Origin of the sequence: Nostoc sp. EspVER01, from assembly GCF_034530635.1 — a bacterium.
In the GTDB taxonomy this organism is placed as follows: Bacteria; Cyanobacteriota; Cyanobacteriia; order Cyanobacteriales; family Nostocaceae; genus Nostoc.
Genome location: NZ_JAVRCS010000004.1, coordinates 119,845 through 177,515 on the forward strand (window position 1 = coordinate 119,845; position 57,671 = coordinate 177,515).

46 protein-coding genes, 1 tRNA gene and 2 pseudogenes (2 of these 49 only partly in view) are annotated in these 57,671 nt (G+C 41.6%); 29 read left to right on the plus strand and 20 right to left on the minus strand.

Going from position 1 to position 57,671, the window contains the following annotated elements:
- The 3 genes from iolM to gntT form a co-directional block, all read left to right on the plus strand.
- Positions 1-179 carry the end of a scyllo-inosose 3-dehydrogenase gene (gene iolM, locus RMX69_RS05290; RefSeq protein ID WP_322636725.1) on the plus strand. 1,009 nt of this gene lie to the left of the window's left edge, so the window shows 179 of its 1,188 coding nt (coding positions 1,010-1,188); its start codon lies off the left edge, out of view; the stop codon is at positions 177-179.
- Positions 180-346: 167 nt separating this feature from the next.
- Positions 347-775 carry a VOC family protein gene (locus tag RMX69_RS05295; protein WP_289797794.1) on the plus strand — a complete coding sequence of 143 codons (429 nt, stop codon included), beginning with the start codon at positions 347-349 and terminating at the stop codon, positions 773-775.
- Positions 776-1,097: 322 nt separating this feature from the next.
- Positions 1,098-2,462 (plus strand): guanitoxin biosynthesis MATE family efflux transporter GntT, encoded by a 1,365-nt coding sequence (gene gntT, locus RMX69_RS05300; protein ID WP_322636726.1) that lies wholly within the window; start codon positions 1,098-1,100, stop codon positions 2,460-2,462.
- A 256-nt stretch (positions 2,463-2,718) separates the two neighbouring features.
- On the opposite strand, the gene RMX69_RS05305 is transcribed toward gntT, so the two are convergent.
- The 3 genes from RMX69_RS05305 to RMX69_RS05315 all read right to left on the minus strand — a co-directional run bounded on the left by RMX69_RS05305 (position 2,719) and on the right by RMX69_RS05315 (position 6,742).
- Entirely contained in the window at positions 2,719-4,563 is a 1,845-nt protein-coding gene (locus RMX69_RS05305) for a tetratricopeptide repeat protein (protein ID WP_289797796.1), read from the minus strand.
- 123 nt (positions 4,564-4,686) lie between these two features.
- Positions 4,687-5,457, minus strand: coding sequence for a WecB/TagA/CpsF family glycosyltransferase (locus tag RMX69_RS05310; RefSeq protein WP_289797797.1), 771 nt, complete (start codon positions 5,455-5,457; stop codon positions 4,687-4,689).
- Positions 5,458-5,674: 217 nt separating this feature from the next.
- Positions 5,675-6,742, minus strand: coding sequence for a glycosyltransferase family 4 protein (locus tag RMX69_RS05315; RefSeq protein WP_289797798.1), 1,068 nt, complete (start codon positions 6,740-6,742; stop codon positions 5,675-5,677).
- A 339-nt stretch (positions 6,743-7,081) separates the two neighbouring features.
- Between RMX69_RS05315 and RMX69_RS05320 the strand changes: the two genes are divergently transcribed.
- Positions 7,082-8,584 (plus strand): acyl--CoA ligase, encoded by a 1,503-nt coding sequence (locus RMX69_RS05320; protein ID WP_322636727.1) that lies wholly within the window; start codon positions 7,082-7,084, stop codon positions 8,582-8,584.
- Positions 8,585-8,719: 135 nt separating this feature from the next.
- Here the strand turns inward: RMX69_RS05320 and RMX69_RS05325 are convergent, their stop codons facing one another.
- Entirely contained in the window at positions 8,720-9,358 is a 639-nt protein-coding gene (locus RMX69_RS05325) for a ThiF family adenylyltransferase (protein WP_322636728.1), read from the minus strand.
- Positions 9,359-9,377: 19 nt separating this feature from the next.
- Positions 9,378-10,211: a hypothetical protein gene (locus RMX69_RS05330; RefSeq protein ID WP_322636729.1), complete on the minus strand. Its 834-nt coding sequence runs from the start codon at positions 10,209-10,211 to the stop codon at positions 9,378-9,380.
- Positions 10,212-10,750: 539 nt separating this feature from the next.
- Between RMX69_RS05330 and RMX69_RS05335 the strand changes: the two are divergent.
- Positions 10,751-11,038: pseudogene (locus RMX69_RS05335) on the plus strand (DUF4351 domain-containing protein); the annotation flags it as partial.
- Positions 11,039-11,146: 108 nt separating this feature from the next.
- Here the strand turns inward: RMX69_RS05335 and RMX69_RS05340 are convergent.
- The 7 genes from RMX69_RS05340 to RMX69_RS05370 form a co-directional block, all read right to left on the minus strand.
- The gene (locus tag RMX69_RS05340) at positions 11,147-12,580 is read right to left on the minus strand and encodes a vWA domain-containing protein (protein ID WP_322636730.1); all 1,434 of its coding nucleotides are present in this window, start codon (positions 12,578-12,580) and stop codon (positions 11,147-11,149) included.
- A 343-nt stretch (positions 12,581-12,923) separates the two neighbouring features.
- On the minus strand, positions 12,924-13,142 hold the full coding sequence (locus RMX69_RS05345; RefSeq protein WP_289797804.1) for a hypothetical protein: 219 nt from the start codon (positions 13,140-13,142) through the stop codon (positions 12,924-12,926).
- A gap of 225 nt (positions 13,143-13,367) precedes the next feature.
- Positions 13,368-13,436: transfer RNA gene (locus RMX69_RS05350), tRNA-Phe, on the minus strand.
- 32 nt (positions 13,437-13,468) lie between these two features.
- The gene (locus RMX69_RS05355) at positions 13,469-14,194 is read right to left on the minus strand and encodes a hypothetical protein (RefSeq protein ID WP_322636731.1); all 726 of its coding nucleotides are present in this window, start codon (positions 14,192-14,194) and stop codon (positions 13,469-13,471) included.
- 426 nt (positions 14,195-14,620) lie between these two features.
- Positions 14,621-14,821: a hypothetical protein gene (locus RMX69_RS05360; RefSeq protein ID WP_012407952.1), complete on the minus strand. Its 201-nt coding sequence runs from the start codon at positions 14,819-14,821 to the stop codon at positions 14,621-14,623.
- A 166-nt stretch (positions 14,822-14,987) separates the two neighbouring features.
- On the minus strand, positions 14,988-15,197 hold the full coding sequence (locus RMX69_RS05365) for a hypothetical protein (protein ID WP_322636732.1): 210 nt from the start codon (positions 15,195-15,197) through the stop codon (positions 14,988-14,990).
- Positions 15,198-15,211: 14 nt separating this feature from the next.
- Positions 15,212-19,909, minus strand: coding sequence for a GAF domain-containing protein (locus tag RMX69_RS05370; protein ID WP_322636733.1), 4,698 nt, complete (start codon positions 19,907-19,909; stop codon positions 15,212-15,214).
- A 211-nt stretch (positions 19,910-20,120) separates the two neighbouring features.
- Between RMX69_RS05370 and RMX69_RS05375 the strand changes: the two genes are divergently transcribed.
- The 5 genes from RMX69_RS05375 (at position 20,121) to RMX69_RS05395 (ending at position 28,622) form a co-directional block, all read left to right on the plus strand.
- Complete coding sequence (locus RMX69_RS05375) at positions 20,121-20,444, plus strand: YnfA family protein (protein ID WP_289797808.1); 324 nt, start codon at positions 20,121-20,123, stop codon at positions 20,442-20,444.
- Between the two features lie 402 nt (positions 20,445-20,846).
- Complete coding sequence (locus RMX69_RS05380; protein WP_409880034.1) at positions 20,847-22,241, plus strand: ammonium transporter; 1,395 nt, start codon at positions 20,847-20,849, stop codon at positions 22,239-22,241.
- A gap of 140 nt (positions 22,242-22,381) precedes the next feature.
- Positions 22,382-23,239: an SGNH/GDSL hydrolase family protein gene (locus RMX69_RS05385; RefSeq protein ID WP_289797809.1), complete on the plus strand. Its 858-nt coding sequence runs from the start codon at positions 22,382-22,384 to the stop codon at positions 23,237-23,239.
- A gap of 96 nt (positions 23,240-23,335) precedes the next feature.
- On the plus strand, positions 23,336-24,544 hold the full coding sequence (locus RMX69_RS05390; RefSeq protein WP_289797810.1) for a 4-hydroxy-3-methylbut-2-enyl diphosphate reductase: 1,209 nt from the start codon (positions 23,336-23,338) through the stop codon (positions 24,542-24,544).
- A 499-nt stretch (positions 24,545-25,043) separates the two neighbouring features.
- Positions 25,044-28,622, plus strand: a complete 3,579-nt coding sequence (locus RMX69_RS05395; RefSeq protein WP_322636735.1) for an NB-ARC domain-containing protein — start codon at positions 25,044-25,046, stop codon at positions 28,620-28,622.
- Positions 28,623-29,045: 423 nt separating this feature from the next.
- On the opposite strand, the gene RMX69_RS29390 is transcribed toward RMX69_RS05395, so the two are convergent.
- Positions 29,046-29,213, minus strand: coding sequence for a ribbon-helix-helix protein, CopG family (locus tag RMX69_RS29390; RefSeq protein ID WP_354666146.1), 168 nt, complete (start codon positions 29,211-29,213; stop codon positions 29,046-29,048).
- Between the two features lie 411 nt (positions 29,214-29,624).
- On the opposite strand from RMX69_RS29390, the gene RMX69_RS05400 reads away from it, so the two are divergent.
- On the plus strand, positions 29,625-33,188 hold the full coding sequence (locus RMX69_RS05400; RefSeq protein WP_322636736.1) for an eIF2A-related protein: 3,564 nt from the start codon (positions 29,625-29,627) through the stop codon (positions 33,186-33,188).
- A gap of 429 nt (positions 33,189-33,617) precedes the next feature.
- On the opposite strand, the gene RMX69_RS05405 is transcribed toward RMX69_RS05400, so the two are convergent.
- The 3 genes from RMX69_RS05405 to RMX69_RS05415 all read right to left on the minus strand — a co-directional run bounded on the left by RMX69_RS05405 (position 33,618) and on the right by RMX69_RS05415 (position 35,223).
- Positions 33,618-33,881, minus strand: coding sequence for a hypothetical protein (locus RMX69_RS05405; protein ID WP_322636737.1), 264 nt, complete (start codon positions 33,879-33,881; stop codon positions 33,618-33,620).
- Between the two features lie 97 nt (positions 33,882-33,978).
- Positions 33,979-34,830 carry a hypothetical protein gene (locus RMX69_RS05410; RefSeq protein WP_322636738.1) on the minus strand — a complete coding sequence of 284 codons (852 nt, stop codon included), beginning with the start codon at positions 34,828-34,830 and terminating at the stop codon, positions 33,979-33,981.
- A gap of 264 nt (positions 34,831-35,094) precedes the next feature.
- Positions 35,095-35,223, minus strand: coding sequence for a hypothetical protein (locus RMX69_RS05415; RefSeq protein ID WP_322636739.1), 129 nt, complete (start codon positions 35,221-35,223; stop codon positions 35,095-35,097).
- 1,156 nt (positions 35,224-36,379) lie between these two features.
- Between RMX69_RS05415 and RMX69_RS05420 the strand changes: the two genes are divergently transcribed.
- The 4 genes and pseudogenes from RMX69_RS05420 (at position 36,380) to RMX69_RS05435 (ending at position 39,145) form a co-directional block, all read left to right on the plus strand.
- Complete coding sequence (locus tag RMX69_RS05420) at positions 36,380-36,946, plus strand: hypothetical protein (RefSeq protein WP_289797816.1); 567 nt, start codon at positions 36,380-36,382, stop codon at positions 36,944-36,946.
- 162 nt (positions 36,947-37,108) lie between these two features.
- A complete protein-coding gene (locus tag RMX69_RS05425; protein ID WP_322636740.1) occupies positions 37,109-37,798 on the plus strand; it encodes an AraC family transcriptional regulator in 690 nt (229 codons plus the stop codon).
- A gap of 7 nt (positions 37,799-37,805) precedes the next feature.
- Positions 37,806-37,925: pseudogene (locus RMX69_RS05430) on the plus strand (catalase); the annotation flags it as partial.
- A 749-nt stretch (positions 37,926-38,674) separates the two neighbouring features.
- The gene (locus RMX69_RS05435; protein WP_289797817.1) at positions 38,675-39,145 is read left to right on the plus strand and encodes an ankyrin repeat domain-containing protein; all 471 of its coding nucleotides are present in this window, start codon (positions 38,675-38,677) and stop codon (positions 39,143-39,145) included.
- 98 nt (positions 39,146-39,243) lie between these two features.
- Here RMX69_RS05435 and RMX69_RS05440 read toward each other — a convergent pair whose 3' ends face one another.
- Together RMX69_RS05440 and RMX69_RS05445 are read right to left on the minus strand one after the other, a co-directional pair.
- A complete protein-coding gene (locus RMX69_RS05440) occupies positions 39,244-39,714 on the minus strand; it encodes a DUF1392 family protein (protein ID WP_322636741.1) in 471 nt (156 codons plus the stop codon).
- An 84-nt stretch (positions 39,715-39,798) separates the two neighbouring features.
- Positions 39,799-40,869 (minus strand): SMP-30/gluconolactonase/LRE family protein, encoded by a 1,071-nt coding sequence (locus tag RMX69_RS05445; protein WP_289797819.1) that lies wholly within the window; start codon positions 40,867-40,869, stop codon positions 39,799-39,801.
- A 662-nt stretch (positions 40,870-41,531) separates the two neighbouring features.
- On the opposite strand from RMX69_RS05445, the gene malQ reads away from it, so the two are divergent.
- Positions 41,532-43,043, plus strand: a complete 1,512-nt coding sequence (gene malQ, locus RMX69_RS05450; protein ID WP_322636742.1) for a 4-alpha-glucanotransferase — start codon at positions 41,532-41,534, stop codon at positions 43,041-43,043.
- Between the two features lie 67 nt (positions 43,044-43,110).
- On the opposite strand, the gene RMX69_RS05455 is transcribed toward malQ, so the two are convergent.
- On the minus strand, positions 43,111-44,244 hold the full coding sequence (locus RMX69_RS05455) for a M24 family metallopeptidase (RefSeq protein ID WP_322636743.1): 1,134 nt from the start codon (positions 44,242-44,244) through the stop codon (positions 43,111-43,113).
- Positions 44,245-44,861: 617 nt separating this feature from the next.
- On the opposite strand from RMX69_RS05455, the gene RMX69_RS05460 reads away from it, so the two are divergent.
- The 13 genes from RMX69_RS05460 to RMX69_RS05520 all read left to right on the plus strand — a co-directional run bounded on the left by RMX69_RS05460 (position 44,862) and on the right by RMX69_RS05520 (position 56,605).
- Positions 44,862-45,545 (plus strand): DJ-1/PfpI family protein, encoded by a 684-nt coding sequence (locus RMX69_RS05460; RefSeq protein ID WP_289797822.1) that lies wholly within the window; start codon positions 44,862-44,864, stop codon positions 45,543-45,545.
- 37 nt (positions 45,546-45,582) lie between these two features.
- Positions 45,583-46,410: a type 1 glutamine amidotransferase domain-containing protein gene (locus tag RMX69_RS05465; protein ID WP_322636744.1), complete on the plus strand. Its 828-nt coding sequence runs from the start codon at positions 45,583-45,585 to the stop codon at positions 46,408-46,410.
- A complete protein-coding gene (locus tag RMX69_RS05470) occupies positions 46,404-48,152 on the plus strand; it encodes a thiamine pyrophosphate-binding protein (RefSeq protein WP_322636745.1) in 1,749 nt (582 codons plus the stop codon). The genes RMX69_RS05465 and RMX69_RS05470 overlap by 7 nt, the downstream gene beginning before the upstream one ends.
- An 81-nt stretch (positions 48,153-48,233) precedes the next feature.
- On the plus strand, positions 48,234-48,680 hold the full coding sequence (locus RMX69_RS05475; protein WP_289797825.1) for a hypothetical protein: 447 nt from the start codon (positions 48,234-48,236) through the stop codon (positions 48,678-48,680).
- A 114-nt stretch (positions 48,681-48,794) separates the two neighbouring features.
- Positions 48,795-49,184 (plus strand): nuclear transport factor 2 family protein, encoded by a 390-nt coding sequence (locus tag RMX69_RS05480; RefSeq protein ID WP_322636746.1) that lies wholly within the window; start codon positions 48,795-48,797, stop codon positions 49,182-49,184.
- A 70-nt stretch (positions 49,185-49,254) separates the two neighbouring features.
- On the plus strand, positions 49,255-49,653 hold the full coding sequence (locus RMX69_RS05485) for a nuclear transport factor 2 family protein (protein ID WP_289797827.1): 399 nt from the start codon (positions 49,255-49,257) through the stop codon (positions 49,651-49,653).
- A 195-nt stretch (positions 49,654-49,848) separates the two neighbouring features.
- Positions 49,849-50,631, plus strand: coding sequence for an SDR family NAD(P)-dependent oxidoreductase (locus RMX69_RS05490; RefSeq protein ID WP_289797828.1), 783 nt, complete (start codon positions 49,849-49,851; stop codon positions 50,629-50,631).
- A 126-nt stretch (positions 50,632-50,757) separates the two neighbouring features.
- Positions 50,758-51,201, plus strand: coding sequence for a nuclear transport factor 2 family protein (locus RMX69_RS05495; RefSeq protein ID WP_289797829.1), 444 nt, complete (start codon positions 50,758-50,760; stop codon positions 51,199-51,201).
- Between the two features lie 110 nt (positions 51,202-51,311).
- A complete protein-coding gene (locus RMX69_RS05500) occupies positions 51,312-51,692 on the plus strand; it encodes a nuclear transport factor 2 family protein (RefSeq protein ID WP_289797830.1) in 381 nt (126 codons plus the stop codon).
- 259 nt (positions 51,693-51,951) lie between these two features.
- Positions 51,952-52,419 carry a VOC family protein gene (locus RMX69_RS05505; protein WP_289797831.1) on the plus strand — a complete coding sequence of 156 codons (468 nt, stop codon included), beginning with the start codon at positions 51,952-51,954 and terminating at the stop codon, positions 52,417-52,419.
- Positions 52,420-52,861: 442 nt separating this feature from the next.
- Positions 52,862-54,052: a cupin domain-containing protein gene (locus RMX69_RS05510; RefSeq protein WP_322636747.1), complete on the plus strand. Its 1,191-nt coding sequence runs from the start codon at positions 52,862-52,864 to the stop codon at positions 54,050-54,052.
- Between the two features lie 368 nt (positions 54,053-54,420).
- Positions 54,421-55,587: a cupin domain-containing protein gene (locus RMX69_RS05515; RefSeq protein ID WP_289797833.1), complete on the plus strand. Its 1,167-nt coding sequence runs from the start codon at positions 54,421-54,423 to the stop codon at positions 55,585-55,587.
- A gap of 280 nt (positions 55,588-55,867) precedes the next feature.
- On the plus strand, positions 55,868-56,605 hold the full coding sequence (locus RMX69_RS05520) for a cupin domain-containing protein (RefSeq protein ID WP_289797834.1): 738 nt from the start codon (positions 55,868-55,870) through the stop codon (positions 56,603-56,605).
- Positions 56,606-56,895: 290 nt separating this feature from the next.
- On the opposite strand, the gene RMX69_RS05525 is transcribed toward RMX69_RS05520, so the two are convergent.
- On the minus strand, positions 56,896-57,671 hold the final stretch of the coding sequence (locus tag RMX69_RS05525; RefSeq protein ID WP_322636748.1) for an iron uptake porin. Its footprint extends 1,042 nt past the window's final position; 776 of the gene's 1,818 nt are visible here — the last part of the coding sequence; its start codon lies off the right edge, out of view — the gene reads right to left on this strand; its stop codon occupies positions 56,896-56,898.

Here is a 57,671-nt window from a genome sequence, read left to right on the forward strand (position 1 = left end):
GCGGACATTCTGGATATGGAATATTTAATAACGTAATCGCCATGATTCACAAAGGAAAACTTTGTGGAATTGAAAAACTTGTAACTTCATCTTTCCCCTTGAGAGACATCTTAAATGCTTTCGAGTCTTCGCGTTCCAGAAAAGATGGAAAAATACTAATTAATATGCACTCTGTATAAGATAATCAGAAAATACTTAGTTTTCTAGCTGAATTATTGCCTGTGGTATTAATATCACGTGGTGAATTTAAATCTCTAATATTTTTGGCTACTCCAGCATACTATTAGGGAGTTTAAAACAAGCGATTGATTACCTTACCTGGAATTTTTGAAAGTAGTCTTTAGCAATGAACAAAACTTTATTTCATCTTACCTTTCCTGTGACAGACCTTGCTCTGGCAAAAACCTACTATGTTGATGCTTTGGGTTGTATTCCTGGTCGAGAAAATCGTCAACTTTTAATTCTTAATCTCCACGGACATCAATTTGTGGCTTTCTTGACTAAAGAAATCCTTGTACCTCAACCGATATACCCCAGGCATTGCGGAATTGTCTTTAGCTTAAAAAGTGATTGGGAAGAAGTACTTTCAAGGGCAGAGCGACAAAAGCTCACTTTTAGACAAAAACCCGAACTCCGTTTTGCTGATTCTTTTATAGAGCATGATACCTTTTTTTTAGAAGATCCTTTCTATAACTTGATAGAGTTTAAACATTATCGTCACCCAGAAGCAATTTTTGGATATTATGACTATACGCAAATAGAAGAACGGGTTTGACAGGGGTTAAAATAATTCGTAATTTGTAATAACGTTCCTACCTCGCTAACGTAATTCGTGATTAAAATAGTAGGAGATTTATCAAACAGAATTCAGAACTCAGGAGTCAGAATTCAGTATGAATAATGCACAACTGGTGGATAAATAAGTGAGTTTAAGACCCCCGCTAATTGATTCTGACTTCAGAATGCTGGATTCTGGATTCTTCTTCAATTACAACTAATTCAAAATCACCAATTTGACAATTTGGTGTGGTGTTGCGCCGAAAATAACGAACTACGAATTAGCTAAATATCCAATCGCATCAGCTAACTAATTCTAAATGTTAGGAAATAATGACTTGCAAGACCGATGGATTCCTCGCTATTTCAGATTAGCGATCGCAAATATGCTCTCCAATTTAATGGTGCCGTTGTCTGGAATGGTTAGTGTTTCCTTTTTAGGACACTTGCAAGACATTCGTCATTTAGCTGGCGTTGCACTGGGGACAGTTCTGTTTAATTACTTCTATCGAACATTCAATTTTTTGCGTCTCTCTGTGACTGGCACAACTGCCCAGGCGACTGGAAGGAACGATCGCGAGGAAGTACTACTGCTAGGCTTACGGAATGTTTTAATTGCCCTCTGCTTAGGATTTGCTGTTTTGCTCCTACAATACCCACTGCGAGAGTTGGGGTTTATTGTCTTGAACAATGCTCCAGAGGTGAAAGCGGCTGGAGTGGACTACTTCAACATGCGGATTTGGGGTGTACCTGCGGTTTTGGTGAATATGGTGCTGTTTGGCTGGTTGATGGGGCGCGAACAGAGCGGGAAAGTGTTAGCCTTATCGGCTTTTGGTAACATCCTTAACATCTTCTTAAGTTACCAGATGATTCTGCGAGCGGGTTGGGACAGCATGGGAGCAGGCTTGGCACAAGCTTTGAGCCAATTTCTTATGATGGTGCTTGGACTAATTTGGGCCAAGAGTGAAATCCAGTGGCAAGAGATCCGTGCCGTCGCGCCTCAACTTTGGGACAAATCTGCTTGGAATGAGACTTTTGCCCTGAGTCGGGAGCTTTTTGTGCGGACACTGGCAGTTGGGTTTACCTTTTGGGCCTTTACCAATCTGTTTGCTGGGATGGGAAGAATCGCCTTTGCAGAAAATGTCTTACTGCTTGAGTTCCTGACGCTAGGAATTCAAATACTCAATGGCTTGTCTTATGCAACAGAAACCTTGACAGGCAACTTTCATGGCACAAACGATCGCAAGCAGATGGTTCCACTGCTTGGCGTTTCTGTAGGCGTGACTCTGATGTTTGCAGTTACCATGTCCCTTACCTGCATCCTGTTTCCTCAGACGGTATTTGGGCTACTCACAAATCATACGGAAATAACCACCCAGATTGATCGCTATATTCCCTGGCTAATGGGCGTACTGGCGCTGTATGCCTTCGTCGTCTCAATTGAGGCTTATTTCTTTGGTTTGGCAGAAGCATTAATACTCCGAAATGCGGCTTTTATTGCAACTGGGTTAGGGTTTATTCCCACAGCAGCCCTGGCTTGGAAGTTACAGAGTGTCCATCTTTTGTGGTTGGCGATGTCTTTGTTCATGGTGACTAGGGTTATAGTGCAGGGAATTCAGATCCCTAGAACCTTGAAACTAGCGACAGAAGATATTGTTCCTGCTCAAAAGACTCAAGCTTCATGAAATTTCGCGAAAGCAGCTAAGGCAGACTTATCGTGCCACCACAATTCATTTAAATAAGCAAGTTAAATATAGAGTTTTGCTACAAAATATACTTAAAGAGAGTGTTATTTCTTTACTCGTATAGAGACTGTTGGGATTTGTTAAGCTGTGGAGCATCGCACGGTTTTTACCAAAGATAGGTAGAGGACAAGAAGCGGGACGAAGAAAATATATTTTTTGTATGGGGTTTACCTCCTGCCCCCTGCCTCCTGCCTTCTCACATATCTCCCTGATATTCTTCTAACAATTGCGGAATGTGATCGTACCCATCCACACCAATAACCGCAATAATTTTCGGGCGATGTTGCTGTAAGAACTTTTGGAAAGCTTCTGCCCCGATTTGTCCTTGTAAAATTGTCAGTAACCCTGCTGCTTGACGCCACTCATTAGAAGCAATTTGCTCCAAAAGATACATTCCCAAGCAGCCTGTGTAAACAGTTTTTTCGGAATTTTGCAGATGATAATAAGCTTCTGCTAAATAAGCTAAGTTCCGTCCTTGGAGATACAAATCACCGGAAACTTGCGCTGTTTTAAAGCCATCTTCCAGATACTTAATTGCCGTTTGGTGTTCTCCAATTACTAGATAGGCAATTCCTAAGCTGCTGACACATAAGGCTTTACTTTGAAGATCGCCTAATTTTTCTGATAATTTTAAACCTTGTTCCAAATAATTAATTGCGGCTTCATAGGTTTCTGGTTCTAGGTTTTCCAATTCCTGAGCTTGCATGACTTCGCTGTAACCTAAATTCACTAGCGCGTTTGCTTCTCCGGTGCGATCGCCTGCTTGCCGACTCAGTATTAATGCTCGTTGACTGTAGTTAATTGCCTCAGCATAATTTTGCTGTTGCACGTAGGTACGGCTGAGGTGATTGAGATTGGCAATTTCACAGGTGCGATCGCCTGCATTTCTGGCTATATCTAGCGCTTGCTGATGAAAATCAATTGACCGCTGGTATTGTCCCAAAGCCCGCTGAGAATAGCCCAAAAGGGTCAAAATCCTTGCCTTTTCTTGCGTTCCCTCACCTCTTCGCAGTGGTTCATCCAGATAATCTAGGGCATCTCGTAAATAAGTACCAGTAAAAGAGGCAAAAATCCCGCCGTAAAAGGGAAAATACGGACGCTGGGCAAAGGTTCGTAAAATCTGGAGCATGATTTGAGAACAGGCATCGCTGTATATTGTCCCAATGCTCCTAAAACCACTTGCTAACTGACTCCAAATCACTGCAAAGGTCAAAAAAGTGGAAATGGACAACTTTGGCCCCGCTTTCACATCGTAAGCTTGTTGGTCAAACCAGTTAATTAGTCCCCGTTGCAAGAACTGTAAAATCAATGCCATTTCCACCCAATCTCTAAGGGTGATGCCTCGTTGTCGTTCGGCAAACTCAATTGCGGATTCTTCCCTAGCTAAGGTGCGAAGTAGTGTTTTGGGTAATTCACTATTGAGTTGTTTAGCCCAACTTGCCCAAGGGCCACTTTCTCCCGGTACGCCGCCAAATCCCAAAGATTCCTTTTGCTCGTACATCCAACTGAGTAAGTTGTCTTGCAATCGCTGCCAAGAAGCTAAACCACGGGTAATCCCTTCGGAAAATTGTTGTAAATCAGCATCTGCCTGAGCAAATTGCTGCAATGCCTTTGATAACTGCTGTAACTGTTGTAAATTTAGCGGATACTTCTGATTTGGGTCAGTAACCCGGATAAATGCCGCTAGACGCTCGGCAGCAGGTGCTGTGGTGATTTCTGTAGCTGCAAAGGCGATCGCTTCTGTGGCTTTATTTTGCTCTTGCCAGCGTTGCCATTGGCTTTGAATGGTCTTAATGGCTCTCAAAGAGCGAGTCGCTTTGGCTTTCTTGAGTTCGTCTTTTTCGCTATCTACTTGACTTTGGAGGGAATTCAGGCGATCGCTCAAAGCTAGCTCAAACACTTCCCCTGTCCCGGAAGTAATTCCTTTAAGCAGCATTTGATACACCTGTTCTACAGAGCTAATTTTGCCCTTGAGGGTGGTTTCGACAATTTCATCGATTAAGGCAAGATAGCGATCGCTTAATGGCAGAGAGTCTGGCACTTTGGCTACTAGGAGAATGTCACGTCAATTCTAATTCTAGTCTTGGCCGCAGAGGTAGGGGAAACAATTGGCCACTTTTCACCAGTCATGGTCATAACAAACGCGAAATTTAGAAAAATTTATTTAGCGATTTGTTATCATTCCTTGAGTGATTCGCTGTTTAACTACACGATAAAAAAATAATGGAATGCCTACAAGATAACGGTCTGCTAGACGAGTGGGTTCAGTAATTAAGCGTGTTAACCACTCCAGACCATTATCAGTCAGCCAACGCGGGCCGCGATATATAGAGTCAGTATAAAAATCTAGACAAGCACCCAAAGGTAAAAATACAGTAGTTTCAATTTTATTGAAGTTATCTAAAATCCAGCGTTCTTGTAATGGCATACCAAAACCAATATATAAAATATCTGGTTGGAATTTATTAATTTTTTCTATTACCAAATCATTCTCTTTTCCTGATTTATCAAAATAACCATGATGTCCATGTACGCGTAAATTAGGTGCAATTGATCCTAACTTAGTAATTGCCTTATCCACTACGCCAGGTTTTCCAGCTAACAAAAATAAAGAAAGGTTTTCTTGAGCGCACTTTAATGCTAAATCTTCGATGTAATCTGGTGCTGTCATTCGATGTGCAGATTGCATTGAATAACCGTTAAATCTAGCTCCTACCATTACACCAAATCCGTCACAAAATACTAAATCAGCCTTATTCAAAAAATCTCGATACCAAGACTTTTCATAAGCGAAATTCATTGCTCTGATATTCACATGTCCTACAACTGTCTTTTTTTGGCTTTTTGCTGCTTCTATTAAATAATCAACTAATTCTTGTACTTTAACTTTATGGAATCTTGTATCAAATAATTTCACTTCCGGAAAAGTTTTCATTTCTGCACCTCCCTCACTTATGAGCCAGTATACCAAGTTTAGAATAATCCGAACAACAAAAGAATAATACTTCTATCGCTCCCTTGATTTTCCCTAATATTAAATCCATACCTTTTTAACGCCTATTATCCTTATACAGAATTCATTACGTCGTTTTGAAGTTTGGTATTTAATACATAGTGGAAGTCAATTCAAACTATTTTCATCAAGATGATTCTCAATTGATAACTGCTGTATAAATGCATGTTAAAGACGTAAGATAATTATTTATGTCCAAGTCTTTAACTCTGACTCGTGCGTTATTTCCCAAAGATATTCTCAGATTTTCGTCTGCAATTAAGGATTGCATTGCCTCTGACAATTGTTGAATATTCCCCGGATTAACTAATAAACCATTCTGGTTTTGAGTAACTATTTCGGGTATTCCTCCTACTGCGGTAGTGATAACTGCCAAACCCCAACTCATTGCTTCTAGTAGTGCCATAGGCAGACCTTCGTTGTAGGAAGGTAACACAAAGACATCAGCTTTAGTTAAAAGCTCGTCGCGTTTTTCTTGATCTACCCAATCAAGAATAGTGATGTAGTCAGTAAGATTTAGAGTTGGGATCAAACTACGAGCTTGTTCTACATCTCCATCCCCTGCTATCACTAACTTGGCTTGGCTTTGTTGAGCAACAGGCATAGAAGCAAATGCTTTAATTAAATCAAAAGCACCTTTGCGCTCACCAATGCGCCCTAAAAATAAGAAAAATATCTGTTTGGAATCTATTCGCTGTGGAATTTGTGCAGGAATTTTTACTGGGTTAGGGAGAACAATAACTTGCTCTGCCTTCAAACCAAGATTCTCAATGTAAAAATTTTTCCAGCTATCTGATAAAACAATGAAACGGGTGCATTTACAAAAAGACCAACTTAGCCACTGCTTAAGCAATTGAGGTAGTTTAGAGTAAAACAAATGAAAATCAGCACTATGAGTATGAATAATTACTGGTTTCTTAAATAACCAACCAACAAGAGTAGTAATTGAATGACGAAAAGCACTACCTCTATCTGAAACATGAATGTGAATTAGGTCAGTTCTTTGGTTTAATAAGTTCCAAAATAACTTACCTATTGCCTGCAAAAACACTAACACTTTATGGAAAGTAGAACCATTCGGTAAAGTCGTAATGTGTTTAATTTGAATATCAGAGGTAGTTTCTTCAAGAATGAGCTTCTCCACAGAAACTATTCCACCTTGGCGCTCTAAGCTTTCGCCCAACATAGTAATTTTTATGGAATTCATAATTACTATTAATATGTTTTGGAAATTGAGTACACGGCTATTTATATAAGCTATTGAACAAATTTCTTCTAGTTATATCCAAAGGACTACTCCAAGAGCATTTTGAGAATTAATGCTAATAACTCTATCTGCTTGAGCGCAGATCCATAAATTTATTCAATGTACACTTTTATGATTTTACAGGATGATCTCCATAACAAAATTTTGTCATAGGGATTATTATAAGGCTGTTGAAAATATTGTTGTTAATAACAGCATTCTAGCACTCTCTCATAACTAAAAGCTAAGTAATAATTTTTTGTTTAAGCTAAATCATGTATTTACAGATCAGAAAAACTAATGAATTTATTTGAGCTTTTAGTAGGGGAAGACAATCATCCAGCCCTAGTTACGTCTGAAGGGCGATCGCTAACCTATAAGCAATTACGCGAGAATGTTATTGGACTGGTATCTCAACTCAACAGCTTTGGATTGAAACGGGGAGAACGCATTGCCATTGCCATGACTAACGGTTCACCAATGGCGATTACCTTTTTGGCTGCTGCCTTATGTGGCACTGCTGCACCCTTAAATCCCAAATACAAACAAGAAGAATTTGCCTTTTACTATCAAGATACCCAAGCAAAAGCAGTGATTACGTTGTCTGAGGGGTCAGAAGCAGCCATTGCTAGCGTCACACCCGACATGATGGTGATTAATGCCCAGGTAAATACTGACGGTACATTAAGCTTTGAATTAGTCAAAACAGGCTCAAAACCAGCAGAATCTGCGAATCCCGTAGCCCCCAACGCTGATGATATAGCGATGATTCTCCACACTAGCGGCACTACCAGTCGTCCCAAGCGTGTGCCGATTCGTCATCGCAACTTAATCGCTTCAGCCGGCAATCTGATTAGTGCTTACTCACTCACAGCAGCTGATACTACACTTTGCCTAATGCCCCTATTCCATGTTCACGGATTGGTGGGGTGTTTGCTGGCAACTCTGGCTTCGGGTGGTACATTAGTTTGTCCCAATGGTTTTAATGCCTTGGAGTTTTGGAAATTGGTAGATACCTACAAACCCACTTGGTACTCCGCAGCGCCAACCATGCACCAGACAATTTTGGCGCGTGCTAGCCGCAACCCAGAAATTGTCAAAGCTAACCGCTTTCGTTTTATTCGCTCTAGTAGCGCTTCTTTGGCGCCGATTATCATTGAACAGCTAGAGGCAACTCTGAATGCTCCTGTGGTGGAATCTTACAGCATGACTGAAGCATCTCACTTAATGACCACCAATCCCCTACCGCCAAAAGTCAGGAAACCAGGTACTGTAGGTTATGGCTTCGGTGTGGAAGTGGGCATTATGGACTCCGAAGGCAACCTATTATCTCAGGGAAGCTTGGGCGAGGTGGTGATAAAAGCACCCAATGTTATAGATGGCTACGAAAACAACCCAGAAGCTAACGCTACTGCTTTTGTGAACGGTTGGTTCCGCACCGGAGATCAGGGTGCAGTGGATGCAGACGGCTATCTCCGCTTGACTGGACGGATTAAAGAATTGATTAACCGGGGTGGGGAAAAAATTTCTCCTTTAGAAGTGGATGATGTCTTACTGCGCCATCCTGCCGTCGCCGAAGCCTTAGCCTTTGCCGTCCCCCACAAATCTTTAGGAGAAGATATCCACGCAGCTGTGGTTCTGAAAGCAGAAGTTAGCGAAAAAGAACTTTTAGCTCACTGTGCAACTATGCTGGCAGACTTCAAAGTTCCCAAGCAAATTCACATTTTAGATCAACTACCTCGTGGTGCTACCGGGAAACTGCAACGGTTGGCGATGGCGAAATTGCTGAATATAGAGGAGTAGGGAGTAAAGGAGCAGAGGAGCAGGGGAGCAGGGGAGCAGGGGAAGTGATTTGTATCAGTAATTGGGAGATGGCGATCGCTAAGCTTAAACATTTTCCATTTTGAGCCACGATCGCGGCGGCGGGACAAGTACCTTCTACAAAAATAAAGATTTAACAGTCAGATCCTTCTGGGTGATACTGAAGTTACGCTGTTCTGCTGTGGCAATGAATGAAACGATCGCTTCACACGCCACAGCAACGGTTAATATCACCAGGTTTCGCGCAAGCGGATAATCACAGACATCATCATTCACCTCGGAAGGAACGCGATAAACGTCATTCCAAATCACTTCTGCATAATCAGCCGATAGTCCAGCATGAAGACAAGGTATGCTTAATTTTTCAGCATAATCTTTCACTGCTTGACGTGCCAAGCTGTTATCAAAAACATCGACAATTAGCTGGCTGTCTTGGAGTAATTGAGTTGTATTTGCTGGTGTCAACTCCTTTGTTTTGGCATCAACTTTAGTCCCAATTGCTCTATATAAATTGTTCGCCAAAATCTTCGCCTTAAACGCTCCCACATCGGAACGGTAGTAAGGCTGAGTTGAAAGGTTACGCTCCTCAATGCGATCGCGATCTATCACTGTAAGTTTATCAAAACCAGACCGAGCTAAGTTTTCAGCTATGTTAGCTCCTAATGCTCCAGCTCCACAAATGGTTACAGGATAGTTTTTCAGCTTTGCCATCACAGCATTAGTGCGGTAAAGCTGTTCGTGAAAAAAGATACTCATAATAATTCGTAATTCGTAATTAATACTCTTGGTGTTCCATTACACCTACTAAGGATTGCAAATCAAAATCGCGATCGCGTCCACTCAGACAAATACCAGAACTGACAACAGTCAAGTCATTTTTAGCGATCGCACTACTATGGCGAACTCCATCAGCAGTTGTCCAATCGACTGTCCAGTAATCGTTGCGATCATGGAATTGAGTTAAAGTACCGCCACCCATTTGCAATGCCTTTCTCAATCGCTTTTCATCCTGTTGGGGTTGAGTAAATCCCTCAATGCGCCGAGTTGCTAATTCATACACTGTGAGGATTTCTGGAGTAATGCCTTTAAACTGTAATTCTTCCGCAGGAATGAGTTGCTTGACGGCAGATTGCAGAGTTTCAACAATTACCGGATCGGTTCGGCGATCTATTTCCTCGAACCAGCAAGACTGTCCATTCCATCGGGCAATGATTTGCTCAAAAGCGATACCCTCAGTAACTAAGTGGACTGCGATCGGCTTAACCACCTTCAACCGTTGACGCACATCTGCTTCATTCACTGGGTATGCTAACCAAGTTTGTTTTTGCAGTTGGTGTGCTAACCGCAGCCGTATTTGGGGAAAGTGTTGCAGGTATTCTGCAATTTGGGGTAAGTCTGCTTCTTCTACAACCTTTGCTGTTTTTTCATCTACAGCCTGAAAGATGCCCCAACCTTCAAATTTACTAGGCTTTGGCGTGAAGGTGTAAACCATCCCGGCTACCCTTGTGCGAACTCGTCCACCTTTGACACAGGGTGCAAGGAATTGGGTGGTATATAACTGTGCTTCTGCGATCGCAATTTGGTTGATTAGGTTAAATATGTTAGCCATAACTAATACCAATTTTCAAAAATAAGGCTACCAATGCAACCCTAGAAACCGTGATGAAATATCACTTTTTTAATTACGAATTAATATAATTCTGCGTGCAAGTTGCTGGAGCATTGCGTGTTCTCAGTTACTAGAGGGACTCCGCTGGTGAGTTGTTACACACTCTTTCAAGGATGGCTACTTTTAAGCCAACCTCCCAGGTTCTTCGCACTCCCCGTTCACACACGCCCACTGCATTTGGCAGTGTACCGTTCCTCTCGTACTAGTATGTAGGCTCCAAAAGTTGGGGCACGCAGGATATTAATATAATACAATATACTACATAAAATTAGAAGAGATGAAAAGAGAGATTTTGCTGTAGAGCGATTTGATGGAGCAGAGGAGAAGTAATGAGTAATGAGTAATGAGTAATGAGTAATGAGTAATGAGTCATGAGTCATGACTCATGAGTAATGAGTAATAAGTAAAAACTTCTTACTTCTTACTTCTTACTCATTACTTCTCCCCTGCACAAGCGAAGGCTTTAAGAGGTGTGGTGAGAAATCCGGGAAAATACTGCTGCTTACACCGAGATTTTAGCCGGGTTAAAGTTTGAAAAAGATTTTATTCGTCAATTATTGCAGGAGGATCTTATGCAAGAGTCAGTAATTTATCAAGATATTTTGCAGAAGGGAGAACAAAGGGGAGAGCAGAAGGAAGCATTGAAATATACTTTACGCCTTTTCAATAGACGCTTTGGTAAGATAGATTCATTAATAATTGAACGTCTCCAGGTATTAACTACTGAGCAATTAGAAGGTTTAGGAGAAGAGTTTTTGGATTTTTAAAATATATCTGATTTAGTTGCTTGGCTTGAGGAAAATACAAGCGGTTAAAGTTTACAAAAAATCAATGCTTACTATTTATAATAATAAGCATTGTTATAATTTTAGAACTTATTTATCATCTCGCACAGGCAACGGCATATCCAAAATCTCCATCAGCAAATCCAGGCGAGAGGGGCGCGTTAGCAGTGGGACGATGTTCGGCAAACTGTAGTAGTCACCCGCAAAAGTAAACGTATCTACAGGTGCTTGCTGCTGCTTCAATTGACTCTCCACCCAGTCGTAATGACCACCCACACGGACAATCACCACGTTGGGCATTATCGCCAACTCCCGGCAGTAATTCTTGTAGACTTCACCGAAGTAAGGAGCCGCATTTTCGCCCTCATCCGTCACTATGATAATCTGGTCAACTACCTGCTTCTTCTTCCGCATTGTTTCCAATGCACAGCCGATGCTAGTACCACCACCAGCATTGATGTGTTGGAAGGCCCGCTCCCAATCGGTCAACTCCTTGCCCTTTGCTGTAATAGCGTAAGGAATGGTGTCAAAGGCGTAGACAAACAATTCTGCCTTAGTGATACCAGAAATTAGGGCAGCGAGTTGTTTACCGATCGCGATCGCATTTTCCATTGAACCAGACTTGTCCACTAGTAAAGCAGTTGGACGAGCGATCGCACCACGCCGCTTTACCTGTTCGTTTGTCACCTTTTCCAGTTGGGCAACGGTGTCTGCGTCAAAATCTCCTGCGTCTGCGGCAATCTGTGCTTTAAATGCTGAGACACGCGTACTCTTAGACGCTGCTTCCAGCTTGGAATCAATCAGCTTCTTGACTTGTGGGTGATCCATTGCGCCTCTAGTCTGGAGAGACTTGAGGTTGTTGATCGCTTCTTGAGGAGTCATGCTGTTGATTAACGCCACCAAGACAACTGGTGTAAGTTGCTTGATTGCACCAATTGCGATCGTGTAGGGAATGTTGAACTCCACAATCAGCCGTGCCTGTTCTGCGGCACTTTCTGCCTTAGCAAGCTGCTTCAGCACATTTGCCAAGGAACCCTCTGGAGGAGTATCGCGGAATAGAATCGCATTTGCCCGCTCATTTGGCTTAATGTGCAGTGAAGCATATAAGTGCTTCATTGCTTTACGACCCCGCAAAGCGGCGCGATCGAACAGAGCCGGATTGCTCTCCCGTGTCTTCAAGTAACGTCGTACCGCAGTCCGAGCCGAACGAGGCAGTTTATTCTGCTGCTGCTTCATAAAGTCCACCACACGAGCCACCTGATAGGGTGGAAACTCTTGCAGCATCATAAATCCAGCATCTCGGTGTTCAGTCAGATTGCTAGTTAACAAGTGAGCAACAAACACCTCCTTGTGGTCGCGGACATCACCATGACGCTGATACCAAACTGCCAGGTGTCCGTAGAAGATGGGATCGAGTTCAACAATCAACTGATGAATTTCTGCGACTTGCTCAAGCTTGCGGTGAGGAGTTGTGAGCAAACTGTTGAGCATTTCCAAACGCAGGTCACGTTCTGCGGTATTCATTATGAACCTCCTCTAGTTGTGATGGATGAGGAGGCAGATGTTGCACGCGAGGTGATAAAGTCACCGCGCAAGTTGTAGAAGCATTGTGTATAACTTTTGCAAAATTATGTAAGCTTCTGCGATCGGGGCGCGGCAACAACTGCCAATTAGAAATTTGGGCGTTGCTGAATTAAGGGATGATTCTTGTGGGGTGGGCATCCTGCCCGCCTAGAAATACAAGGGACTGTTGCCCATCCCACAAAAATAGTAAAATCATCCCGCAAATATGCAACCCCGAAATTTGATGTAACGTATCGAAATCGTTAGTACTACTCCCTAAAAGTAGTAGCTGCGTAAGCTGCCATCATATCTGCCGCGATTGCGACAGCACTTCTTGAAAGCAGCGACCAGAACCACAAAGATAAAGGTCATTGTTACCAAGCTTTTCCTGTAGTTCCTTGTCGCCATGAACAAGGCGATAGCCACGTTTAACAGCTTTTTCAGATGGGAAGCCACGACGACGTTTGCTCAAGGGTTCAAAAGCAGAAATCGTCGAAATCTTCAGGCTCGATGTTGAAATCATTAATCTTCTTCATCGTTCTCATATCATGTCCGCATAATTAGTTATGATTCCCAGAGTCATTGCACCCCACCCCCAGCCCCTCCCCGCTCTTCGGGAGGGGAGACAAAGCGCAGCTTTGGCGGAGTGGGGTTCTTGGGGTTTAGTAAGTAATCAAGCGGACATGATATCACCTCCATATTGAAATGAAATAAGATCACCTCGTGCAAGTCGAAAAAGCTGTTGATTCACACACGGGATTTGAACCCATAGTTGCTTGATCTTCATTCAAGTGCCTTACCATTCGGCTAGTATGTAAGCTTTTTCAGTTAGGGCACGAAGTGAAAATTTTAGGTTTTAGAAAGTTGATTTAAAATAAATCGAATTTCTTTCTTGTTACACTGCTGTTTCCTAACAGCGTAAATTGTTTGACCTCTATAAGTTGCAGCAGAATAATTAATTTTACCCTTGACAGCATCCATCACATAATGAGTGTGTACTGGCGGAATATCTTCAAAGGTAATTAAATACCAAATCTCGTTTAGCTTTTGGTATTGATGATAATTATCAATGATGAGAATATCCGTTTGTTCCTGCTTTTGCTTCTGCTTTCGAGGTATTTTCTCGACTGCACAAAGAATTCCGGTTTCAGGATGGATATAGAAGCGATCGCGATAGCTTGTATCTAGCTGATTTCCATACCCTTGATAAGGTTTGCTATAGAAACCACCATCAATTATTTCCACATACCGTTCAACGTAGTCCCATACATGATCGATAACATGCTGTCCTGCCATTGTGCTGGGATCTAATCGTTGACACAATTGGCTGTAAACCTCATTCCAAGGCTGTCCGACTTGCGATCGCAAAAACCGACGCAGAGGGCCGAGATGGTCTGAAAGATACTTAGATTTATTTGTTGGTTTAATCAAATAGGGATTCAACAATCCATCCTGAATTGCATCCTGGGTGATTTTGTATAATTGCTTCTTAAAGCCAGTCACCTTTTTGAGGCTAATTCTCCTCCCACCGCGAGGACGCTCAATTACAATCTCGCTCAAACGATGTTCGCTCATATCTCACGTTGTTTAAATGCAGTTTTTCTAATTGAGTTGTCATTAAACATGAGTTAGCTAACATCATTGAACTCACCTCCGTATTGAGTACAGGTTATAGATAAATACAATTCAAATAATTGAAATTCCGCACAAGTTAGCAAAGCAGTTTTCACAATTGCCTATACCAATTTGGCTACGCTCCCATCAAAGGGAGCGACAGGATTTGAACCTGCATTCCGTTGCCGGAGTGTGTGTGTAGGCTTTACAAGTTAGGGCGCGGAATAAAACTATGTAATTAGAAATGAAGGAAAGGTTTATGTTTTATACTTTCTTACCTTCTGCTTTAAAAGTGCTAGATCATAAGTTCAGAGTGAAAAATTAAAAGCGTTCGATCGAAGAAACTAATTTATTCAAAACTCCTAACTCCTAACTCTTAACTCCTATCTAACCATAGACAGCTTCCGGGCGAACGATCAGATCGCCACTAGGACGGCGATCGATTACATAGGCAGAAAGGCGATCGCTATTCACATCTAAATGCCGAGCAACGCGCTCCTTTACTGCTACATCATTCATCCCTGCTGCAATTCCCAATTGTGTTTTTGGCACATCAACAGAACGTCCTTCAAATCGAATATGAACCATTACAATCACCTCTTGTTTTAATTACGAATTCGTATTAGTGGATCTGATCGGGATTGAACCGATACCCTCCCTGTGAGAGTTACACTCACACCTCATGCGAGTTGAAAAAGCTGTGGTTACACCGCAGGAATTGAACCTGCAACTTATCGTTTTAGAGACGATTGCTCTACCATTGAGCAAGTATGTAAGCTTTTTCTGTCAGGGCACAAGTGACATCCGGGATCTCTACCGTTAGAGCTACAGACCCAAGGAAAGCATTATTGCAATGCTTTTGAGGAGGCTTTTTATGTACTACAAATGTAATACATAATTTACATAATGTCAAGTGTCGGGATGAATCGGGCAATTGTCCTTGATGTAGTGTTATGGAAACCATTGCCCACCTGCCCCCTACCTCCTACCTCCCGCCTGCTTCACGACTTTGTTTTTAATTAAAAAATATTGAATGCAGTTGACAAATTCTTCTAATTCTAAAATTAAATTAGTAGCACCTTTAAGGTCTCGATCGCTAGCTAATTGTTCTAGTTTGTCAGTTGCTAAGTACATAGCTGTAGCTCCAATGTTGGCACTAGCACCTTTAAGGTGATGAGTTTCTCGTGATATTTGCCCAAAGTCATCAGCTGCGATCGCTGCTTTCATTATTTCTAAACGTGGTTTAATATCTTCAATGGATATTTGCAATAAATTTAATTCAAATTCTTCATCATTTCCCGATATCCGATGCAAGTGTTCCCAATCAATTGCTAAGTCACCGGAAACAGTCTGTTCATACACACCTGCCTCTTGCTGGGAAACGATCACACCTGTCCAATGCTCTAAAGTTTCAGCCAATTTTTCTTTAAATACTGGCTTACTCAAATAGTCGTCCATTCCGGCATTTAGACAGGTTTGTTCGTCTTCTTTCATTACATTAGCTGTCATCGCAATCACTACAGGACGATGACCCAATGCAAAAGCATCCTCTTGCCAACGATGAATTTCTTTTGTAGTTTCCAAACCGTCGAGAATTGGCATTTGGCAATCCATTAAAATCAAATCGTAAGGAATTTTTTCTAATAGCTGCAAAACTTCCTTTCCATTGGCAACGACATCGGCTTTATAGCCCAAACTCTGGAGTTGGTTTAGTGCTACTTTCTGATTCACCAAATTATCTTCGGCTAAGAGAATTCTTAACTTGGATTTAGTAGAAAGGTTAGAGGAAGAAGTCAGAATATCTGAAGTTTCTGGACTCGAAATTTCTTCTATCGCCTCTAGCTCCCTGCCTCTAAATTCTTGTTCTGATTCCGGCTGAGTTTCTAAAATATTTATGATGGCATCAAGGAGTCGTGATGGCTTAATGGGTTTGAATAAATAAGTAGCAAATCCGATTTTGAGCGCCTGTTGTACTTCATCCCGTTGATTAGTAGAAGCGAGCAGAATTAAAGGAATCTCAGTAATTGCAGAATTGGCTGGAATTTGTTCTTTTATTGTCATGCCATTTGTTTGGGCTATTTGCATATCAACCAAGGCAACATGATATAATTTACCCTCCTCGCTAGCTTGCTGAATAACTTTAACGGCCGCAGCAATACTGTCAACTCGATCTACCTCCATTCCCCAATGAGTAGCTTGATGGGAGATAATTTTATAATTAGTAGTGTTGTTATCCACTACCAATAAGCGGCGATTTTGCAAAATTCCGCGTTCGCATTTTGGCTCAACAGGCTCAACTTGTTTGGTAAAAAGCAACTCAAACCAAAACTTAGATCCTTTTTCCATCTGGCTTTCTACCCCAATCGCTCCTCCCATCAAAGTTACAAGTTGTTTACAGATGGCTAATCCCAAACCGGTACCACCATACTTGCGAGTGGTCGAAGCATCCACTTGAGTAAATGGTGTAAAGAGTTTGCGTTGGTCTTCAGAGCTAATGCCAAGACCTGTATCTGTAATCGCAAAATGGATGGTGGCTGTAGTTGAGGAAAGCGATGGCTCTGCCAACGCCAAGGGCGAACGCAATTCGGCTTGCACTAATACCTCGCCAGCGCTGGTAAATTTGATCGCGTTGCTGATTAAGTTCATCAAAATTTGCCGCAGCCTACCAGTATCTCCTTTGAGTTGGGTGGGGACATTGCGATCGATTATTGCAGCAATTTCTAATCCCTTGTTATGGGCTGAGGGAGCCAATAATTCCACCACTTCTTCTACACAAGTGGATAGGTTAAAATCGAGAGTTTCGAGAGCCATCTCTCCAGCCTCAAGTTTGGAAAGATCCAAAATCTCGTTGATCAAACTTAAAAGAGCGTCTCCACTACTGCGAATTATTTCAATAAAATCTCGCTGTTCTTCGTCTAAAGGAGTATCTAAGACCAAACTGGTCATCCCCAACACAGCGTTCATCGGAGTGCGAATTTCATGACTGATATTTGCCAAAAAGGCACTTTTCGTCTGCGAAGCTAATTCAGCTTGGCGACGGGCAATTTCAAGTTCTTGTCGCTGACGAGTTTCGGCTGCTAATAGTTGGGCTTGGGTTAAAGCAATACCTACTTGGTCGGCTATTTGCCGCAAAAGATCGGTTTCAAAACTAGACCAGTGGTGGGAATCGTCACACTGATGAACTATGAGCAAACCGCGAAGTTCTTCTTTGACAAGAATAGGTACAACCAAATTGACTTTGACCCCAAACTGTTGCATTAATTCCAGATGGCTTTGTTCAACTTCCAGGAGATCCAAATTATCCAGTCCGAAAATCTTGCCTTGACGATACTGCTGTAGATTGTACTGGTGGAGATATTCTGCTTCAAAGTAGGGGGCGGCGTTGTTTTGCTCTTTGATTGCTGGTAAACCAGAAACTACTGCTTCAATAACGGTATTTGCAGACTGATCTGGCAAAAGCTGATAAATTAAAACTCGGTCAGTCTGGAGAATCTTTTGTACCTCTTTGACAGTGATTTGGAGAATTTCTTCGATATCCAAAGACTGACGAATCTTCAGGGTGATTTCGGTAAATAGTTGCGATCGCAAATTTTGGCGTTGTATTTCTTCTTCAGCCTGTTTACGCTGGATAAATTGCCCTACTTGCTCGCCGATAGAATTCATTGTTTTTACTAAATCTTCATCAAGGGGCTGGATTTCCCGGTTGAAGCAGGTAATCACACCGAGGATTTTGTTACCGCTGCGGATCGGAAAACCAAAAGCTGCGTGTAGTCCTACTTGAGCAGCTATTTTGAAGTCAGGAAAATTAATATCTTTAGCGATATCAGCGATCCAAACAGGTTCAGAACTAGCCCAAACCCTTCCAGGTAGTCCAATTCCGGGTGCAAAGGTGGTTTGCCGCTTCAGTATTTCAAACTCTTGCATTTCAATGGATGCTTTATGCCAGATATCGAGAAAATACAGCACATTTGCTTGCTCATCTACCATCCAGATTTCACCCAAATCCCATGCCAAACTCTCACAGATTCCTTGCAAGATTTTGCGAGTAGCTTCGCTAATTGTGGCGGACTCGGCTAAAACGCGGGTTGCAACATATTGTGCAGTTAGATGCTGTTGTGCGCGTTTGCCATCGGTAATGTCAATGCCAGTGACGACAATGTACTCAACATAGCCCTCATAGTCTTTTAAAGTGGTATTCGACCAGGCAATCAGCCGCCGACTCCCATCTTTCATTACCCAATAATTTTCATAATTATTGGAAGGTTGACCAGATCGTAACTGGTCAAAAACTGCTTTGACTGGCTCCACCTCTTCGGGAATGAGGAACAAGTTCCAACAATACCTACCCCTCACCTCATCAAAGGAATAACCAGTTATTTGCTCACAAGCTTGATTGAAACGAACGATTTGCCCTTGAGAATCGAGAACTATTACCAACGCACCGATTGTATCAAGGACTGCTGAGATAAAGTTGCGTTCTTGATTTAAGGTTTCTTCTGTTCTCTTCCGCTCAATAACCTCACGATAGATCGAGTAGTATACTACAGCAAGAACGATAAAACTTAGGCAAATAGCGATCGCCAGTGTCAGAACTGTGTTTCGAGTCCAAGCCTTTGCAGCTTGTGACTGCTTTTGGATTTGTCCCCTATCCTCATTTTCTATCTCATTGATCGCCTTGCGAATATCATCCATGAGATTTTCTCGATCGTTTTTCAGCAGTACTTGCAACGCCGCCTCTAATCCCTTGTTCTGCCGCAAGTCGATAGTCTGTTTTAGTTCAGTAAGTTTAGCCGTTATCAGAAATTCAAGCGTTGCAATCTGCTTTTGTTGATTCGCTTGAGCTACTGTTAAATTCTTTAGCTGGGCAATTTCTTGATCGACGTTACTAAGTGCTGTTTGATACGATTTTAGATAAAATTTTTCTCCAGTGAAGATGTAACTACGTTGTCCAATCTCAGCATCCTTTACCTGGGACAGTATTTTCTCTAGGCTGTTAAGTTTTTTATAAGTATGTTTTACTATACTGCGATTAAAATTAGTCAATATTCTTGTATTCTGATAAGAAACCACCCCAATCAGAACTAAAATTACCGACGAGAAACCAAAACTTGCTGCAATCTTTTTAAAAAATTGCTTGCGTACCTTCTGTGCCTGGTTGCTTTTCTTGGTAACAAGTACCAAACTTGCTAAATTTCGGCGCAATTCCAGTTGCTTGATGACTTGATGACCTAAAGTTCGTAATCCCTCTAATTGTTCTAGATTAAGTTCTCGTGGTACGTAGTCAATTACACACAGGGTTCCGAGGGCGTATCCTTCAGGGTTAGTTAAAGGTACACCAGCATAAAACCGAATATTTGGATCAGATGTCACCAGTGGATTTGTTGCAAACCGTTCGTCATCTCTTGTATCAGGCACGACAAAAATATCAGGCTGGAGAATGGCATGGGCACAGAATGCGAAATCTCGGTGTGTTTCTGGGGTATCCAAACCGACTTTTGACTTGAACCACTGGCGATTTGTATCAATTAAGCTAATTAAGGCAATAGGAGTCTGACAAATATACGAGGCTAAACGAGTCAGATCGTCAAAGGTGGCTTCCGATGGCGTATCGAGAATCTTATACTGCAAAATTGCCTCGATTCTCTGGGCTTCGTTATCAGGTAATGGTGCTTTCATCCTTGAGCCTTATCTACATTCTGGGGAGTGGGGAAGAAGCAGAGGAGCAGGGGAGGCAGGGGAGAAGGAAATAACTAATGCCCCATGCCCCATGCCCAATGCCTAATGCTCAATGCCCAATTCAACAAACTTACTTTAATTAATGACAACAGTTTACTTAAAAGCGTTAGCGTAATTTTACTGAGTTATATGTTATTAAATAATCGTTTAAATGATTAAATCCCTGCTGTATTTTTTTTGGGCTGGTTTATTGGAAATTGGGGGCGGCTACCTAATCTGGTTGTGGTTACGCGAAGGTAAACCGTTTTGGTTGGGCATATTGGGGGGAATTGCTTTAGCTTTCTATGGGGTTATTGCAACTCTACAACCAACAAATTTTGGCAGAGTGTATGCGGCTTATGGCGGCGTGTTTATCGCAATGGCAATGCTTTGGGGTTGGAAAGTAGACGGGGTAACTCCAGATCGCTACGACTTAATCGGAGGATGTTTAGCTTTAATGAGTGTTTTAATTATCATGTTTGCTCCCAGAACTTAAGTAAAAGTTCTTATTATTTTTCACCAATAACTTTTATAACTTTCCCTTTTAAACAGATAATAATCCCATGCAAAATTGCAAAAGTCTTTTCACAACTTGTCAACTATCACAATTATTTTGGTTTGTAACAGTAAGTAACTAAAAATTTGGAATTTTCTCAGGCTTGAATAAAATACTATTCTTCTCTTCTTCAAAAAAAAAGATGCAATGTAATGATTGCGTGTTTATACGCTGATTGAAATTTTAGCAACGACAATCAGGATTATATTTTTGTTAACATTTCAAGAACATTCAGGTTAAGTAACTTTCAAGACAAAAATGTGGCAATAAAAGTAATCAAATGTAGTTAAGTATACAAATCGTTGGTGCTTAGGAAGAAAAAAAGTGTTGAAGAAAGTTGTGATGATTGGAGCTATCAGCCTACTGTTTTTAGGAGGGCCGTTGATGGGCAATGCTTTTGCCCAAACCCCAACTGCTGCCCCGCCTACTGCTGATACTGGAGATACGGCATTTATGCTGATTTCAGCAGCACTTGTGCTGCTAATGACACCAGGATTGGCATTTTTCTATGGTGGATTTGTGCGATCGCGCAACGTTCTAAACACATTGATGATGAGCTTTGTGTTAATGGCGATCGTCGGAGTTACCTGGATTCTGTGGGGCTATAGTCTTTCATTTGCGCCAGGTTTACCGTTTATCGGTGGATTGCAATGGCTGGGGTTGAATGGTGTCGGGTTAGAGATAACCGATTATCTCAAAGGGTCAAACCCGCCAGAAGTCGTCTCTTATGCCGGAACAATACCCCATCAGGCATTCATGATCTATCAAGCCATGTTTGCCATTATCACCCCAGCCTTAATTTCTGGAGCGATCGCAGAGCGGATGAGTTTCCGCGCCTATTCGCTGTTTGTCCTACTGTGGTCAACCTTTATTTACGCTCCTCTGGCTCACATGGTCTGGGCGAAAGGTGGATTTTTAGGTTTGTATGGTGGATTAGGTGCCCTGGACTTTGCCGGTGGCACAGTAGTTCATATTAGTTCCGGCGTTTCAGCTTTGGTAGCAGCGATCGTCCTTGGTCCTCGCAAAACCCATCCCGATCGTCTTAGCCCGCCGCACAACGTTCCGTTTATTTTGCTGGGTGCTGGCTTGTTGTGGTTTGGTTGGTTCGGTTTTAACGCTGGGAGTGCTTTATCTATTGCCAGTGGAACTTCTGGTAACTTAGTTACAAATGTGGCAACAACAGCCTTTGTCGCCACCAATACGGCAGCGGCGGCGGGTGCATTGATGTGGCTTATTTTGGAAGGGGTTTTACGGGGTAAACCAACAGCCGTAGGAGCAGCGACAGGAGCCGTTGCTGGCTTAGTGGGTATCACTCCCGCCGCCGGATTTGTCACACCACTATCAGCGATTTTAATTGGTTTCATCACCACCTTTGTTTGCTTCTATGCCGTGAGTTTCAAGCATAAGCTGCAAATTGACGATGCTTTAGATACCTATCCCGTGCATGGCGTTGGTGGTACAGTGGGGGCAATTTTAACAGCCATCTTTGCCACTACTCAAGTCAACGGAGGAGGTAAAAACGGAGTGCTGCGTGGTAATTTTGGTGAATTGGGAGTTGAACTAGTAGCAATTGCCGTTGCTTATGTAATCGCAGGTGTTGGTACGTGGATTATTCTCAAAGTTATCGATGCTACAGTCGGGCTGCGAGTCAAAGAGGAAGCTGAATTGCAAGGTTTGGATATCAACGAACACGGTGAAGAAGGTTACAACTCCGAGTTTGGCGATCGTCCCACTTAGTAGAGAGTACTGAGTGGTGAGTTAGGAGTTAGGAGTTAGGAGTTTGCTTCCCTTTCTCGCCAATTTACACTTGAAGATTGGGTAATTTGCGATCGCTAGCGTTAAAATTTGATTCAAATAATTGGTAAATTTCGCTAGTCGTGTCTACATCTGCAAAAACCTTTCCTATCTGGGCATTTTTCTCGCTGTTAACCAACGGCATCCTAATGTTGGCGGTCATCCTGTTAATTTGGCAACAGCAGAGATTGGCCGCTTTTTTTGGGATAATCACATCCCCAGAGCCAATCAAACTAAATAACTCACCGCAAATTGCTACACCTGATTTAGGTCGCCGTCACCAACTCAGTTATCGAGAGTGGGTAGATATCCTCAACCAAGAAGCCAAGGTCGCCGCTGACCAACGTCCCCCGCATTTAACCATCCTGGCGGGAGATTCTCTAAGTTTGTGGTTTCCCCCTGAGTTATTACCCGAAGGGAACAATTGGCTCAATCAAGGAATTTCTGGCGAAACCAGCAATGGACTCTTGAAAAGATTAAAAATATTTGACCGCACCCAGCCAGAAGTGATTTTTGTGATGATTGGTATTAATGATCTAATTAAGGGGATGAGCAATGGGGAAATTTTAGATAATCAGCGGCAAATTATCAATTACTTACAAAAGAAGCATCCCACAGCGCAAATTGTTGTCCAATCGATTTTGCCACATGGGGCAGAAGAAGCAACTTGGAAAGGACGAGATAAACTATTGGCTGTTGCCAATAGCCGCATCCGCCAGTTAAATCAGCAATTACAAAGCTTATCTACCAAAAAAGGTGTCAAATACCTCGATTTATATCCCTTGTTTACCAACAAGCAAGGAAATCTCCGCCGCGAATTTACTACTGATGGCTTACACTTAAGTCCTGAAGGCTATATGGTTTGGCGTTCTGCATTGCAGATTTATAGTGAGATTGAATTAAAACCCCAGCGTCAACGTTCTGCGCCAGAAAAAGGCTAAAGCCCAAAAAGAAGTAATATCTTTGAAGACAACTCTGTATCAATCGCGTCTAGGCGCGAGAAAATAAGAAATAGTGAGTTTAAGTAGACAAATCTAATGGATACAAAAGCTTTTAAGCGCAGCCTCCAACATTCAGAAAATTACAATCGCAAGGGCTTTGGTCATCAAGCAGAAGTTGCTACCCAGTTGCAATCTGAGTATCAGAGTAACTTGATTCAGGAAATTCGCGATCGCAATTACACTCTGCAACGGGGTAATGTGACAATCCGACTAGCGCAGGCCTTTGGCTTTTGCTGGGGTGTAGAACGGGCTGTAGCGATGGCATACGAAACTCGTCAGCACTTCCCCACAGAACACATCTGGATTACTAACGAAATTATCCACAACCCTTCTGTAAATCAGCGGATGCAGGAGATGCAAGTAGAATTCATCCCCATTGAAGGAAAGAATAAAGACTTTTCTGTTGTTGGAATTGGTGATGTAGTCATATTACCCGCTTTTGGAGCTAGCGTTCAAGAAATGCAGATACTTCACGAGAAAGGCTGCAAAATTGTTGATACAACTTGTCCTTGGGTATCTAAAGTTTGGAATACAGTAGAAAAGCACAAAAAAATCGATTATACATCAATAATTCACGGCAAATATAAGCACGAAGAAACAGTTGCGACTAGTTCCTTCGCTGGCAAGTATTTAATAGTGTTGAATTTGCAAGAAGCAGAATATGTTGCTGACTATATTATCAATGGTGGCAACCGTGAAGAATTTCTGACAAAATTTGCGAAAGCTTGTTCAGCAGGATTTGACCCCGATCGCGATTTAGAAAGAGTTGGCATTGCTAACCAAACTACAATGCTTAAAGGCGAAACTGAGCAAATCGGTAAGCTTTTTGAGCGAACTATGTTACAGAAATATGGCCCCACCGAATTAAATCAGCATTTTCAAAGCTTCAACACCATTTGTGATGCCACTCAAGAACGTCAAGATGCGATGTTGGAATTAGTGGAACATAATTTAGATTTGATGGTAGTAATTGGTGGGTTTAATTCCTCGAATACTACTCAGTTGCAACAAATTGCCTTTGAGCGAGGAATTCCTTCTTATCATATTGATACTGTTGAACGCCTTAAATCAGGATATTCTATTGAACATCGGCAATTAAATGGGCAGTTAATAACTACAGAAAACTGGTTGCCTGATGGAGAAATTGTTGTGGGAATTACTTCTGGTGCTTCTACGCCAGATAAGGTAGTAGAAGATGTGATTGAGAAGATTTTTACATTGAAAACAACAGCAGCGCTGGTTTAACTGTTCTCAGAGAGACTTCCAACTAAAAAACATCCAATTAATTCTTGTGGGGCGGACATCTTGTCTGCCTTATAAGATTGGATAATTTATTTGTTATAAACTCCTCAGTTATCGATTTCATATTTGGCGAAACACCACATCAATATCAGTTATCGGTAACTAGTGTTCACTGTTGGAATAATTTGTAATCGATTAAAAAATTAAATTTATCAAATAATCTCAGGAATTAATCAATAACTTAAACAGCGTTTGTTGCCATTTTTTAGTTAGCGAACGCCTGATAGTACTTGATCGAAAAAATTTATAAACTCTTACTATTTGAATTGTCAAAGATGAAATTTAAATAACTCTTAATCATACCACAAAATATTGATGCAAGAGTTCTATTGTTAGCCCTGATTCCATGCATGACCAAGCTTTGAGCCAAAACTGACGGGAATCACTATTTTTAAAGGTCTGTCCATGAGCTTTTGCTGTAAAAAATAGGTATTCATGATTTATGAATCGGCACAAGCCAAAACGGAATCGTGGCGTTATACTCACTCCTGAAGGCTGGCAAAAACTTCAGCAGGCAAAACTTGAAGGGGAAATCCGAGAAAAATCTGGCTCCAAGTACACTCTAGAAGAAATAAGTGAACGCGCTGGATTAACTTCAAATACAGTCGCAAAGATACTTACTAACCAGGAAAGGGTTGACAAACGAACGCTAGTTTATTTATTCATGGCGTTTAACTTAGAGTTAAATCCCCAAGACTATCTTAAGTTAAATCCCGATTTGGCGAGACTTTCAGCCTTGGAGTTTAGAAAGCGCGTTGATTGGGGAGAGATGGTGGATGTATCTGTTTTCTATGGGCGCATAAATGAACTGACTCTACTAGAGCAATGGCTGATTAAAGAACGCTGTCGAGTGGTGGCGCTGTTGGGAATGGGAGGAATTGGTAAAACAACTCTTGCTGCCAAATTAGCGCAAAAGGTTCAAGGATGTTTTGAGTACGTTATCTGGCGATCGCTCTACAATGCTCCCCCACTTTTTGACCTGCTGGCAAATTTAATTCAATTTTTTTCTAACGAGCAGGTTTTAGAAACTGACTTACCAAAAAATGTAAATGGGAGAATATCACAACTAATTGAATATTTACAACAACAGCGCTGTCTGATCGTATTAGATAATGTAGAGACTATTCTGCAAACAGGCGCTTATGCTGGATGCTATCGAGAAGGCTATGAAGATTATGGCTTACTGATAAAACGATTGGGACAAGTTATGCATCAAAGCTCCTTGGTGCTGACTTCACGTGAAAAACCCAAAGACGTGGCGTCACACGAAGGACAAGCACTACCTGTTCGTTCATTACAACTGAGGGGTCTGAAAGAGGAAGAAGGAAAAAAAATTTTTCACCTCAAAGGTCTGTTTGGAGCAGAATCCCAAGAGAAAGCACTGATTGAGCTTTATTCTGGTAATCCATTGGCTTTGAAGATAGTTGCAACGACTATTCAAGATGTCTTTAATGGTGATATTTGTGGGTTCTTGAACCAAAAGACATCTGTTTTTGGCGATATCTGTGCTGTTTTAGAGCAGCAGTTTGAGCGTTTATCTAATTTAGAGCGTGTGGTTATGTACTGGCTGGCAATTAATCGTGAGTCAATTCCACTCTACAATTTGCAAGAAGATTTAACTTCATTAGTAATACCACACAAGTTATTAGAAGCTCTAGAGTCTTTGATCAGGCGAAGTCTCATCGACAAATTTCAGTCAACGCTAAGTGAAAAAAGTGGTTTCCTCTTCACATTACACTCTGTAGTAATGGAATATATCACTAGTAAATTAATTCAGCAAACTTATCAAGAAATTGCAACTCCAAAGATTGTGCTTCTGAAGTATTATGCTTTGAGTAAAGCTCAATCCAAAGACTACATTAGAGAAACTCAAATACGCTTAATTATTAAGCCCGTTATAGATGAACTTTTAACTATTTTTAAAACCCCAAAAAAACTAGAAAATCATTTAAATGAAATTTTAGTCAAGCTGCAAGGAGAATCTCCACTGGAACCTGGGTATACAAGCGGGAATATTCTCAACTTGCTTCGTCAGTTAAAGACAGATTTAAGAGGTTATGATTTTTCTAACCTAAGCGTTTGGCAAGTAGATATGCGGGGTGTAAGTTTACCTCAAGTCAATTTCCAAAACGCTAATTTATCTAAATCGGTTTTTACTAAAAATTTCAGTAAAATTTCTGCTTTAGCATTCAGCCCCAACGGAAAAATTTTAGCGGCGAGTGACGCAAATGGCAAGATTTGCTTGTGGCGAGACTTTGCTGAGGGCGAACAACTTTTGACCTGTCTAGGACATATTGATTGGGTTCGAGCGATCGCCTTCAGTCCAAATGGTAGCATTCTTTGCAGTGGAGGTAGTGACCAGAGTGTGAAATTGTGGGATGTCAACACAGGTGAATGCCTGAAAACTTTAACAGGACATCCTGAGCGGGTACGAGCTGTTGCCTTCAGCCTTCAAGGTGAAGTTTTAGCTTCTGGCAGCGATGATTGGGCAGTGCGTTTGTGGACTATTCCGAATAGTAAGTGTTATAAAATTTTACGAAAACATACTAATTCGGTATTATCTGTAGCTTTTAGTCCTCAAGGTAAAATTTTAGCCAGTGCTAGCAGTGATAAAACCGTGAAGCTATGGGATTTCTGCACAGGAGAATGCCTCAAAACTTTGCATGGACACACTAGTTCGGTTTCCTCAATTGCTTTCAATCTGGATGGTCAAACCTTGGTTAGTGGTGGTGATGACCAAACTGTGAAACTCTGGAGTATCTCAAATGGGAAGTGCCTGAGAACTTTCCAGGGACATAGTGACAGGGTTAGGTCAGTCGCCTTTGCTCCTAATGGTAATATTTTGGCTAGCGGTAGTGATGACCAAACTGTGAAGCTATGGAATTTCCGCACAGGAGAATGCGTTAAAACATTGCAGGGACATACAAGTTTTGTCTGTTCTGTTGTTTTTAGTCCAGATGGTCAAACTTTGGTCAGTGGTAGTGATGACCAAACTGTGAGGTTTTGGGATGTTAGCACTGGTCAAGCCTTAAGAAACTTGCAGGGCTACAATAATGGGGTGTGGTCTGTTGCCTTTGCTCCTGGTGGCCAGACCATAATTAGCAGCAATAATGACCAAACCGTAAAGCTCTGGGATGTCGCGGATGGGAAGTGCTACAAAACTTTGCGAGGAGACCCTAATCGAGTCAGAACCGTTGCCTTTAGTCCTCAAGGTAATATATTAGCAAGTGGCAGTTACGATCAACTTGTGAGGCTGTGGGATAGCAGCACCTGCCAATGTTGCAACATCTTACGGGGACATACTGGCTGGGTAAAGTCAGTTGCTTTTGCTCCTGGAGGTAAAATTCTCGCCAGTGGCAGTGATGATAAAACTGTAAGGCTTTGGGATGTCAACACTGGTCAAGTTTTGAATATTTTGGAACATAGTCATGGGGTATGGTCGGTTGCTTTCAGTCCTGAAGGTAATATCCTGGCCAGTGGCAGTGATGATCAAACAGTCAAGCTCTGGGATATTCGCACAAGTGAATGTCTCAAAATTTTGTCGGGACATACAAGTTGGGTATTGTCCGTCGCTTTCAGTCCTGAAGGTAAGACCTTAGCCAGTAGCAGTAAAGATAAAACTGTGAAGCTTTGGGATGTTAGCACAGGTGAATGTCTCAAAATTTTGTTAGGACACACAAGCTGGGTATTGTCCGTTGCTTTTAGTCCTGAAGGTAAACTTCTGGCTAGCGGGAGTGTAGATCAAACGGTAAGGTTGTGGGATGTCCAATCCGGTCAATGTATCAAAATTTTGCATGGTCATACCCATTGGATAAGATCAGTTGCCTTTAGTCCAGATAGTCAAACTCTGGTAAGTGGCAGCGAAGATGAAACGGTAAAGTTGTGGGATGTTTTGACGGGTGAATGCCTAAAAACTTTAAGAAACGAAAGACCTTATGAGGGAATGAACATTACTGGTGTTACAGGTTTAACCCAAGCAACTATTACTTCTTTGAAAGTTTTGGGAGCAATCGAGAATTGACTTTCTCCCTGGCTTGACTTTGCTTCACTTTGCGTTGAGCCTGGAGCCAAGAGACGGCTTTTGAATTTATCGAACAGAATTCAGGAGTCAGGAGTCAGAATTCAGCAATGTTTTCTGTGCGACTGGCGGATGAATAATCGGCGTTTTTGCACCCCCACCAAATTTTCAATTTGGTGGTCTTCAATTCCTGCGCGGTCTGAATCCCCGACTGATTTATTCTGACTCCTGAATTCTGACTTCTGAATTCTTCTTCAATCGTTGCATATATAAAATTACAGAGGTTTGAAAACCCATAAGCTATTGCGTATTTAACTTGGTTGTAGAAATTGGAGATTTAACTGCCTATTTTGCAGATTTAGGGACTTCATTCTGGAACATTAGATGCACAACAGCTTACTTTTTAAATATGGGTTTCCAAAGTTACTAAATACTTTGGCTACTGTCTAAGTATTTTTTAAGTGTGCGTACCATCTCTCGAATTACATCGCTCTTTGTTCGCTGCATTTTCTCACAATATTCCTCCAAGATGATTTTCTCCTCTAGCGAAAATTGAATTGTTAAATTAGCAGCATTTTTTTTAGCCATTGTCATTGACTTTTAATGACTTTCCAATTACTATTACATAGTAAACTACTGAGTAATCAAGATTAATCAAAAATTATAAACAGGAAATTAAAATTTTCTTCTACTAGAGTCAAAACTTGGTAATTCAATTCAGGAGATATTTATTAATATCATCATGGATGGTGGGTATAAATTTACAAATTAACTCTTAATCTGCTAATAATAGATTTGGCGATTAATAACGTTTAAACTCCCTCAATATCTTTTACTATTTCAGTTTTAACTATCTAAAATTATATTTTTTAAATGGTTTCTCTGACAGGGTTTTATCGAATTATTTAGCTTGTTTTGCAACAACTATAATTTAGTGAAAACTCTCTTCCATAAATGCCAGTGGTAGGAGCCTATTACTCCAAATACAATTCTCCCTAAAAAATTATGAAACCAGAGAAACCCAAACGCAATCGTGGGCTTATACTGACTCGTGAAGGCTGGCAAAAGCTTCAGAATGCCAAACTTGAGTGGGAATTTAGGAAAAACAATGGCTCCAAATCTACCTTAGAAGAATTAAGCGAACAAGCTGGGATCACTCCTGTCACTTTCAGAAAGATACTTACTCGTGAAACCGGGGTTGACAAACGAACGCTTGTGCGTTTGTTTATGACGTTTAATTTGGAACTGGATAAAAGCGATTACACAAGTCCAGACTCTGATTTAAAAGGGCAAAAAGACTTGAAAAACCCCAAGCGCGTTGATTGGGGAGAGATGGTGGATGTATCTGTTTTCTATGGGCGCACAGATGAACTGACTCTACTAGAGCAATGGCTGATTAAGGAACGCTGTCGAGTGGTGGCGCTGTTGGGAATGGGAGGAATTGGTAAAACAACTCTTGCTGCCAAATTAGCGCAAAAGGTTCAAGGATGTTTTGAGTACGTTATCTGGCGATCGCTCTACAATGCTCCCCCACTTTTTGACCTGCTGGCAAATTTAATTCAATTTTTTTCTAACGAGCAGGTTTTAGAAACTGACTTACCAAAAAATGTAAATGGGAGAATATCACAACTAATTGAATATTTACAACAACAGCGCTGTCTGATCGTATTAGATAATGTAGAGACTATTCTGCAAACAGGCGCTTATGCTGGATGCTATCGAGAAGGCTATGAAGATTATGGCTTACTGATAAAACGATTGGGACAAGTTATGCATCAAAGCTCCTTGGTGCTGACTTCACGTGAAAAACCCAAAGATATAGCCTCACTGGGAGGAGAAACACTGGCTGTTCGCTCATTACAACTGAGTGGTTTAGAGGTAGTAGCAGGGCAAAAAATCTTTGAAGCCAAGGGTTTTTCTGGCTCAGAGTCAGAATTACCAGCAGTAGTCGAGCGTTATGCAGGTAATGCCCTAGCTTTGAAAATAGTGGCGACAACGATACAAGATGTTTTTGATGGTAATGTTGCTGAATTTCTGCAACATTACACGGCTGTTTTTGGTAGCATTCGCGATCTGCTAGACCAGCAGTTTTCGCGCTTGGCAAATTTAGAAAAAGATATCATATACTGGCTAGCAATCAATCGTGAGCCAGTTTCGCTATCAGAAATACGAGAGGATATTGTATCACCAATTCCACCACAAAACTTACTAGAAGCTCTGGAGTCTCTGGTAAGGCGATCGCTAGTCGAGAAAAGCACAGCACTCTTTACACTACAACCTGTAGTCATGGAGTATGTTACTCAGCGATTGATAGAGATAGTTTGTGAAGAGATTGTCACTCAGAAACCTGATTTGTTCAGGTGTCATGCTTTGATGAAGGCGACGGACAAAGACTACGTGAGAGAAATTCAAATTCGCCTTATTCTTAAGCCAGTTATAGATGCGTTGCTCACTGTCTTGAGAAGCAAAAAAAACCTGGAGAATCAACTAAGCCAAATTATAGCAAGGTCACGAGAGACATCACCGCTAGAACAAAGTTATACAGCTGGGAATATTCTCAATCTGTTTTGTCATTTAGAGACTGATCTTACGGGCTATGATTTTTCTGATCTGAGTGTTTGGCAAGCAGACCTGCGGTGTTTGAAATTACACAATGTAAATTTCCAAAATGCCAATTTCAATAAGTCTGTTTTTGCAGAAACTTTCGGCGGTGTGGTGTCGTTAGCTTTTAGCTCTGATGGCAAATTTTTGGCTTTGGGCGATACCAATGGCTCTATTTGCTTATACCAAGTTTCGGATTGGAAACAACTTCTTAGCTCTAAGGGTCACAATAATTGGGTCACATCCCTTGCTTTTAGTCCTGATTCCAGTACCCTTGCTAGCGGTAGCGTTGACTGTATTATCAAGCTATGGGATGTCAGAACTGCCAAATGTCTGCAAACCTTGCAAGGGCATGATGACGAGGTTTGGTCAGTTGTCTTTAGTCCAGATGGTGATATGCTAGCTAGTAGTAGTGATGACCACACGGTGAAGTTATGGTGTGTCAGCACTTATGAATGTCTTAGAAGCTTCCAAGGACATACAAGTTGGGTATGCTCCGTTACCTTCACTCCTGATGGAAAAACGCTGGTGAGCGGTAGTGATGACCATACAGTTCGGTTCTGGAATATTAATACTGGTGAATGCTTCAAAGTTTTGCAAGGACACAGTGATGGTATACGGGCAATTACCGTTAGTCCTGATGGTCAGATGCTAGCGAGCGGCAGTGAAGACCAGACGATAAAGTTATGGGATATAATTAGTGGTGAATGCCTCAAAACTTTCTTGGGACATTTAAATGAAGTATATTCAGTCGCCTTCAGTTCGCAAGGTGATATTATAGCAAGTGGTAGTTTTGACCAGACGGTAAGACTATGGAGCGTTAGCAATGGTCAATGCCTCAAAACGTTGGAAGGACATTCTAGTTGGGTATATTCAGTTTCCTTTAATACACGAAGCGATATAGTTGCCAGCGGCAGTTCTGATCAGAGGGTACATCTATGGGATGTGAGTACAGGTCAATGCCTCAAAACGTTCCAGGGGTATACTCATCAGGTATTCTCAGTCGCTTTCAGTCCGGATGGACAGACGCTGGCAAGTGGTAGTCACGATTCTTCGGTTAGATTGTGGAATGTGAGTACAGGTCAATGCCTCAAAACCTTTCAGGGACATTGTGCTGCGGTTCAGTCAGTTGCTTTTAGTCCAGATGGGCAGACGCTAGCAAGTGGCAGTGAAGATCGAACGCTGAGGTTGTGGGATGTGGGTACAGGTCAATGCCTCAAAATGTTCCAAGGACATCATGCTACGATTCGGTCAGTTGCCTTTAGTCCTGACGGTCTGACACTGGCGAGTGGTAGTGAAGACCAAACAGTCAGGTTATGGGATGTTAACACGGGTCAACTTTTGAGAAGTTGCCAGGGACATAGAAATCAGGTTTGGTCAATTGCCTTCAACCCTCAAGGGATGATGCTAGCCAGTGGTGCGTTGGAGCAGACACTCAATCTGTGGGATGTCAGCACTGGTGAGTGCCTCAAGACCTTGGAGGGGCATACGAGTTGGGTTTGGTCAGTTACCTTTAGTCCAGATGGTGAACTGTTGGCAAGTACCAGTACAGATCGAACATTAAGGTTATGGAGTGTCATCACTGGTAAATGCCTTAGAATATTGCGAGTGGATACAGGGTGGTTACTATCAGTCGCCTTTAGCCCAGACAGCCGAACACTAGCGAGTAGCAGTCAAGATCACACAGTCAGATTGTGGGATGTTAGCACTGGTGAATGTCTAAAAACGTTGAAAGGACATGCAGGGGGCTGGCTCAGATCAGTCGCTTTTAGTCCGGATAATCAAACTCTAGCTAGCGGTGGTGAAGATGAAACAATTAGACTGTGGAATGCGACAACAGGTGAGTGCTTAAAAGTTATGAAAGCAGAAAAACCATATGAGCGGATGAACATTATGGGGGTTACAGGTTTAACTACAGCAACTATTGCCACTTTGAAAGTTTTGGGAGCAGTTTCTTATGAAAAATAGCCCCTGCAAGCAGTTATATGAAACCAGTCAATATTTCTCCATCTCAAATATCAGCCTACCGTAAGCCTTGTCTAAAATATCAGGTTGATGAATAAAAATTTTCTCTGTCCAATGAATACTAATACCTAACTATTTAGCTCTTATGGCAGCTAGGGCTATACTCTCTTCAAGCTGTTTTAGCTCCTAGTTTAACAGGGACTAAACAATTAAGTAAGATTTACACAAAATCGACAAAAAGCTTAATTTATCAAATTGCCAAGACGCCAAAAAGGGTAATACTCTTAGAGTGTGCGTAAGTCCCGTTAAGTTTACAATTGGTTTGATTATAGACCATTAAATAGAATAGACATCTCCAAAAGTTAGGTTTTCACCTAGACAGGATAAGAGTTTGAGGTTCTTTTTTGTAGATGTCTAATATATATACGAGTCCTACATCGTACCAAATTCGGTATCGCTTGGCAATCCCTGCGCCAATTTATTCATGATAGTTTCCAAATCATCAAGTTCGATGTCATTTAATATATCCAAACTGGTTTCAAGGAGCTTACTAGTGAGATCATGGCTTAAAGGCTGCTCGATAGGTGTAGTCTTTATTGCATTTGGAAATATCTGTGAAAAAACAGCTTCATTGGCAAAACTAGACCCTAGCGAGACTAAAATCGAAAATCCAAAATCTAAAATCTGAGATAGCATCTTTTTTCTCCTTATAGTTTGAACAGTACAGTTAAGCGTGTCGGAAAAAAGCCTTTCTTGCTTACCAGGTCATTTATTTAGCTTATGGAAAATTAGTTCACACTAGTGGGCAACTATTCAACTCTAGTGGTTTCAATACACTCTGAAGTTCTTTGTCTGATATGTAGCCCTCCTTCGGAGGAGTAAAGCGTAACAATGCGGTTTCATAACAGGCTTTAGCCACGCGAATACGCTCATAAGCAGTCAGTTCTGCCACAACGTGAACTATCTCCTTCACATGCTCCACCTCTGCACCAACACTACTGTGTACCCGTAGCCAGCGTGTGGCATGAGTACCTGGTGGTAGCAAAGTCTCTACATTGTGGATGTATTCCTCACCTTGAAATGTCCCTAAGCGTTCGCTTGCATAGAAAAAGCCAACACAACCAATTGGCTCTGGAACCTGTACACTTTGAATAAAGTGATCTATCAAACCCTTGACAGCCGATGGAACAAGCGCCTGTACTACAGCCTCAGCTTCATATCCCATTGATTGAATATCGAGCAGGGCGAGTTGATCGTGACCAGCCTCTTCTTTCGCTTTCTGTGTAGCCCAGTCTGCTAACCTGGTGCGACCAGATGCAGCGAAGCGTTGAGCGGCTTCTTTCATCAGTCGTGATGTGTGGCGGCTTGAATGGTATGCACCTGCCATTCGCCATACCCAACGTGTAGGGGTGAGTTTTGGTGGTCTGCGATCGCTCTTGACTGTGTGCCAAGCATAGGCGATCGCTCTATCTAAAAGCTTCTGAGTTTCAGCTATCTTCTGTGCATGACTCATATTTGAGGCAAAGCGATCGCCACTTTTTGTAAAACCGGGTCGATGCCTTTGAGTATAGTTAGCAGTCTTGATCGTTGTTTTGTCAGGTACGAAACACGCTGAATCAGTTTTAATTAAAAAGTCATTACGCATAGCTTGTTTCCTCAGTTACGGTTGCTACAGAATTGGGGGAAGTCACTCGTGGCAATAATAGAGTTGTTGCTAAATCACTCATCAAATTCAGCACAGCAAGCATTTCGTCCGATGGTTAAAATCTAGACATGACAATCAGTTAAGCTATTTGAGGCGTTATTAAGCGACAATTCCAAAAAATCGTCAATTGAGTAACTAAATTGAACTGTGTTACAGCTTGTGCTATTGGAATGCTAAAGGAATGCGATCGCCTACGGCGGGCGGTTACGCCATCGCACCTATCGAAATACCAAATGCATATTGCATTTCTATGTCTTCCAGCATCTTGACCACCGCCTTGGCTACCAAGACATGGGCAGTTTGCTGACTTTCTTTGAGAAATGCAATGTCCAATTGTGAGTTTCGCTGGACATTCGCCAAAAAAGAGGTAGTTAAAGATGACTTAGATGGCGAAAAAATTCCATACCATTAGGACTTATGTATCTTCCTGCATCTCGTATCCTGCAAAAGTGCCTTGTTGGTAGTCAAAACCGTTCGGTAGCAGACTCAATGTGCAACCGAAGGAGTTAGTCCAGAGGCAATGTAGACGAATCCAAAGTTTCGCAGCATTGGTAATTGCTCATCTTACGCACCCTCATTTATGTGGTTGGTTGACTGATGCCTGTTGCAGTTAAGTTTGCTAACTTTACAAAACTTTTGCAACTCAAGATAAGAAACTTAAGATAAAGATAAGTTCTTTATTTCCTGTGACATTCTCTTCTTCAAATTTAAAATTGCACAGATAAATGTACTATTTAGCCTAAAAAGCTTGATACATAAGCAATAGCACGATTCCAGTTTTCAAAAATGCACATCTGTAAAAGTGGAAATAGCCATTCTTGAACCCAATCAAATACCCTTGATGAGTTAAACAAATAGTAGATTGATTATACTCTCATGAGAGTAATAAAAGCTGTTTACGGGCGATCGCCTGCCCAGTAAGGGATGTAAAGAAACATTTCTGTTTTTTAGGCGAGTGTTAGTAATTTTCAACCCTATTAGCAAGAAATTTAGAGATTATACCTGTGCAAATTACTTCAATAACCAATTGCTTGAGAATGGTACAAAATGCAAATTTTAGCAAAGTTAGCAAAACCTGTTATTTACATTTACTGTTGGTGAAAAACCGCTTCCGTTGGAACTTTGCCTAAAATCCAAATTAAAAACACAAACTTTTCCGCTTAAGTTTTCTATCTTAACTGGCTAAAAGCAGTGTTGAAATAGATAATTATACGCAAAGCCTTTGAGAGAATTACTCACTCTCAAGGCCTCCTAACACTAACTTACCAGGTTATATCCCCCGATTCATGCACCGGGGGCTTTCCCCTCTAATTTCCGCGGCTGCTATATGTACACATTCTGGACAACAACGGTTTTGCTTTCCGATTTCTTTTTGTAAAGATCATACCCTTAGCAGAAACTTAGTTTTTTAACAGCATATAGTGATTATAGGCATTCAGGATTAAAAGCATACAAAGAGAAAATTGCTTAAAGATTGTAGAGGCTTGAAATGACGAAGCGAACCAACTACTACAATGATATGTTAATAGATTACTCCAAGCCTGAACGAGTTTCTAATGAACTAGCAGTAAAACTACTCAAAGACGCAGAGACATATCTTTCCTTACGTAATGATACCTTACCTGAAATAACTCTAGAATACAGTTTAGAGCAAGTAGAACAGGAAAATAAACATTGGTGGTCAACCCACTGTGAAGCGCTACGACAAGGACGGGGGGACATTTTAGCAGGTGAGTATGCCAATAATCTTGTATATTTTTGTGCTGATGGACCTTTTTATGGCAGAACCGCAGCAACAAATAGAGAAGTAAATCGTTGGGCAATTCTTGCTCAACCAAGTGTAACAATAGCTTGGCCAATTATTATGTTCAATGGTGAAGTTATTTACTCAGAATGGAATTGTTTTGATGATGAAACGAACGAAGTCATTGCCAAAGGAAACGAAACTTTGCTTCGACGAGGACATCGCGGTTCGTGCTACTTAAAATGCGAGCAACTTAGCTTTTATCGCGACGTTTCTGCCTCTGATGAATTGCTGTATTGGATCAGGCGTTGACCAAACTAGTTATCAAAGGATATCTATAAATAAAGGAAGAGAAAGTATAACATTAAAGGAATTATTTTCTGGAGGCTAACTGAAAGTTAACATAACATAAATGAGAAATATTTAGATTCTACTCTAGTTCAGATGAGATGAAATCCAAGTGTATTTAATGCAATGAATGAGGCTAAAGTGATGAACTCTAATTATTTATTAAATGGCATTGACTCTTATAACGTTAACATCGCTATTAATACGGCGATACTGACAAGTTTTGAAAAGTTCTTGCTTCAGTCCCAACCTTTGTTAAGCCATGTTTTTCGATTTATTGAGACAAATTATCATAATTCAATTAGTCTTAGAGAGGTGGCTGAGGCGGTCAATCGATCCCCTGCCTACCTCACCGATCTTGTACGGCGAGAGACTGGAAAAACCGTACTCTGTTGGATTGTTGAGCGTCGTATGGTAGAGGCACGCCGTCTGCTTATCGAAACAGACCAGTCGGTAGAGCAGATTGCTGAAGCTGTGGGCTATCTAGATAGACGCCATTTCGGTCGCCAATTTCTCCGCCTCCACAATACAACCCCGCAAACATGGCGAAGGTCGCATCGGAGTAAGAGTATCCCATGTTGGCAAAGAGTCCCACAAAAGGCACACTCAAGCGAATTAATCAACCAGGAACCCACAACTGTAACTTTTGCAGAAGCTCAACGGTTGCAAGCCTGTATCCAAGAAATTGCTGAAATTTTTAATAAGAGTACTGTTGCTAATGAAGTACTTATGTTAAAAAGCGAAAATGGTTCGGTTGCAAAAATAGACAATGGTTTGATACACATAACCTTAGTTTCAAATTGCGAATCGTGTTGAAATCATTAAAGATACAAACATGGTTTGGAATTTCCTCTTCCTTACACCAGAATCTACCCATCAGGTGACAATTCTGTACTCAAATCGGGGTACTCCGAAGTCTTATCGGCATATGAATGGCTACGGAAGGTAATTACGAGCTATTACCGATCAACTAACTATCCTCACGCACAAAAGGCAATAAATTATCAGCGGGATAGTTTGATGCGATTGATGATAACGGTAGTAGCAGCAAGGGAGTAATTGCTCACGCTGAGACGTTGCTGATTTTGAGTATGAATTTAGTTTATTGCAAAGACGCAAATGAAATAGTTGAAAATACCGAACTTTTAAATTTTATACTTGAATTCAGTAATGCCCCATTGGGTTATTAGCCTCCTGCAAAATTATCTTTTGCAACAGTTAGGAACAGGAGAATAAAAAACGGTTAAAGAGACTGAATTTTCCTTGAATCTTTAATCTTGATCCTTTCCCAAGCTCTGCAATAAGTCTATTGATCGTCAGATGCAGTTCCTGACTAATCAAAGCTTGAGAGCAATCAGCAGTCAAAAGTCAACTCTCAACCAGCAGATCATATGAAAAATTGTCCTTTCTGCTCCCACCGGCTTCTACAACACATTAGTAATAACCAGGTATACTGGTTCTGCCGAAGCTGCTGGCTGGAAATGCCTTTGCTGAAATTAGAAAGTTCAACTCAAGAAAAAGCTGAAAGCTTAATGAACTTTATCAAATTGGAGAAAAAGGAAGTAGTACAAGCACGCTTCAGGAGGTTTTCCAATCGTTCTAGCAGCAATACTAAGCATGGCTAAAATAATAGAAACTTGCAAAATAAAAATTGACCATATAAACAGGCTTTAACTTTTTCATCTTACAAATATGAATATTAATTTAGTTGCTGCGGTCATCAATAACAACCTTAAAGACGCTAAAAAATTCATTGAAACGGGCGTAAATGTTAACCAAACAGACAGCAGTGGAAATAGCCTCTTGCTCGTCAGTTCTGCTAACGGCCAATCAGAAATGGTGAAACTACTCCTTGACGCTGGTGCTGATATTCACGCAGTTGACTCAAATATGAAGGCCACTGCACTCCATGCCTCTGCCTATTTGAGACATCCAGAGGTAATGAAAATTCTGATTCAATATGGGATTAATATAGATGTTCAGGGTCCTTATAACGGATATACTGCCCTACACGATGCAGTTTGGCAGAACAATATTGAAGGAGTCAGGCTCCTGCTAAACGCAGGTGCTCGCTTAGATATCAAAGGTAAGAACGGAGACACTCCTTTAGACATTGCCAAGAAAAGTGGGCTAAAAGAGATTGTTGCCATGCTTTCTGGGTAGGAACTTGACTGTGCTTGAATCTCAAATTTATTAATTCCTACTTGCGTTACCTAAATACTAGACCTGCCTTGAAAATAAAAATAAGGCAGGTCTATTGCTCATACTCGTACCCTCTCCAAATCATAGTCAGTCACTCGTGCGATGGAATCTCTGGAGGTGAAAACCTCATCCCCTTTATCAGATATCCTTGGCGACATCCATTCGATGCAGTAAAACCAAGAATCGCAAATCAGTTGAATGCCCTGGACAATCCGAAGCTCGGGCCCGTCGCCATGAAACCGGAACTCGACGGTTTCACCGAGTCGGAAAACAGGTTTTTCAAAAGTCAGTGCAAGGAGTTCGCCCGTGCCAATAATTTCACGTCCCAAAACAGTTATATTATTGTTGTCGCAGGCAATCTTGTAACTCCAGCCTTGATCTGACCATTCCACCCCGCAGCAGTAGCCGAATGATTTGATGGTGGAGAGGTAGACTCTCTCCAGCAGGCATACTTCTAGGGGTAAAATTTCTTTGCCCCAAGGTGACGAAAGATACCAGCAGGTTTCTAAAGTGTGGACAAGGTTAATCATGCAAATGCCTCCTGATTGGACAATAAATTGCACAAATAATCAACCAGAACTTAATTCCACCGAATGTGCTTCTTGAAAGAGGGATTACTTTGGCAAACTAGGAATGCTGCCGTCTTTTTTGTAACGAGGATCTGTTCCCATTTGGCGGATATCTAATCCGAGTACGCCAATATCCAAGCGGAATATCCCTCCATAACCGTCTTCTGTTTTTATACCGCCAGTTACGAATAGCTGGTCGAGCTTTGGGCCTGCAAAAGCGCAGTTGCTGGTGGTGAGATTACCAGTTGAATATCGACGGATCAGCTTACCCTCAGGATTGAGAACCTGCACTTGACCCATGCCATAGTGAGCGACATAAAGATTACCCATCGCATCTAGGGATATACCGTCAGGCTTATTGTCGATTTGCTCTCCCTGTTTGACAGGGAGTTGAGCAAACACTTTCTGCGAAGACACTTTTCCTGGTGACACTATGTCATAGACCAAGATTTGATTCTTATTGCTCTCGCTAACAAACAACCGCTTGCGATCTGGAGTGAGGACAATGCCATTGGCAAAAGCCAATCCAGTAACAACTAAGTTAATTTTTCCTGTAGAATCCACATAGTAAACTGCGCCGTTTGAGGTCTGGGGGTTTGAGTTACCGGAGTCAGTGAAGTAAAAACTTCCTGCTGGTGAATCAATAGTAATGTCATTGGGATACTCCAGGGGCTTGCCATTAAATTCCTTCGCAATCACTTTCAGGAGCTTGCCATCAGCATCTAGCTGTACTACCGAGTTTTTGGCAGCGACAACATGAGTGCCATTGGGCAGGATCTTGTGACCATTAGCACCTGGGACTTTAGCCCAGATTTTAGTGAAGCCTTCAGGAGTTACAACTGTGATTGTCCCAGCTTTAGTTTGAGAGAAGTAGAGGTTGCCCTTAGCGTCTAAGACAATTCCCTCAGAGTATTTTTCACTCTGCAAAACCTTCATTGGTGAAATGAGATATGCTGGCGGCAGTATTACTTGAGATAACGTAGCAGCTACAGTGCTATTTGTTAACTGCGTTAGCGCCTGTGCAGAGGTAGATGTGGCGTTATTGGAAGTATAACGGCAAGAAGCCAGTAGCAAAATTTGTGCATAGCTGAAAACCATCAAATAAAATTTCCGCATCAGAGAAAAACCTCTTTTTTTTGTGGTTGTTTTAAGAAACAGATCGCGGGTAAATTTACAAGGAAATTCAAGTTACTAAGTATTTGATTTCAGAAGAATATTTTATTACCAAAAAAAATGTATTAACATTCAAATTTTGCTTGCATCAAATATAATCTAAGAGGATGCTTTAAAAGGTTTATAAGATATAAATTTACTGTTTTTGCTTAGGTTTATTTCGACTATAAATAAAGGTTTTAGCCATGTACTTAAATACTTGTATCTGCTAAACAAAAGAGCATAAAAAATTTAAAAAATCCTATAACCATAAAATAATTTATAAAATATTCAACATAAATACAATGGCTATAATTTTGGTAAAAGGTTGCACTTTTTTGATTTTACCGATTTTTATTTCCATTTCATTCTCTCTAAATCAGAAATGAGGTATGAGATAGTGTAGTCTTATTTTGATAGTGATATAGTTATGCATTGTTCAATCTATTTTGTTTGGCAAAAACTAGAAAGTTTGGTATTTATGGTAATTATTTTTTAGTGAAAGCCTAATTAAAAAAAAGAGAGCCAAATAATACAAACTTTTTACGAAAAATTAACCTTTGCATCTATGTTTTATGCATCTTAATCTTATGTTTTATTCCCATTTCTTAAGATAGAGGTTTATTATGCCTTTTCCCAGATCTAGCGGGATTTTGCTACACCCTACTTCTTTTCCTAGTCAGTTTGGTATTGGTGACTTCGGATCGGAAGCTTATCGCTTTGTTGATTTTTTAGTAGAAAGTAAGCAACAGCTTTGGCAGATATTACCATTGGGGCCTACCGGAGATAGTAATTCTCCTTATGCTTCTTATTCAGCGATCGCCGGAAATCACCTGTTAATCAGCCCAGAACTGCTGCAAAAAAAGGGCTTGTTGGCTGAAGATTTCACAAATTTACCAAAGTTTTCCACTGAAAGAGTAGATTATTCCCAGGTTATCCAAACCAAGATACCAATCCTGCAAAAAGCCTGCAAAAACTTCAAAACTAGTGCAAAATCAAGTCAGCAAGAGGAATTTCAGGAGTTTTGTCAGAGTCAGGCTTACTGGCTAGATGATTATGCCTTGTTTATGGCGCTTAAGGATGCCCATAACGGCGCTAGTTGGAATACTTGGGAGATGGCGATCGCTCAACGCAAACCAGAAGCGATCGAGCAATGGCAGCAGCGACTTGCAGATGAAGTTTTTTACCATAAATATCTACAGTTTGAGTTTTTCTCGCAGTGGTTACAACTAAAGCGCTACGCTAACCAGCGTGGGATTCAGATACTAGGAGATATCGCAATTTATGTGGCTCACGATAGCGCTGACGTTTGGGCTAATCCCGGTAACTTTTGCCTTGATGAACAGACAGGTGAGCCAGCACTAATGGCAGGAACACCACCAGATTACTTCAGCGCGACTGGACAGCTTTGGGGGAACCCGATCTATAACTGGGTGCGGCTACAGCAGGAGAATTTCAAATGGTGGGTGCAACGCTTCCAGTCCATGCTTAACTATGTAGACTTGATTCGCATCGATCACTTTCGCGGGTTTCAAGCTTACTGGGCTGTAAAGCAGGGCGAAACAACTGCTATGAATGGTAGGTGGATTGAAGCTCCAGGAGAGGCTTTCTTTGAGGTACTCAAACAGAAGTTAGGTAATCTGCCAATCATCGCCGAGGATTTGGGAGAAATTTCACCAGAGGTATATGCTCTGCGAGACAGATTTGAATTTCCCGGCATGAAAATTTTACAGTTTGCTTTTGGCGATGGTTCACAAGCTGAAAAACGTTTCTTACCGTTCAATTATCAGTCTAATTGTATTGTGTACACGGGTACTCATGACAATGACACGACAGTTGGCTGGTTCAATCAATTGTTACCCCCAGAAAAAGAACAAGTCTTAGGTTATTTAGGTTGTCAGAGTGAGTCTGGAATCCACTGGGATTTGATTCGATTGGCACTAAGTTCTGTAGCTAATCAGGCGATTATTCCTCTACAGGATGTTTTGGGATTAGGTACCGAAGCTAGGATGAACTTTCCTGGCAAAAATGTAGGGGGTTGGGGTTGGCGATATCAGTCCGCAGCTTTAACGCCAGAGATTAGCGATCGCCTCAAAGCAATGACTAAAACTTATGGACGGGCGATTTACCACCAATAAAATTAGAACAAACTAGCCGCAATACCCATTGATACACCACATCAAGAGGCTTGCGGCTGGCTTAATTTTAGTCAATTTCTAATGGCAAGGGGCGATCGCGTCCTTCAACTTTCACGCTTGGCCACTTTGGATCGAAAGTCAGGTTTTCTAGCCCTCCATCCTTCTGGATAATGAAAGTATCTTCAACCTTTGCTCCTGGTAAACTTGGGTTCCAGGCTACAGCCGTGTTTTCCACTAAATTTTCGCTCGTGGTTGGATTAGCGATGATTTCACGAGATAAATAGCCAGTGGTTCCTCCTTGGTGATGTTGGCGAATTGCTTCGGGATAACCATGCTGCTCATAAGCCTTACCAAGCGCGTCATAAATTGCGTTGATAGGCGTGCCAGGAACACACAAGTTCAAAGCTTCAGCTTCAATCTTATGGACATGAGAATGCAGAGATGCGAAATTTCGTGTCTCTGCATTGGCCTGTCCCAAACCAAAAAAGACGAATCTTGTCAGGTTTGCATATAGACCGTATCCCCGCGCACAAAAAACCAGCATTGCTGCACCTCCCAACGCCTCTTGTTTGGGCGTGGTATGACGGTATAGCGGCAGACGCCTTTCTCCAGCGACTAGCGTCAAAGCTGGATGTAGCCCTCTTGACCACAACGCCTCTGCACCTGCTCCGGCCAGTTGGTACTCTGTCCAGGTAGGCTGGGCTTTCAAAAGTACTTCGGTCATGGCTTCACTTGCTAAACGCCCCACTCGCCGATAGCGCTCCAGTTCTGTTGGCAGAATCACCCGCTTCTGATTTATGAGTGACACAGGTAATGAACTTTCATGGGTGGTGGGAATGTCACTCAAAATCTTTCCCCCGTTTGTACCCTCACGCACGAAAGACTCGCGGGCAACCTTATCAGCCCAAGGATTAATGTGCAGTTTGTAAAGACGATCTGACGACTCATCTCTACCCGGAAGTTCTTCATCCTGTAAGCGTTGAGCTTCAATCTCATCAGTCAATATCCAGGCATCTTTAGCAGTTACCAAAACTTCTGCTACTCCAGTCTCACTAGCGAGTAGCACTGTGTTAGAACCACCAGCAGTAGCCCAAGCGAACCAATCTGAACCGCGCAATCGCACGCCCATTGCACCAGTTTCGCTCAGAGCCTTTCGCATTAGCTCCAGCTTGTAATAAATTTCTTGGTTGATTAAATTCATAGTTAAGTCAAGATAAGTCTGTGAAAAATTGTCAATTATTATTGATAGTGGGAGAAAACTTCTGATTACACATAATTCCGCAATCAGAAGTCAAAACTCAGAATTGATAAAAATATAATACGATTATTTATTGTCGTAAACTTATTATTTTTAAGTATTAAAATTTTATTATTTATGAATGATTACTTGCAGTATAAAGGTGATTCGTAAGAATTCAGCACTCAGGTGGTCGCCGAGCGTAGCCGAGGTGAGTCAGGAGTCAGAATTTATCAGGAATCTAGAATGATTGGTATATTTATTCATCAAACGCTCTGCTGATTCTTTAACTATTCTGAATCCTGAGTTCTGACTCCTGAATTCTTACGGTGATTCTGAGCATTTATCGAGCCGTAACTACCAAAAAAATACAACCTTATAACGAAAAATAAACCATTGTAATTTTATTTTAGTTTTTAAATTTACATAAAATTTAGTCAATAAAAAAAGTAACCTTTCTGCAAAACATTCACCCTTGTATTTATGTTTTAGTCTCTATAAACTTTTTGCTAAAGGCTTAAGAATAAGTCACGTACATTCCAAATTTAATAATCTAGTGACCTTAAGAATATTGAACCAATATGATACCTAGATCCCTTGGTGGGAAAAAAATCGCAATTCTTCTAGAAAGTGAGTTCATCCCTGAAGAAATTGAAGCATATCAAAAACGCTTCTCAGAACTTCAAGCAACGGTACATCTGATGTCTAGGCTCTGGGATCAGCCGAGCGTTCGTTTTTTCAGTGATGAAGATACGGGCAATACACCTCGAACGATAGACGTAAATATTGATTTTCAAAACGTAGATGTTAACGACTATGCGGCTGTAATTATGACGGCTAACTATACTAGCGTGCGTCTGCGTTACTTTGAGCCACCAATAGGTCAGCCAATTAGTGCTGAACAAGTTCGCACTTCACCGGCTGTACAGTTTTACGCCAAGGCAATGGCAAATCCCAGGATTATTAAAGGCGCACTCTGCCACGGTCTTTGGATACTGACACCAATACCTGAATTACTCAAAGACCGACAAGTTATCTGCCATGAGGTTGTCCTTGCAGATATTCTCAATGCGGGTGCAGTTTATACAACATCGCCTACAGGTGTGGTGGTGGACGGTGATCTTGTTACTGGTCGCTCAAAACATGAAGTTGAACCATTCATTGATGCGATTACCGAACAAATCCAGCAATTATCTATTGCCACTAATCGTTTCTCAAACAGAAGGGCTACTACCTCTGTTTCAAGACTAAAAGTTGCAAGCTAATTATCTCAAAACTAATTCATGACTAGGAGACAATCTTGTGAAAAAAATTCTCATAATTTTATCGGAATATGGTTATTGGGGTGAAGAACTGGTAGGACCTTTAGAAACTTTCGATGCTGCGGGTTATCAGGTTGACTTTGCAACTGCAACAGGAAAAAGGCCAGTAGCGCTTCCTCCCAGCATGGATCCTACTTATATCGACCCACCTTTAGGTCGAACTGTTGTTTCCCAGGAGATGGCCGAAAAAGTCAAGCGCTTGGAAGATCCTAAGAACCCACGACTGGACAACCCAATCATCCTCTCAGAATGGTTGCCCGATCGCCCTTACTGGAGTGCTGAAAAATTCCTTCGGGAAATGGAAGCTTACAACAATGCACTCGATGAAGTGCAGAAGGATTTGGAACAATACGATGCTCTACTGATAGTCGGTGGTAGTGGTCCTATTGTTGATTTAGTAAATAACCATCGGGTTCACGACCTGATTCTGAGTTTCTACAGAAAGGGTAAGGCGATCGCAGCAGAATGCTACGGTGTAACTTGTCTCGCCTTTGCTCGTGACTTAGCAGACCGCAAGAGCATTATTTGGGGTAAGCACGTCACAGGCCATTGCAAGGAATATGATTACAAGGATGGCACCGGATTTGTCGGCGCAGACATTAACATGGGCCCACCTCCCTATCCTCTAGAGTATATTCTCCAAGATGCCACCGGCCCAGATGGAGCATATCACGGTAATTTTGGGAAAGAAATCTCCGTAATTGTTGATTATCCATTTATCACAGGTCGGTCTACCGCAGATTCTTATACAACTGGTCAAAAGGTAGTGGAAGTTCTGGATAAAGGACTGAGGCGGTACGGATGGTAAGTTTGATCAAACAGAGCAACGATAAGCCTTTGATGGCTAACCGAAATGGTCGCTTTGCAATCATCGAACAACTTCTGGCAGATGGCATAAATTACATGTTTGGCAATCCTGGCACCGTTGAGCAGGGGTTCCTAGATGCGTTAAAAGACTATTATCCAGAATTTGAGTATATCTTTGCATTGCAAGAAACAATAGCAGTTGGTGCAGGGGATGGCTATGCCCGCGCCACCAAAAAGCCTACTATTGTGCAACTTCATAGCGGAGTCGGTTTGGGCAATGGCATCGGGATGATTTATCAGGCCATGCGTGGTCATGCACCATTAGTAGTACTGGCTGGCGAAGCTGGTATCTGCTACGATGCGATGGATGCCCAAATGGCAGCAGATTTGGTCAGTATGGCCAAGCCTGTAACAAAATGGTCAACTAGGGTAGTAGATCCTTCTTCTTTGTTACGCGTGCTACGCCGAGCTATCAAAATAGCCGCTACGCCGCCTATGGGGCCGGTATTCGTCTCCCTGCCGATGGATATCCTTGATGCTCCTAATTATGAAGAAGTTGTCCCAACTTCTTTTCCAGTGACACGGGTTGCGCCCGAACCCGATCAACTGGCAACAGCAGCAACTTTATTAGCTACTGCTAAACATCCCCTAATTATTATGGGCGATGGTGTGGCTTTTTCCGATGCCCAAGCTGAGTTGACAAATGTAGCCGAACTCATCGGCGCACAAGTTTGGGGAGCAGATTCATCGGAAGCGAACATGAGTGCTACACATCCTCTGTTCGGAGGGTTGTTAGGTCACATGTTTGGGGATGATAGCCGTCGCGTTACATCACAAGCAGACGTAATCTTGATTACTGGAACCTACGTTTTTCCAGAGGTATTTCCGGCACTATCTGGAGTTTTTGCTTCGTCAGCGAAAGTAATTCACATTGACTTGAATACCTACGAAATAGCGAAGAATTTTCCAGTGGATCTGGGGCTGCTTGGCGATCCGAAAACTAGTCTGAGCAAATTAGCGATTGCTCTTGAGTCAACTTTGACACCTGAACAGAAGCAAGAGGCTTCTCTTAGGGCTAGCCGGATAGCTGAAAACAAGAAGCGGGAATCGGCGGCTCGATTGGAAGCTGATAAAGCGGTTCGGGATTCAGTACCTCTGCACATGACTCGTTTTGCAGAAGAATTAGCTGCCCATCTCCCAGCAGATGCCATTATTTTCGATGAAGCCATTACCAATTCTCCCGAACTTTGTCGGTATATACCACCGACAAAACTAGGACAATATTACCAAACACGAGGCGGTTCGCTAGGTGTTGGTATTCCCGGAGCGATCGGTATTAAGCTGGCTCATCCAGATAAAACCGTAGTTGCGTTCACGGGTGACGGCGGCAGTATGTATACTATCCAAGCCCTCTGGACAGCTGCCCACCACAATATAGATGCCAAATTTGTCATCTGTAATAATCACAGCTATCAAATCCTCAAGCTCAATATTCTGCACTATTGGGGCGAGCAACAAATACCAGAACACGACTACCCATCTTCTTTTAACTTGTGCAACCCAAATATCGATTTCGCTGAATTAGCAAGGTCTTTAGGGGTTCAGGCTATTCGGGTAGAGAAACCAGATCAGATTGCCCCAGCTATCCAAAAAGCATTGGATCACAATGGGCCATTTTTGATTGATTTGGTACTGACAAACGAAATTGTCGGCACAAATATTGGCGTCAAGTGTGGGCAGTAATGAACTAACTTTTTCGCTAAGTAGTTGATAAACAGTAAACCAACCAATTTGTAAATCAGAAAATCAAACAAGGAACAATATATGGCTATTCAATCGCAAGAGCGCAATCATAGTGTTGGACAAAAAACAACCCTAACACAAGAAGAACTTATTCAATTCGGCAAAATTTGGTATGACAGGCTAAATCGCCACGCAGATGTAGAAGAACTTTTGCCAATGGTTTCAGACACTTTGTTAGAAATGATTTTTCCTGACAGTACAATCCAAAATCATGATGATTTCCGAAACTGGTATGAAGCTGTTGGTAAAACCTATTATGACCAAGACCATACAGTTGAAAAATTTGACATCACAATTTCCGATGCCGCAAAAATTGATGTCATAGTTGTCTGGAAAGCAAGCAAGTATTCTGATAATACATCATCGGCTTTTCGTATTCCTCAAACTTGGATTTTAACAAAGTCTCTTACTACTGGTAAACCCGTTATTACCAAATACATTGTTCATTCTTTCACTGAAGTTAAGTAGACATAAACAATCAAAGCCATAATCCACAAAAAATTGGTTTTGGTTGTAAATCCCAAAAATCAAAGCAACACAATCAATTGAACAACACTGTTTTTAAGAGGTTTGAAGGAAGTTATGGCTAATATTAGAGAATTAATGACCACTTACTACAAATCTGGTACCGAACGCGACTGGAGTACTTGGTTATCTTTACTAGATGACAAAATTATAGTAGATGAGCAGTTAGCGGGTCATCTTGAAGGCATTGAGTCCATGAGAACTCTATCAAAAAACTTGGTAAAGCATTATTCCAAGTTTGAAATCAAGCCAACATACATGATTGTTGAAGGTGACGAAGTTTGTACTGCTTGGGTAATTGATGCCATCACTGATACTGGCGTCCCAATTCACGCTGTGGGTGCGAATTTTTGTCGATTTCAAGACAACAAAATAGTCTATATGCAGAACTTTCATGACACTATTCCTTTCGCCTCTGACACAGCCTACAAAAAACTACGTCATTAGTTAGTTTCAGCTTTTTTACTCACGTTAATAAGAAAGTCCTCTCGTATACAAAGAAGGAAGGAAAGTCAGAATGAACACTAGAAAAGTAATTGAGAACTACTACGAATATCTTAACAGTGGGTTTGCCCAAGGAGACCTAAGTAAATGGGTGGGGATATTCGCCGAAGACTTTGTGATGGACGAGCAGTTAGCAGGTCGCCAAGAAGGGGTTCAACCGATGGCAATCCTGGCAGACAAGATGCTAGAGGGCTACAAAAAATGGATTATGCATCTTCGGAAAGTGCTTGTTGAAGGAGACCAGGCTTTCGTCCTTTGGGAGGTTGAGGCAACTACTTCTAATGGTGTTGACATTAACACTAAAGGTGCTAACTACTACCGAGTTAAAAATGACAAAGTTATTTACTTGAGCAACTACCACGATTCTGTTCCATTTAATACCGATGTTGCTTTTACCTCAATGCGTACTTAATAACTGAATGATCATCCTGATGTGAAAAAACTACTGACAGTGGTTTGAGAGATGAGTGTAGATAATTAGTCTTTGAAGACGCGATAAATCGCGTCTCTACATCAGGGTTTTGGACTTATCTAAACTGTATTGTCCTCAAATCCACTTGTCAGTCCATTTCATAGTTACGTAATTTAGATCAATCCAGAGGGCTTTATGCAAAAGCAAACTTTACAAACTTTAGAAATTGTTGAAGCTAAAAAGACCAGCAAACTGAGTGGCAAACTGGCTTTAGTCACCGGTGCAAGCCGTGGTATAGGAAAAGGAATTGCTGAAGCTCTTGCCGCAGCTGGTGCAAATGTTGTCGTGAACTATCGATCGCGGGAGAAAGAGGCAATAGAAACTTGCGCCGTGATTAGAGAATTTGGAGGTCGCACCTTAGCTATAGCTGCCGATGTCTCACAAGCCTCTGAAGTCAACCGTATGCTAAAAAGCATTGAGCAAGAAATGGGGCCTGTGGAAATCCTAGTGAACAATGCAGGCGGCGGCTATCGTGTACCACTCGATACTATCCAGGAGCAAGACTTGGATAAGTTAATTGCAATGAATCTCAAGTCTACATTCCTAGTTACGCAGGCCATACTGCCTAGTATGCGTGCCGCTCGATGGGGACGAATTATTAATGTGTCCTCAATAGCAGCATTCACTGGTGGAGCTGTTGGCCCGCATTATGCTGCAACTAAAGCAGGTCAGTTGGGACTGACTCATTCTTATGCTTCCCTTCTAGCGAAAGAAGGGATTACCGTTAATGCGATCGCGCCAGCGCTGATTGAAACTGATGCCGTAATTGAAAATATTAAAGTTAACCCTGAAGAGGTAATACCCGTGGGTCGTTTCGGTACTTTAGAAGAAGTTGGTCAGGTAGCGGTACTGCTTGCAAACAATGGTTTTATTACTGGCCAAACTATCAACATTAACGGCGGTTTGTACATGAGTTAAGAGCATTGTTAATGCTCAGATGCTCTCTGAAATTTACATTTGCAGATATCCCTGTTGCAATGCACAGCAGCAAGATTATATCTACCCATCCTAAAGCAGGTCGTTTTTCTCACAAAGGTAAAATTCATGGTTCAAAGTCCAGCAGAAACGACTACATCCAGAACGCAAGAAACTCTCCAGTTGGTTAAAACATGGTATGCAGAATTTGCCAAGGGCAATATGCAGGGTGTACTGGATATGGTAACAGATGATATTGAATGGGAAGTACCCGGACCCACACAAGTAGTACCCTGGTGTGGTAAGCGACAAGGGCGCGATCAAGTAGCTGAATATTTCGCTCTCATTGATGAGACAGTAAAGGTCAATTTTTTTCAGCTACAGGAAATTGTTGCTCAAGACGACAAAGCAATGACTCTCAACCATGAAAGAGCCTCTAATAGGGCTACTAATAGAGTTTATGATGTGCCAATTGTCCATTTTATTGTTGTCCGTGATGGCAAGATTGCTAAATTCAATGGCTTCATGGAAACAAATTCTCTAGTTGCTGCTTTTCTCGATCGTAATGTTTAATCGGGAACTAAACAGGAAGTTTGCAAATTAAAAACCTTCCTAAATGCATCTGCCAAGATTTTTGCTGTTGTAAATCGTTATACCATTTTTAATTGTTGCAAGAGGTTTGTATGAATACGAAAGAAGTAGTTGACAAATACTTTGATGCTGTAAACGCTGGTGATTGGGAAACTTGGCTAACACTATTCGACGACAATGTTGTTATGGACGAACAACTTGCAGGTCGTATCGAAGGTGTCGAGTCCTTAAGAGGAGGAATTGATGGACTTAAAAAGGGCTACTCCAGTTTTCAAAATCGTCCTTTACATATAGTTGTTCAAGGTAACGAAGCCAGCGTTGTATGGCACATTGAGGCGGCTAATGCCAGCGGTGTGCCAATAGATGCTAGAGGCTCAAATTATTTTCAGATAAAAGATGGCAAGATTGCTTACATGGCAAACTTCCACGATACACTGCCATTTGGCCCTTTTGTCAATCAAAAGTTGAATTGACCAGAAGAACTGTATTCCTTAGACCTCTTGCTAAAATCCTTCTTTTCATCTTTTTCTTTGCGTGAGACAAAAAAATATTTATGCAAGAGGTTTCTTCAATAAAGGAATACAGAATAGATTTACTCATCCTTATACCAATTCCAAGTCAAGTCGCACATCAGGAACAGCATAGAACTCCTGGTGAGTAAAGAAAATATTCTATGCAGCTTCAAACAACGTTGGTATTAACACTAGTTCAAAGACTACGGAGAACCAAAAGATGGCTTCGCTAACTTTTTCTCAAGTGGCATTTACTTGCAAAGACCCGATCGCTACCGAAATCTTCTATGCTAAAAACTTTGGTTTTAAGCGGGCTAGGGTGGCAAAACTGCCAGATGGCGGTCAGATTGTCTTCATCAAGATGAGTGATTATCCATTCTACTTTGAGCTTTTTAAGGCTAAAGAGGAGCTTCCTATAGCCCCTCCGATTAATGATGGACCTGAGTACCCCTCAGTGCGTCACCTTGCTTTTAAAGTCGATAATGTGGATGCTAAACTAGCTGAAATGGGCGACGATGCTAAGATTACTTTAGGACCTTTTAACTTTGATGAATATATCCCTGGATGGCGCACTGTTTGGGTAGCAGATCCAGACGGTAGAATTATTGAGATAAGTCAAGGATTTGTTGACCAAGATAATCCTCCTCCATTGGAGGCAGATTTGCGCCTGCCAGCTTTCACAATCTAAGAAAATTCCACAAGCTTCTCTTTAATGCTTGTTTTGACTCTATAAGGAACCTCAAACTTTGTCGGGCGTGCTTTTGACGCTTTGACTTTGCTTCCCATAACAAAGAAGAAGGGAGCAGTGCGATTTTGTTAGGTGCGAAAAATTAGGGGTATAAATCACCTATTTAATAGTGCGTAAGCGTCGGCATAGTCTATTGCAGACATTGCAGCTAAATAGCTCATTTCTATTGAGAATATAGCTATGTAACTGAGAATTAAAACTCGATCTAACAAAATTACATTACTTCCTTTTTCCTATTGCAATCTGAATTAGCAAACTAAATTATCAGAGCTTGCTAACAGGCTACAAACTTGTATGGAATGTAGAGGAGAAAGGAGCAGGAGGCAAACGAGAAAGAAATAACTTGATGTGATGTAGAACTTTATCGAGAGAACAACTGTTCATGTTTAATCTGAAAAAATTCCTGATAGTTATCTTGATAGCGGCGTTTTCTTTTGTTTCATTCAATGTAAGCTTGAAAGCCGCCCAAGGAACTGAACAAAGCAATAGTTCTCATACAGAATATTCGCCTTTTATCACTGTTGCATCAAACACACCTACTCCAACTTACTCCTTATTTGACAGTAAGTTTAAGTTTTTAGCAGAAGGAAAAGATACAGCAGACGGGTACTCAGCATACCAGGTTACAATTGAAAAACACAATGGTGGGCTTCCAATAGCATTCCACTACCGCGACGTTACAGCGCTTCTGGTCTTAGACGGACAATTGGGACTAAAAGTGAATGGTGATGTCGTGAATGCGCCCGCTGGAACTTTTGCCTATATTCCTGCCAAGTCACGATATGCAATTACAAATAGTGGGACGGAACCTGCTAAATTCCTGTTATATAGTTTTAATGAAGGGTCTTCTAAGTCACCAACACCTCTGGAAAAATTGATAAAAACAGCGGGTGTGCCAGTAGACAACTTCTCTGGATGGTCTTCGCCAGTGGGTAATCGGCGTTTAATTGAAAAGATCGCTCTCAAAAACGGAATAGATTTTCGCGCACCCTTTTATGCTTTTAATTTCTACGGATTTTTTAACCGTTTTAATTTTCGCGCACCTTTTTATGCTTTTAATAAAAACAAAGCGAATCACAATTACCTAGTGGTACTACCAGATGCACGCGATCGCCCAGTGTACGATTCGATAGGCGGCAGATATACATATTTAGCAACTGATGAAGAGACTAATGGGAAGTTTACATTCGCCAGTGTGCTGAATCCAGCAGGGAATGCTATTGTACCGCACCGTCACAATAATGAAGATGAGTTGTACTCTATCTTAAGTGGTGGAGATTTTTCAATCCTGATGAATGACAAAATTACGACTGCAACTCCTGGAACCTTTGCTTTGCTTGGCAGAGGGCATCAGCACGCATGGATAACCACTGGAACGACAGAAACACGGTTGATATGTTTGTTTACTCCTGCATTTTTTGGGAATTTCTTCAAGGATGTAGGTACTCCAGTAACTGACCTAAATGCACCGATTGCACCATCTGCTTCCCCAGAAAAAATCGCGTCAATCGCTATTAACAAATACCACATAGAATTTGTGAACCAGCCTAACTGGCCTCCTCAGGTCAACTGAAAATACTCCAGCTGGCAGGAGCGAGAAAATGAAAAAAGGGAGGCATGACTTTCCCAGACTAGTAAAAATGCTGTACCTGGACTAAATAACTAACTTTTACCTATTTAATAGTGCGTAAGCGTCGGCATAGCCTGTTGCAGACATTGCAGCGAAATAGCTCATTTCTATTGAGAATATAGCTATGTAACTGAGAATTAAAACTCGATCTAACAAAATCACATTGCTTCTTTTTTGCTATTGCAACCTGAATTAGCAAACTAAATTATCAGAGCTTGCTAATGGACTGCAAACTTGCATGGAATGTAGAGGAGAAAAGAGCAGGAAAGAACTTGATGTGATGTAGAACTTTATCGGGAGAACAACTGTTTATGTTTAATCTGAAAAAATTTCTAATAGTTATCTTGATAGTGGCGTTTTCTTTTGTTTCATTTAACATAAGCTTGAAAGCCGCCCAAGGAACTGAACGAATCCGGAATTATTATAGCCCGGAACCTCAAAATTTCGTAACCGTTACACCGGACCAACCAACTCCAACTTACACTTTAGCGAACACTTCAACATTTAAGTTTCTAATACAAGGAGAAGATACAGGCGGACAGTATTCAGTAAATTTAGTTACACTTTCACGACAGGGTGACGGGTTGCCATTAGCAGTTCACCACAATGATAGTGATGTGCTTGTAGTGCTAGATGGAGAGTTAAGACTAGATTTAGATGGAAAGAGCGTGAGTGCGCCCTCCGGAACCTTCGCTTACCTCCCTCCCAAATTACCACACGCAATTAGAAATAGTGGTACTCAACCAGCTAAATTCCTTTTATACAATTTTCCTGAAAAGCCCTCCCGGTCTTTGGCAACACCTTTGGAAAGGTTTATAAAAGCAGCTGGTATGCCAGTGGCTAACTTATATACTCCGTCTTTTCCATTTTACAATTGGGCATTTCCTAATTGGGCATTTCCTAATTGGGCAAGAAAAATGTATGTGATCGGTATGCAAAATGGAATAGAATTTATAGCACCTTTTAATAAACAATACAAACCAGATCGCAAGTATATAATAGTGCCACCAGATGCACACGATCGTCCAGTATATGATGCGTTGGGTGGCCGATATACACTTTTAGCAACTGGTGAAGAGACTGGCGGGAATTTTGGATTTGTTAGTTTTGAAAATCCACCGGGAGCTGCAACTCCACCGCATAAACACCCCTTTGAAGATGAGGGTTACTTTCATGTGAGTGGAGGGGCTTTTACAGTCCAGATGAAGCAAGAAACTATGACTGTAACTCCTGGTTCTTGGGCTTTCCTTCCAAGAAAACACACACATGGATTTATAACCTCTGGAGAAACGCCAGCATATTTGGTTACTGTAATTACTCCTGCAAAATTTTTGGAATTCTTCAAGGATGTAGGCGTGGAAGTGAAAGATCGTTCTGCACCAATTGCTCCTCCCATAGACTTGCAAAAAATCATAACAATTGCTACGCAAAAATATGGATTAGAGTTTGTGCCTCCCATACCTATACCTAGTCCATGAAATCCAGCGATCTCTGGAGCGAGAGAATAGAAAAAGAGAGGTATGACTTTCCCAGACTAGTAAAAATGCTGTACCTAGACTAAGTAACTTTCCTTAGACAGGTGAACGTATGGGAAAGACCTCTCGCCTTGATCATGCATTATTTTTCTTCTGTCAAACTGGGACAAGTAAAATCGCGCTCCACCTGCTCCCAACAAAGCTAAGATTTCATCCCTAGTCTGGCAAAAAAAGATAAAATTTGAAACCCTTTACTCATGAAATACATATCTGCGTGATGATTATGAAAAAATTATCAACGTTTACCGTTGTTACAACGCTTTTTGTTGCTTGTTTGAGCCTAAAGCCTGCATCCGCAAGTACGTTGGGCATTACATCTTCTGAGACAGGTTTGGAGGATTTCATATTCGTTGCACCAGAAGACACACAACCAACTTACTCTTTGGCGGGAATTGAGTTTGAGTTTTTAACATCTGGAGTTGATAGTAAAGGAAAATACTCAGCATACCTGGCTACGTTCCCACAGGGTGGTACGCTTCCATTGGCAATCCACAGCAATGATAGTGAAGCGGTCACGGTTCTGGACGGGCAGTTAACACTAAATTTGGAAGGGCAAACTGTGAATGCGCCGTCCGGAAGTTTCTTTTACCTTCCTGCCAAGCGCCCCCGTGCAATCATAAATAATCAAACAACGCCAGCAAGAGCCTTAGTGTACAATTTTTTCGAGGAAAGACCTTCAAATTCTTTTGTAACACCTGTGGAAAACTTGATTAAGCAAGCAGGTGTGCAACTTGACAATTCTTCTGGTTCGTCTCCAGATGCCAATGACCTAGCAACAATCGTAGCGATCGCTCTTAACAATGGAATACAATTTATTCCCACTGAGGAACCTGGGGTTTCATCGGGTACACCTATCGGCTCCATCTCTGTCCCTGAACCCTCTAGTGATTCTTCTCTGTTGGTAGTTGCGACTTATTTAACTACTGGATGGGTTTTGAAACGGAAACAGCAAAAGCGTTAGGTAACTTTGATGCCGATGCGATCGCCAGTACTTTGCCAAAGAGTTTCTTGACAAGAGGCAGAGCCTCTCGGAACTCGTTCCCAGCCTGGAGGCTGGGAACGAGGATACAATAAGTCTCTGGGCTTTTCTTAGTGCCATTCGGTAATGCCAGCTAGAAAGCTTTACTTACACTGAAAACTTAAAAATTGGGCATTTTGGCTTTTGGAAAGATATACGAGTGATTGGAGATGAACTAACCCGACTTAAGCTTCGCTTACTAGAAGTCAAAAGTCGGGTTTTGTTATATTTGGTTAAAAAATAAATTGCATTCGTAAGTAACCCACGTAGATAGTCGGATTATCAGAAAAATTATTTGGGTTCCAGATTGCATAAGCAGATGGGTTAATTGCGATATTGTTGGAGAGGGGCAAGAAATAGGTGGCTTCTAACTCATATTGGTTTCCACCATCGCCACCAGTAGAAACAAGGTATTCTCGACCTTCAGTAACAGAATAGGGAACTGTATAAGAAAGGACGCCTATTGCTCCTTCACTACCCAGGTCTGGGAAAGCAAGTCCTATTTGATAGGATTGAGCATTCACATTACCATTAGACACACCTGGAGTTGCTGGTTCTAAATCGATCCTAGAGTAAGAATAGCGTCCAAAGACCCCAAATTTTTGATTTAACAACCAGTCTGCACTTACACTAAAGGCGTTAGAACTCCCTCCTCTGAGGGGACCACCACGCCCGTCATCAGCTAATCCTATAATAGGTCTTTCAAAAATTTGTCCTATTTGGTTAGTTCCTTGATTGCCCTTGACATAGGTAAACCTGATGTTGGCATTCCGGGTTGGAGAGTAAGTCAGCATAGCCGTCAACGAGTTAGTGCGGTTAGACCCAAACAACCCCCTACCGGGGTCAGATGCAGCATTAGTAGGTAAAAACTCGTTACTCTCCGCTAAATATCCAGAAGATAATGTAAATTGGTCACTTAATTTCCATGACACGACTGCACCTGCACCCCGTACAGTAGTAATAAGTGTGGGACTATTTACAGCGTTGAAGCTTCCTGCTCCCCCTGCGT

Excerpts from the sequence above, each read along its gene's own strand:
- RMX69_RS05295 (WP_289797794.1), top strand. The coding sequence starts at position 347 with ATGAACAAAACTTTATTTCATCTTACCTTTCCTGTGACAGACCTTGCT.
- gntT (WP_322636726.1), top strand. The coding sequence starts at position 1,098 with ATGTTAGGAAATAATGACTTGCAAGACCGATGGATTCCTCGCTATTTC.
- RMX69_RS05310 (WP_289797797.1), bottom strand. The coding sequence starts at position 5,457 with ATGAAAACTTTTCCGGAAGTGAAATTATTTGATACAAGATTCCATAAA.
- RMX69_RS05315 (WP_289797798.1), bottom strand. The coding sequence starts at position 6,742 with ATGAATTCCATAAAAATTACTATGTTGGGCGAAAGCTTAGAGCGCCAA.
- RMX69_RS05320 (WP_322636727.1), top strand. The coding sequence starts at position 7,082 with ATGAATTTATTTGAGCTTTTAGTAGGGGAAGACAATCATCCAGCCCTA.
- RMX69_RS05325 (WP_322636728.1), bottom strand. The coding sequence starts at position 9,358 with ATGAGTATCTTTTTTCACGAACAGCTTTACCGCACTAATGCTGTGATG.
- RMX69_RS05330 (WP_322636729.1), bottom strand. The coding sequence starts at position 10,211 with ATGGCTAACATATTTAACCTAATCAACCAAATTGCGATCGCAGAAGCA.
- RMX69_RS05340 (WP_322636730.1), bottom strand. The coding sequence starts at position 12,580 with ATGAATACCGCAGAACGTGACCTGCGTTTGGAAATGCTCAACAGTTTG.
- RMX69_RS05345 (WP_289797804.1), bottom strand. The coding sequence starts at position 13,142 with ATGATTTCAACATCGAGCCTGAAGATTTCGACGATTTCTGCTTTTGAA.
- RMX69_RS05355 (WP_322636731.1), bottom strand. The coding sequence starts at position 14,194 with ATGAGCGAACATCGTTTGAGCGAGATTGTAATTGAGCGTCCTCGCGGT.
- RMX69_RS05360 (WP_012407952.1), bottom strand. The coding sequence starts at position 14,821 with ATGGTTCATATTCGATTTGAAGGACGTTCTGTTGATGTGCCAAAAACA.
- RMX69_RS05365 (WP_322636732.1), bottom strand. The coding sequence starts at position 15,197 with ATGGTTTCCATAACACTACATCAAGGACAATTGCCCGATTCATCCCGA.
- RMX69_RS05370 (WP_322636733.1), bottom strand. The coding sequence starts at position 19,909 with ATGAAAGCACCATTACCTGATAACGAAGCCCAGAGAATCGAGGCAATT.
- RMX69_RS05375 (WP_289797808.1), top strand. The coding sequence starts at position 20,121 with ATGATTAAATCCCTGCTGTATTTTTTTTGGGCTGGTTTATTGGAAATT.
- RMX69_RS05380 (WP_409880034.1), top strand. The coding sequence starts at position 20,847 with ATGATTGGAGCTATCAGCCTACTGTTTTTAGGAGGGCCGTTGATGGGC.
- RMX69_RS05390 (WP_289797810.1), top strand. The coding sequence starts at position 23,336 with ATGGATACAAAAGCTTTTAAGCGCAGCCTCCAACATTCAGAAAATTAC.
- RMX69_RS05395 (WP_322636735.1), top strand. The coding sequence starts at position 25,044 with ATGAATCGGCACAAGCCAAAACGGAATCGTGGCGTTATACTCACTCCT.
- RMX69_RS29390 (WP_354666146.1), bottom strand. The coding sequence starts at position 29,213 with ATGACAATGGCTAAAAAAAATGCTGCTAATTTAACAATTCAATTTTCG.
- RMX69_RS05400 (WP_322636736.1), top strand. The coding sequence starts at position 29,625 with ATGAAACCAGAGAAACCCAAACGCAATCGTGGGCTTATACTGACTCGT.
- RMX69_RS05405 (WP_322636737.1), bottom strand. The coding sequence starts at position 33,881 with ATGCTATCTCAGATTTTAGATTTTGGATTTTCGATTTTAGTCTCGCTA.
- RMX69_RS05410 (WP_322636738.1), bottom strand. The coding sequence starts at position 34,830 with ATGCGTAATGACTTTTTAATTAAAACTGATTCAGCGTGTTTCGTACCT.
- RMX69_RS05420 (WP_289797816.1), top strand. The coding sequence starts at position 36,380 with ATGACGAAGCGAACCAACTACTACAATGATATGTTAATAGATTACTCC.
- RMX69_RS05425 (WP_322636740.1), top strand. The coding sequence starts at position 37,109 with ATGAATGAGGCTAAAGTGATGAACTCTAATTATTTATTAAATGGCATT.
- RMX69_RS05435 (WP_289797817.1), top strand. The coding sequence starts at position 38,675 with ATGAATATTAATTTAGTTGCTGCGGTCATCAATAACAACCTTAAAGAC.
- RMX69_RS05440 (WP_322636741.1), bottom strand. The coding sequence starts at position 39,714 with ATGATTAACCTTGTCCACACTTTAGAAACCTGCTGGTATCTTTCGTCA.
- RMX69_RS05445 (WP_289797819.1), bottom strand. The coding sequence starts at position 40,869 with ATGCGGAAATTTTATTTGATGGTTTTCAGCTATGCACAAATTTTGCTA.
- malQ (WP_322636742.1), top strand. The coding sequence starts at position 41,532 with ATGCCTTTTCCCAGATCTAGCGGGATTTTGCTACACCCTACTTCTTTT.
- RMX69_RS05455 (WP_322636743.1), bottom strand. The coding sequence starts at position 44,244 with ATGAATTTAATCAACCAAGAAATTTATTACAAGCTGGAGCTAATGCGA.
- RMX69_RS05460 (WP_289797822.1), top strand. The coding sequence starts at position 44,862 with ATGATACCTAGATCCCTTGGTGGGAAAAAAATCGCAATTCTTCTAGAA.
- RMX69_RS05470 (WP_322636745.1), top strand. The coding sequence starts at position 46,404 with ATGGTAAGTTTGATCAAACAGAGCAACGATAAGCCTTTGATGGCTAAC.
- RMX69_RS05475 (WP_289797825.1), top strand. The coding sequence starts at position 48,234 with ATGGCTATTCAATCGCAAGAGCGCAATCATAGTGTTGGACAAAAAACA.
- RMX69_RS05480 (WP_322636746.1), top strand. The coding sequence starts at position 48,795 with ATGGCTAATATTAGAGAATTAATGACCACTTACTACAAATCTGGTACC.
- RMX69_RS05485 (WP_289797827.1), top strand. The coding sequence starts at position 49,255 with ATGAACACTAGAAAAGTAATTGAGAACTACTACGAATATCTTAACAGT.
- RMX69_RS05490 (WP_289797828.1), top strand. The coding sequence starts at position 49,849 with ATGCAAAAGCAAACTTTACAAACTTTAGAAATTGTTGAAGCTAAAAAG.
- RMX69_RS05495 (WP_289797829.1), top strand. The coding sequence starts at position 50,758 with ATGGTTCAAAGTCCAGCAGAAACGACTACATCCAGAACGCAAGAAACT.
- RMX69_RS05500 (WP_289797830.1), top strand. The coding sequence starts at position 51,312 with ATGAATACGAAAGAAGTAGTTGACAAATACTTTGATGCTGTAAACGCT.
- RMX69_RS05505 (WP_289797831.1), top strand. The coding sequence starts at position 51,952 with ATGGCTTCGCTAACTTTTTCTCAAGTGGCATTTACTTGCAAAGACCCG.
- RMX69_RS05510 (WP_322636747.1), top strand. The coding sequence starts at position 52,862 with ATGTTTAATCTGAAAAAATTCCTGATAGTTATCTTGATAGCGGCGTTT.
- RMX69_RS05515 (WP_289797833.1), top strand. The coding sequence starts at position 54,421 with ATGTTTAATCTGAAAAAATTTCTAATAGTTATCTTGATAGTGGCGTTT.
- RMX69_RS05520 (WP_289797834.1), top strand. The coding sequence starts at position 55,868 with ATGAAAAAATTATCAACGTTTACCGTTGTTACAACGCTTTTTGTTGCT.